Annotated in this window: 45 protein-coding genes, 2 tRNA genes and 3 pseudogenes (2 of these 50 cut by a window edge); 35 read left to right on the plus strand and 15 right to left on the minus strand. The window is 43.3% G+C overall.

Annotated features, from left to right (window positions below; all coding sequences use genetic code 11):
- From LRL21_RS34965 to LRL21_RS34975, 3 genes are all read left to right on the plus strand, one after another.
- A protein-coding gene (locus LRL21_RS34965; protein ID WP_240420442.1) for an iron chelate uptake ABC transporter family permease subunit crosses the window boundary here: on the plus strand, positions 1-168 show its 3' end. The gene continues 783 nt to the left of window position 1, outside the view; 168 of the gene's 951 nt are visible here — the last part of the coding sequence; the start codon falls outside the window, past its left edge; its stop codon occupies positions 166-168.
- Positions 162-920 carry an iron ABC transporter ATP-binding protein gene (locus LRL21_RS34970; protein WP_240420443.1) on the plus strand — a complete coding sequence of 253 codons (759 nt, stop codon included), beginning with the start codon at positions 162-164 and terminating at the stop codon, positions 918-920. The genes LRL21_RS34965 and LRL21_RS34970 overlap by 7 nt, the downstream gene beginning before the upstream one ends.
- Before the next feature lie 87 nt (positions 921-1,007).
- Positions 1,008-1,991, plus strand: coding sequence for a siderophore ABC transporter substrate-binding protein (locus tag LRL21_RS34975; protein WP_240420488.1), 984 nt, complete (start codon positions 1,008-1,010; stop codon positions 1,989-1,991).
- 111 nt (positions 1,992-2,102) lie between these two features.
- Here the strand turns inward: LRL21_RS34975 and LRL21_RS34980 are convergent, their stop codons facing one another.
- From LRL21_RS34980 to LRL21_RS34990, 3 genes are all read right to left on the minus strand, one after another.
- A complete protein-coding gene (locus tag LRL21_RS34980; protein WP_240420444.1) occupies positions 2,103-4,004 on the minus strand; it encodes an S-layer homology domain-containing protein in 1,902 nt (633 codons plus the stop codon).
- Between the two features lie 331 nt (positions 4,005-4,335).
- Positions 4,336-6,708 carry a transglycosylase domain-containing protein gene (locus LRL21_RS34985; protein ID WP_240420445.1) on the minus strand — a complete coding sequence of 791 codons (2,373 nt, stop codon included), beginning with the start codon at positions 6,706-6,708 and terminating at the stop codon, positions 4,336-4,338.
- A gap of 183 nt (positions 6,709-6,891) precedes the next feature.
- Positions 6,892-7,830, minus strand: coding sequence for a helix-turn-helix domain-containing protein (locus tag LRL21_RS34990; protein WP_240420446.1), 939 nt, complete (start codon positions 7,828-7,830; stop codon positions 6,892-6,894).
- 210 nt (positions 7,831-8,040) lie between these two features.
- Between LRL21_RS34990 and LRL21_RS34995 the strand changes: the two genes are divergently transcribed.
- Positions 8,041-8,772 (plus strand): ThuA domain-containing protein, encoded by a 732-nt coding sequence (locus LRL21_RS34995; protein WP_240420447.1) that lies wholly within the window; start codon positions 8,041-8,043, stop codon positions 8,770-8,772.
- 152 nt (positions 8,773-8,924) lie between these two features.
- Here LRL21_RS34995 and LRL21_RS35000 read toward each other — a convergent pair whose 3' ends face one another.
- Positions 8,925-9,458 carry a hypothetical protein gene (locus LRL21_RS35000; protein WP_240420448.1) on the minus strand — a complete coding sequence of 178 codons (534 nt, stop codon included), beginning with the start codon at positions 9,456-9,458 and terminating at the stop codon, positions 8,925-8,927.
- A 234-nt stretch (positions 9,459-9,692) separates the two neighbouring features.
- Between LRL21_RS35000 and LRL21_RS35005 the strand changes: the two genes are divergently transcribed.
- The 15 genes and pseudogenes from LRL21_RS35005 (at position 9,693) to LRL21_RS35075 (ending at position 29,438) form a co-directional block, all read left to right on the plus strand.
- Entirely contained in the window at positions 9,693-9,983 is a 291-nt protein-coding gene (locus LRL21_RS35005) for a YerC/YecD family TrpR-related protein (RefSeq protein ID WP_076235767.1), read from the plus strand.
- A gap of 386 nt (positions 9,984-10,369) precedes the next feature.
- Entirely contained in the window at positions 10,370-11,188 is an 819-nt protein-coding gene (locus LRL21_RS35010) for a sirohydrochlorin chelatase (RefSeq protein ID WP_240420489.1), read from the plus strand.
- Entirely contained in the window at positions 11,167-12,075 is a 909-nt protein-coding gene (locus LRL21_RS35015) for a diacylglycerol kinase (protein WP_240420449.1), read from the plus strand. Before LRL21_RS35010 ends, LRL21_RS35015 begins: the two co-directional genes overlap by 22 nt.
- 153 nt (positions 12,076-12,228) lie before the next feature.
- A complete protein-coding gene (gene rlmD / locus LRL21_RS35020; RefSeq protein ID WP_240420450.1) occupies positions 12,229-13,836 on the plus strand; it encodes a 23S rRNA (uracil(1939)-C(5))-methyltransferase RlmD in 1,608 nt (535 codons plus the stop codon).
- Between the two features lie 635 nt (positions 13,837-14,471).
- A complete protein-coding gene (locus tag LRL21_RS35025; RefSeq protein ID WP_240420451.1) occupies positions 14,472-15,281 on the plus strand; it encodes a hypothetical protein in 810 nt (269 codons plus the stop codon).
- Positions 15,257-18,751 (plus strand): DEAD/DEAH box helicase, encoded by a 3,495-nt coding sequence (locus LRL21_RS35030; RefSeq protein ID WP_240420452.1) that lies wholly within the window; start codon positions 15,257-15,259, stop codon positions 18,749-18,751. The genes LRL21_RS35025 and LRL21_RS35030 overlap by 25 nt, the downstream gene beginning before the upstream one ends.
- A 335-nt stretch (positions 18,752-19,086) precedes the next feature.
- Positions 19,087-19,151 (plus strand) — tRNA-OTHER (locus LRL21_RS35035).
- Between the two features lie 143 nt (positions 19,152-19,294).
- Entirely contained in the window at positions 19,295-20,671 is a 1,377-nt protein-coding gene (locus tag LRL21_RS35040; RefSeq protein ID WP_240420453.1) for a class I SAM-dependent methyltransferase, read from the plus strand.
- Positions 20,565-23,150 carry a metallophosphoesterase gene (locus LRL21_RS35045; RefSeq protein WP_240420454.1) on the plus strand — a complete coding sequence of 862 codons (2,586 nt, stop codon included), beginning with the start codon at positions 20,565-20,567 and terminating at the stop codon, positions 23,148-23,150. Before LRL21_RS35040 ends, LRL21_RS35045 begins: the two co-directional genes overlap by 107 nt.
- Before the next feature lie 239 nt (positions 23,151-23,389).
- On the plus strand, positions 23,390-24,091 hold the full coding sequence (locus LRL21_RS35050; protein ID WP_240420455.1) for a hypothetical protein: 702 nt from the start codon (positions 23,390-23,392) through the stop codon (positions 24,089-24,091).
- Positions 24,092-24,123: 32 nt separating this feature from the next.
- Complete coding sequence (locus tag LRL21_RS35055; RefSeq protein ID WP_240420456.1) at positions 24,124-26,094, plus strand: McrB family protein; 1,971 nt, start codon at positions 24,124-24,126, stop codon at positions 26,092-26,094.
- A gap of 14 nt (positions 26,095-26,108) precedes the next feature.
- Positions 26,109-27,653: a DUF2357 domain-containing protein gene (locus LRL21_RS35060; RefSeq protein WP_240420457.1), complete on the plus strand. Its 1,545-nt coding sequence runs from the start codon at positions 26,109-26,111 to the stop codon at positions 27,651-27,653.
- Positions 27,654-27,803: 150 nt separating this feature from the next.
- Positions 27,804-28,034 carry a hypothetical protein gene (locus tag LRL21_RS35065; RefSeq protein ID WP_240420458.1) on the plus strand — a complete coding sequence of 77 codons (231 nt, stop codon included), beginning with the start codon at positions 27,804-27,806 and terminating at the stop codon, positions 28,032-28,034.
- 39 nt (positions 28,035-28,073) lie between these two features.
- Positions 28,074-28,672: pseudogene (locus LRL21_RS35070) on the plus strand (RNA 2'-phosphotransferase).
- A pseudogene (locus tag LRL21_RS35075) lies at positions 28,653-29,438 on the plus strand (TatD family hydrolase). Before LRL21_RS35070 ends, LRL21_RS35075 begins: the two co-directional pseudogenes overlap by 20 nt.
- Before the next feature lie 79 nt (positions 29,439-29,517).
- On the opposite strand, the gene LRL21_RS35080 reads toward LRL21_RS35075, so the two are convergent.
- Positions 29,518-29,805: a hypothetical protein gene (locus tag LRL21_RS35080; RefSeq protein ID WP_240420459.1), complete on the minus strand. Its 288-nt coding sequence runs from the start codon at positions 29,803-29,805 to the stop codon at positions 29,518-29,520.
- A 231-nt stretch (positions 29,806-30,036) separates the two neighbouring features.
- On the opposite strand from LRL21_RS35080, the gene LRL21_RS35085 reads away from it, so the two are divergent.
- Genes LRL21_RS35085 through LRL21_RS35095 form a run of 3 tightly spaced genes read left to right on the plus strand, consistent with a single transcriptional unit; the run spans position 30,037 to position 32,080 of the window.
- Entirely contained in the window at positions 30,037-30,951 is a 915-nt protein-coding gene (locus tag LRL21_RS35085) for an ATP-grasp domain-containing protein (protein ID WP_240420460.1), read from the plus strand.
- 5 nt (positions 30,952-30,956) lie between these two features.
- Positions 30,957-31,676, plus strand: coding sequence for an NADAR family protein (locus LRL21_RS35090; protein WP_240420461.1), 720 nt, complete (start codon positions 30,957-30,959; stop codon positions 31,674-31,676).
- A gap of 50 nt (positions 31,677-31,726) precedes the next feature.
- Entirely contained in the window at positions 31,727-32,080 is a 354-nt protein-coding gene (locus LRL21_RS35095; protein ID WP_240420462.1) for a hypothetical protein, read from the plus strand.
- Positions 32,081-32,126: 46 nt separating this feature from the next.
- On the opposite strand, the gene LRL21_RS35100 is transcribed toward LRL21_RS35095, so the two are convergent.
- Entirely contained in the window at positions 32,127-32,453 is a 327-nt protein-coding gene (locus LRL21_RS35100; RefSeq protein WP_240420463.1) for a hypothetical protein, read from the minus strand.
- 48 nt (positions 32,454-32,501) lie between these two features.
- On the opposite strand from LRL21_RS35100, the gene LRL21_RS35105 reads away from it, so the two are divergent.
- Complete coding sequence (locus tag LRL21_RS35105; protein WP_240420464.1) at positions 32,502-33,017, plus strand: SF0329 family protein; 516 nt, start codon at positions 32,502-32,504, stop codon at positions 33,015-33,017.
- Between the two features lie 67 nt (positions 33,018-33,084).
- Here LRL21_RS35105 and LRL21_RS35110 read toward each other — a convergent pair whose 3' ends face one another.
- From LRL21_RS35110 to LRL21_RS35125, 4 genes and pseudogenes are all read right to left on the minus strand, one after another.
- The gene (locus LRL21_RS35110; RefSeq protein WP_240420465.1) at positions 33,085-33,381 is read right to left on the minus strand and encodes a hypothetical protein; all 297 of its coding nucleotides are present in this window, start codon (positions 33,379-33,381) and stop codon (positions 33,085-33,087) included.
- A 151-nt stretch (positions 33,382-33,532) separates the two neighbouring features.
- The gene (locus LRL21_RS35115; protein ID WP_240420466.1) at positions 33,533-34,054 is read right to left on the minus strand and encodes a CDI toxin immunity protein; all 522 of its coding nucleotides are present in this window, start codon (positions 34,052-34,054) and stop codon (positions 33,533-33,535) included.
- Between the two features lie 13 nt (positions 34,055-34,067).
- Positions 34,068-34,892, minus strand: coding sequence for a WYL domain-containing protein (locus LRL21_RS35120; protein WP_240420467.1), 825 nt, complete (start codon positions 34,890-34,892; stop codon positions 34,068-34,070).
- Positions 34,879-36,188: pseudogene (locus tag LRL21_RS35125) on the minus strand (helix-turn-helix transcriptional regulator). Before LRL21_RS35125 ends, LRL21_RS35120 begins: the two are co-directional and overlap by 14 nt.
- Before the next feature lie 170 nt (positions 36,189-36,358).
- On the opposite strand from LRL21_RS35125, the gene LRL21_RS35130 reads away from it, so the two are divergent.
- The 5 genes from LRL21_RS35130 to LRL21_RS35150 all read left to right on the plus strand — a co-directional run bounded on the left by LRL21_RS35130 (position 36,359) and on the right by LRL21_RS35150 (position 41,943).
- A tRNA-Ser gene (locus tag LRL21_RS35130) sits at positions 36,359-36,428 on the plus strand.
- A 315-nt stretch (positions 36,429-36,743) separates the two neighbouring features.
- Complete coding sequence (locus tag LRL21_RS35135; RefSeq protein ID WP_240420468.1) at positions 36,744-38,243, plus strand: TROVE domain-containing protein; 1,500 nt, start codon at positions 36,744-36,746, stop codon at positions 38,241-38,243.
- A gap of 71 nt (positions 38,244-38,314) precedes the next feature.
- Positions 38,315-39,106 carry a nucleotidyltransferase domain-containing protein gene (locus LRL21_RS35140; RefSeq protein ID WP_240420469.1) on the plus strand — a complete coding sequence of 264 codons (792 nt, stop codon included), beginning with the start codon at positions 38,315-38,317 and terminating at the stop codon, positions 39,104-39,106.
- A 90-nt stretch (positions 39,107-39,196) separates the two neighbouring features.
- Positions 39,197-40,675: a limonene hydroxylase gene (locus LRL21_RS35145; RefSeq protein WP_240420470.1), complete on the plus strand. Its 1,479-nt coding sequence runs from the start codon at positions 39,197-39,199 to the stop codon at positions 40,673-40,675.
- Between the two features lie 41 nt (positions 40,676-40,716).
- Positions 40,717-41,943 (plus strand): RtcB family protein, encoded by a 1,227-nt coding sequence (locus LRL21_RS35150; RefSeq protein WP_240420471.1) that lies wholly within the window; start codon positions 40,717-40,719, stop codon positions 41,941-41,943.
- A gap of 654 nt (positions 41,944-42,597) precedes the next feature.
- Here the strand turns inward: LRL21_RS35150 and LRL21_RS35155 are convergent.
- Positions 42,598-43,779, minus strand: coding sequence for a tyrosine-type recombinase/integrase (locus LRL21_RS35155; protein ID WP_240420472.1), 1,182 nt, complete (start codon positions 43,777-43,779; stop codon positions 42,598-42,600).
- Positions 43,780-43,793: 14 nt separating this feature from the next.
- Positions 43,794-44,048 carry a helix-turn-helix domain-containing protein gene (locus LRL21_RS35160; RefSeq protein ID WP_240420473.1) on the minus strand — a complete coding sequence of 85 codons (255 nt, stop codon included), beginning with the start codon at positions 44,046-44,048 and terminating at the stop codon, positions 43,794-43,796.
- 432 nt (positions 44,049-44,480) lie between these two features.
- On the opposite strand from LRL21_RS35160, the gene LRL21_RS35165 reads away from it, so the two are divergent.
- Positions 44,481-44,675 (plus strand): hypothetical protein, encoded by a 195-nt coding sequence (locus tag LRL21_RS35165; protein WP_240420474.1) that lies wholly within the window; start codon positions 44,481-44,483, stop codon positions 44,673-44,675.
- 111 nt (positions 44,676-44,786) lie between these two features.
- Here the strand turns inward: LRL21_RS35165 and LRL21_RS35170 are convergent, their stop codons facing one another.
- Positions 44,787-45,158, minus strand: a complete 372-nt coding sequence (locus tag LRL21_RS35170; RefSeq protein ID WP_240420475.1) for a helix-turn-helix domain-containing protein — start codon at positions 45,156-45,158, stop codon at positions 44,787-44,789.
- Between the two features lie 156 nt (positions 45,159-45,314).
- Here LRL21_RS35170 and LRL21_RS35175 point away from each other — a divergent pair, with 156 nt between their 5' ends.
- Together LRL21_RS35175 and LRL21_RS35180 are read left to right on the plus strand one after the other, a co-directional pair.
- On the plus strand, positions 45,315-45,620 hold the full coding sequence (locus LRL21_RS35175) for a hypothetical protein (RefSeq protein ID WP_240420476.1): 306 nt from the start codon (positions 45,315-45,317) through the stop codon (positions 45,618-45,620).
- A gap of 38 nt (positions 45,621-45,658) precedes the next feature.
- Positions 45,659-45,886, plus strand: a complete 228-nt coding sequence (locus LRL21_RS35180) for a hypothetical protein (RefSeq protein WP_240420477.1) — start codon at positions 45,659-45,661, stop codon at positions 45,884-45,886.
- Positions 45,887-46,081: 195 nt separating this feature from the next.
- On the opposite strand, the gene LRL21_RS35185 is transcribed toward LRL21_RS35180, so the two are convergent.
- Both LRL21_RS35185 and LRL21_RS35190 read right to left on the minus strand, forming a co-directional pair.
- Entirely contained in the window at positions 46,082-47,005 is a 924-nt protein-coding gene (locus LRL21_RS35185) for a tyrosine-type recombinase/integrase (RefSeq protein ID WP_240420478.1), read from the minus strand.
- On the minus strand, positions 47,005-47,913 hold the full coding sequence (locus LRL21_RS35190) for a ParB/RepB/Spo0J family partition protein (protein ID WP_240420479.1): 909 nt from the start codon (positions 47,911-47,913) through the stop codon (positions 47,005-47,007). The genes LRL21_RS35185 and LRL21_RS35190 overlap by 1 nt, the downstream gene beginning before the upstream one ends.
- 1,135 nt (positions 47,914-49,048) lie before the next feature.
- Here LRL21_RS35190 and LRL21_RS35195 point away from each other — a divergent pair.
- The 4 genes from LRL21_RS35195 to LRL21_RS35210 form a co-directional block, all read left to right on the plus strand.
- Positions 49,049-49,381 carry a nucleoside triphosphate pyrophosphohydrolase gene (locus LRL21_RS35195; RefSeq protein WP_240420480.1) on the plus strand — a complete coding sequence of 111 codons (333 nt, stop codon included), beginning with the start codon at positions 49,049-49,051 and terminating at the stop codon, positions 49,379-49,381.
- Positions 49,359-51,809 (plus strand): DEAD/DEAH box helicase family protein, encoded by a 2,451-nt coding sequence (locus LRL21_RS35200; protein ID WP_240420481.1) that lies wholly within the window; start codon positions 49,359-49,361, stop codon positions 51,807-51,809. The genes LRL21_RS35195 and LRL21_RS35200 overlap by 23 nt, the downstream gene beginning before the upstream one ends.
- 678 nt (positions 51,810-52,487) lie before the next feature.
- Positions 52,488-55,094, plus strand: coding sequence for a DrmE family protein (locus tag LRL21_RS35205; RefSeq protein WP_240420482.1), 2,607 nt, complete (start codon positions 52,488-52,490; stop codon positions 55,092-55,094).
- A gap of 16 nt (positions 55,095-55,110) precedes the next feature.
- Positions 55,111-57,671 carry the 5' portion of a helicase-related protein gene (locus LRL21_RS35210; protein WP_240420483.1) on the plus strand. The gene runs 1,054 nt beyond the window's last position, so 2,561 of the gene's 3,615 nt are visible here — the first part of the coding sequence; its start codon is at positions 55,111-55,113; the stop codon falls past the right edge of the window.

The raw sequence follows: 57,671 nt of genomic DNA on the forward strand, positions 1-57,671 counted from the left end.
AGCATATTAATTCCGGGATCGATTCTGATCAGTATCGTGGCTTTGGTTGGCGGGCAGTTAATCGTCGAGCGGGTATTTACGTTCACAACGACCGTCAGCGTAGTGATTAATCTGATCGGCGGTATTTACTTTATTTATTTGCTGTTAAAGGAGAATAAATCGTGGTAGAAGTAAGACGGGTATCCAAACGATACGGAAACAAAAATGTTGTCGATGATGTATCAGTTAGCATCGCCAAAGGTAAAATCACCTCATTCATCGGTCCGAACGGAGCAGGCAAAAGCACACTTCTATCTATCGTAAGCCGACTGATCACGAAGGATAGCGGCGAGGTGCTTATCGAGGATACCGAGATTGGCAAGTGGAAGAGCAATGATTTGGCCCGTAAAATATCGATTCTCAAACAATCGAACCATATCAATATTCGTCTGACGATCAAGGAATTGGTAAGCTTTGGACGCTTTCCTTACTCTCAAGGCAGACTAGGCCCGGAGGATTGGAAGTACGTGGATGAAGCGATTGTCTATATGGATCTGGTGGATATCCAGGATAAATATCTGGACCAATTAAGTGGCGGCCAGCGGCAAAGGGCTTATATTGCTATGGTAGTCGCGCAGAATACGGAATACATATTGCTGGATGAACCGCTGAATAATCTGGATATGAAGCATTCGGTGCAAATTATGAAGGTACTGCAAAGGATGGTCAGCGAGCTGGGCAAAACGATTGTGCTGGTGCTCCATGACATCAATTTTGCTTCCTGTTATTCCGACTATATCGTAGCGCTAAAGGATGGCAAGGTCGTCAGAGAGGGCACAACTGACGAGATCATCAGCTCCGAGGTATTAAAGGAAGTTTACGATATGGATATTCAGATTGAAACGATTAGCGGCAATAAAATATGTGTTTATTTCTCATAAACAAACGTTGACTCCATGAACTAACGTATGTCATGAGTACAAATAAAAAAACTTATAGAGGTGAACAGAGTGAAAAGAAAAGTATCCATGTTTGTTTGTATGCTAATAATTGCCCTTGTTGCTGCTGCTTGCGGTTCGACCGCTTCCAATGAAACTGCCAAAGCTCCGACTGCAACAACGCCAGCACCTGCTGCGTCTACACCAGCTCCAGCAGCTGCGCCTGCTTCTCCAACTGAGCTTACAATCAAGCATCAATTGGGTGAAGCGAAGGTCAAAACAAACCCGAAAAAAGTTGTCGTGTTTGACTACGGGATGCTCGATACTTTGGATAAATTAGGCATTGAGGTTACAGGGGTGCCACAATCGAATCTTCCTCCATATCTGGCTAAATACAAGGATGCCAAATATAAAAATGTCGGAACGCTGCAAGAGCCGGATTTTGAAAAAATCAATGCGCTGAGTCCTGACCTGATCCTGATTTCAGGCAGACAGAACGCTTCTTATGCAGAGCTGAACAAAATTGCACCGACAGTATTTGTAGGCGTGGATGCCAAGCGTTATATGGATTCATTCACCGAAAACTCCAAAATCATCGGCAAGCTGTTTGGTAAAGAAGCAGCGGTTGATGCAGAATTAGCCAAAATCAATGAATCCATCAAAAAAGTGAATGCCAAAGCCGCTGGCGACAACAAAAAAGGTCTGATCACATTAGTTAGCGGAGGCAAAGTAACCGCATATGGACCGGGCTCCCGCTTCGGTATTATCCATGATGTACTGAATGTGGTTCCTGCCGAGAAAAACATTGAAGTATCGACACATGGTCAATCGATCTCATTTGAATACATTGTTGAGAAAAACCCAGATTACCTGTTTGTTGTTGACCGTGAAACCGCTGTAGGTGAAAGCAAAACAACAGCTAAACAAGTGATCGAAAATGAATTGGTTAAGAAAACGAATGCATTCAAAAACGGTAACATTGTTTATTTGGATCCAAACTACTGGTACTTGTCGGGTGGCGGTCTGATCTCCACTGCTGCAATGATCGATGAAATTGATAAGGGATTGAAATAGTAAGCTGGTAAACAATAAACAGGAGCAAGCGGCGAGTAGCTGCATGCTCCTGTTTATTGTTGATTTTCTGTGACAAAGAGAGACTTGAAACCATGTATGCATCTAACAAGTTTAATTAATAAATTCAGCAACAGTCAAAAAGCGTTTCAACATGACTGCAGCTTGAGCCCGAGTAGCCTTCTTACTTGAAGCGATTGAAGTATCTGTTAAACCGTTCATAATGCCTGAGTTTACTGCTTTCGCAATTTCATCATGTGCCCAAACGATTTGATTGGAATCATTAAACCTACTAAGAACACTTTGAGGGTCGCTAGGTGCGGTACTAATATTAGCATAAACCATTGCCCGTATGATCATAGCTGCAAGTTCTTCACGTGAAATTTGTTCATCTGGATGGAACGTATGGTCCTCATAGCCGTTAATAATACCAGCCTTAACCGCCGCCGTTATACTGCTAGTATACCAAGCATCGTTAACATCAATAAAATTTGAAGATTTTGAAACACTCTCTATTCCTAAAGAACGGACTATTAAGGTGGCAAATTCTGCACGAGTAATATTTCGTTCCGGCTCAAAGGTATCAGCTGTGGAGCCTTCGACTACCAGCTTGTTAGCAAGAAGCTCGACATCAGCTTTGGCCCAATGGGCTGTAAGGTCAGGGTAGCTTTTGTGTAATTTAATAACGGTATAAATGCTATTGCCGTTACGCTTGATTGTGGCTAATGTTTTCTCTTCAGTTGTTGAGAACATGGTAGGAACAAAACTCACCTGGTTAGCTGCATCATTAAAAAGCACTCCGGTAGTTTTGCTAGTATCTATGACTTTAGGTATGAGTATGGAACGAGAAATGTATGTGTCACCGAGATTCACCATTACCTTCTTTCCATTTTTTTCAATGGCCTCGACGTTAAAATCGATTGCATCAGCTAGCAATTCACCGCCTGCCGCTATTACCGCTGTATGGACTGCATCTGCAGTTGTTCCAGACACTTTTGTGATAGATATATTAATTTTAAAATCATTAACATCTACACCAAGCTGCTTAGCCAAATCTTCCAATTTAAGTACAGAAAGTGGGAGAATATAGGAACCGTTATTATTTGTTATTGTAATTGTCTTTCCTTCGAAACCAATCAAAGCTACGGTAGGCAGCAATACTGAATTTCCCTCAAGTTTTAAAACTACTGTTCCAACTGCCAATGCATTCGAAAGACTAAAAGCATTTACGGAACCATCGCTAGCAACTGAAATTGTTGTAACTCCATCATTGGACACGCTCCCGCCACCACCACCACCGCCACTACCGCCGCTGCTAGTGGAAGCTTTACTGGAAACATACACATTGGCTGTAACTGTTTTCCCGCTATAAGTAGCATTAAGTACAGTACTGCCTGCACGAGAGCCAGTAATAAGTCCTGCATATGTAATAGTGGCAATAGTTGGATCCATTAATGTGAATGTTGTATATGGGGTGACATCCGACTTGAAATCATCGTAATATTCAGCTGTTGCAGAAACTGTAGTTGTCTCACCAATCTGCATTGTATAGCTGGAGGCATTTAATACGATATTTGGTGCTGTACTCCCAGATCCACCGCCACCACCGCCACCACCTCCATCAATTGCTCCTGCAACGCCCCCTACTGCACTATTCAAATTATTATAAGTAGCTTGATAGTAGTATCCGTAAGAATTTGTTTTTGTTTTAGGAATCTCGGCAGTGAAATCGAAGTACGCAGCACCGTTTACGGAAAGATCCTTGTTAAAAACGGCATGAAATGAAAGCAGAGGAACAGGTACAGTTAGCGGATAGTCCTTATATACGGAAAATTTGGCATTTACACCCTCCTTATACACGTCACTGCTTATTGTTCCGAAAATAGTACCCTTGTAAAAATCCGAATCCCTATTAATATTCACATAAGTTGCCGCAGATGCTAAAACGGGTAGTAGAACTGAAAGCAGCATAAATGAAAGTGTAAGTTGGCTTATCTTTTTGAATGAAATTTTCAATTTTTGATTCTCTCCCTGTAAATTATGATATGGTTTAATTTTTAAAAATTTAGAATGTAGAAATCAATTGTCATTTCTTAAAATAGACAAACCTCCTTATAGGTATCAGGAACTATGTATACATTACCATTTTACTATTTAATTTCCAATATACTACAAATATTTCATGTTGTATACAAACTACGGGCTAGTTGAAATTGAGAATTAATTTTTGCATAGAAAAAACCAGTACATCTGTTGTAAGAATTAAGGTGTATGTCTCAAACTTACCCTAACACTTGCGACAAAAGTCTGGCATGTATCGCTGCTATTATTTGGATTGCATTTTGGATCATTTAGCTTTTTTTGGAGATTCATTATTATTTTTATTGTCTTTGTTATCTTTGCTACTGTTGCTGTTTACTGCTTCATTTTTAGTTTTATTCTTGTCATTAGAATCTTTGGAAACCGCAGCAGTCTTCTGATCCTTAGCGGGAGCTGCTTTATCATTCTTGGTATTATCCTTATTATCAGTATCCTTCTTGGTTGTACTTGCTGTTGTTGGCGCCTTATTCTTGTCAGCATTGGAGGGAGCAGTTGTTGGCTTGCCGTTGTTATCCTTTTTCGTGTCTGCAGGCTTGTCTTTGCCTGATGGTGTTTTGACGGCGAGCGCAGCTGCTTTGTCAGCCTCTGCTTTGGCGATCAGGGCTTGCTTCTGGGCTTGTTCCTTATCTCGGGCTGCTTTCTCGGCTGCTGCAGCGGCAAGCAGGATAGCTTCCTGCTCGCCATTAATTCTTTTGCTGCCTCCACGCACGTAGGCATAACTCTCGGGTTCTTCAAAGTCGGATACAGGAACATCCTGCAGCGCACGGCTGACGACTTCCTTAAATAAAGCGGCAGGGTACCGACCACCTGTTGTTGTTAGATAATGATCTTTGTTCGTTTTCTCATATCCCAGCCACACGGCGGCAACAAGCTCAGGTGTATAACCGACAAACCAGGCATCCTTGGTGCCGTCGATTTGATTGCCATTCTCATCCTTGAATTCCGGAATGTCCGGAAGCTGAGTCGTACCGGTTTTGCCGGCTACGGGTCGATCCATCTGTGCACTTTGTCCGGTGCCGTCATTAACGACTTCTTCAAGCATCCTGGTCATCGTGAAGGCAGCACTGGGGTCCAGCAGTGGCTCCAATACCGGAACCGTCTCTGAGCCGACCAGCTGCCCCTTGCGATCCACGATCTTCGTAATGGCATAAGCCTTAGCCATATTCCCTTGATTGGCGAACATAGTGTAAGCTTGTGCCATAGCAAGCGGAGAGGTCCCCCTGCTCATGCCGCCCAAGGCTATCCCTAAGGTTCGATCCTCTGGCTGAAGTCGGAGTCCAGCTTTGCTGGCGAAAGCCAAGCCATTATCGATACCGATCTCCTTCAGCAGGGCTACAGCCGGGATATTGTAGGATTGAATCAGGGCATCCTCCAGCGTGACCCAGCCATGCAGCTGCCGCATGTAATTCATCGGTGTATAGGAGCCGCCAAAATCGGTTTCCGCGTCAAAGATCTTATCCTTCGGTCCGTAGCCCTCGCTCAGTGCTGGCGCATACACAAGAATCGGTTTGATGGCGGAACCCGGCTGCCGTTCATTTTGCGTGGCATAATTGAATTCACGGAACTCCTGCTTCAGATTGCGGGAGCCTACAATGCCCAGTACAGCACCGGTTTGCGGCTGCATCAGTACGATCCCGCTCTGTAACCCACCAGCATCCTCAGGGAAGAAGGAGGCATCTTTGTATACCTCTTCCGCCGCATTTTGAACTGTGGGAGCCATGGTCGTGTAAATATGGTAGCCGGAGGATAAAATCTGTTGTTCCGTCAAGCCGTATTTATCGATGGCTTCATTAATCACATGATCGACAAAGGATGGATGCTTGGCAACCTTAGGCTCCGTCCGAATGGCAAGCTTGATTTCTTCATTACGGGCGCTGTCCCGTTCGGCCTCTGTAATACGGCCCTGCTCAGCCATCAGACTTAATACAAGATTCCGCCGTTCCTTGGCCTGCTCGGGCTTTTTCACAGGTGAGTAGTTAGTGGGTGACTTTGGAATGGCAGCGAGCAACGCACTTTCCGATAAAGTTAAATCCATAGCTTGTTTGCCAAAATACGATTCTGCAGCCCGCTGCAATCCCCAAGCACCTTCACCAAAATAAATATAATTCAAATACAGCTCCAATATTTGATCTTTGGAATATTCATTTTCGATTTTAATGGAGGCGACAGCTTCATTGATTTTGCGTGAATACGTTTGCTCGGGCGAGAATAGCAAGGTTTTGGCAAGCTGTTGAGTAATGGTGCTGCCACCTTGAACGGTTTCCCCGGACTTCCAGTTATGATAAAAAGCTCGTGCGATTCCATTAAAATCGATGCCTTGATGCTCGCGGAATCGGGCATCCTCCACGGCAATAACCGCTTCCTGCACCGTCTTGGGAAATTGGTCAAGAGGCATATATTCCATCCGCGAATTCGTTAGTTCGGTGATAACGTCCCCGTTGCTGTCATAAAAAACCGTAGAACGCGGAGGCTCCTTACTGAGTGCTGAGATATCGATAGCTCGATATATATTCATATAGGAATTCCAGCACCAAGCGACAGTAGCCGTTCCGAGCCCGGTGAACACGATGAGAAAAAGAAGGGACAGCGCTGCGATTTTTAGTTTGATTTGAGTAGTCATCTGTTGTTCCCCCATATTAAGTTGTACTAGGGTTCTTACCACTAGAGGGGGTGGGCCAAACATGAAGGCTGGTTTATGGATGATTTGTAGTCATGAAAGGCTCCGCACGTTGTTCCTCATATTCTATATTGTTCGAAAAATGATGTCTCTTTAGAGGTGTAGTTGGGTACTTATCGATGAAATTCAGGATTCGAGTTTCATGCGCAGCTTAAATTCCTTTGGAGAGCAGTGATTATGGCGTTTAAACAGCTTGTAAAATTGCGCCATATTCGGAATCCCGACAGCCTCGCCAACCTCTACAATACTGACATCCAGAGTGAGGAGAAGACGCTCAGCTTTTTTGATGCGTTTGAAGTTGACATAATCGACGAAGGACAAGCCCATAACCTTTTTAAAATATTTAATAAAATAATGATAGCTCAGGTTGAGTACTGCGGATGCTTGTTCAATCGAGATTTTTTCGTCCATATGCTGCTCCACATAATCCAGTGCTGGCTGCAGGCGTGTCAGCTCATCCCGTTCCGAGCCATGCAGCATACCACGTGTATCATTTCGCAGAAGAAGCAGGAGCAAGCGCCGAATGGAAGCCGTAATGGCAAGCTCACAGCCTTTTTGATTGGTTTGTGATTCTGCAAAGATGTCCATAATAATATCATGTGCCTGTTTTTGTATATCGGCATGTTCACCGAACATATAGTTAAGAAGCCCAAGCGGGCGGCGAATTTCACTGAAATAATGCAAATACGGCATTGTACTCTCGTCAAAATGCTGCGCCAGATCAAACTGGCACACCAAATAATTAAGCGGCTCCGAGCTTTCCTTCTTGGTGCGATGCAACTGCGAGCTGCCCAGCACATGGACATCCCCACTCTGCAGCACACGTGTATCATGCTTCGTCTGCACGCTGAGCGAGCCTTCAATAATGGCCAGGAATTCAACTTCCTTATGGTAATGCCAACGATATTTCGATGGGGAAATGATCGCGGGGGATTTGCTCATGTCTTCACTTATGATGATCGGATCGTCATCTGTAATTCGCCAAATTTTCAAACGAAGTAACGGATTTTGATAATCGACCAGCTCATTATGAACTTCAGTTTCTTGCTCCGGCGCCATGAACATATTGCTGCTACCTCCAAAATTTAACCGATCAACGATACCAGTATTGGATAGTCGATTTGTTTGTATGTAAAGATTAGTATAGCATGATTTGATGGGGCGATGGCGTTTTTGAATAAAGAACACACAGTTTTGAGCATATCATTTTATGGGTATATTCCTATATAATACAGGTTATATTACAAACCAACCGATATGGAGGCTACAATCCCAATGAGTCAAAAGCTGCGTGTTACCGTATGGAATGAATTTCGTCACGAACAGGAAAATGAAGCAATACGTGCTGTCTACCCGAATGGCATACATCAAGTAATCGGTGAAGGCTTGGGAACTGAGCTGGATGTGTCCTATGCGACACTCGATGAGCCAGAGCATGGTTTGACTGAGGAACGTTTGAACAATACGGACGTGCTGATCTGGTGGGGACACAAGGCGCATGGCGATGTACAGGATGAGATTGTACAGCGTGTACATAATCGCGTGCTGCATGGTATGGGTCTGATTGTTCTGCATTCAGGCCACTTCTCTAAAATTTTCAAAAAATTGATGGGCACTTCCTGCGATCTGAAATGGAGAGAAGCGGGCGAGAAGGAACGTCTGTGGGTCGTATCCCCGGGTCATCCGATCGTCGAAGGCATCGGCTCCTACATTGAATTGGAATCCGAAGAAATGTACGGCGAGCACTTTGATATTCCAGCTCCGGACGAGCTGATCCTGGTCAGTTGGTTTGAGGGTGGAGAAGTGTTCCGCAGCGGCTGCACCTTCCACCGTGGACAAGGCAAGATTTTCTACTTCCGCCCAGGCCATGAATCTTACCCTACTTACTATAATGAGCAGGTGCGTCGTGTTATCCGTAACAGTGTCTACTGGGCTGCTCCGACAACTCGTGAATATCCGAAGTATGGCAACAGCCAGCCTTTGGAGCCGATTAAGGCAAAGGAGTAAGGTTAGCATTATATGACGGGGCTCTAGTGGCTCCACAACAAATCAGCTGCACCCGATTTTCCGGGCACAGCTGATTTTGCGTCATGCGGCTTTACGGATGTTCCTTCAGCAGAGAGGGTGGGGAGAACGATGGTATAAAAGTGCGATCTTGGTTAGCGTGCTTTCCGGCGTTTGCCGCGGTTTTTACTCGTGTTCTTGCCGCTGGTACGTTTACGACGCCGGCGGCGAAGCGGGGCGTCGCTATCGCCGTCCTTTTTCTTTTTGCCAAAGGAGCCCATCAATACCTTAACGAGCGGTGCCATCTGCTGTACGCTCTGGACCATCTTTTGCACCTTGCCCATGGTGTCCATGATGCCATCAATTCCACCAAGACGATCAAAGATCTGCTTCATTTGAGCGATATTGATTGCGCTGCTGGCGCCTGTTGCTGCTCCTGAACCGGCTGTACTGCCTCCGCCGAAGAAAGAAGCCAGCTTACTAAGTGCTCCGCCCCCACCGCTTGCTGGTGGAGTTGTTGGTGCTGCTTGCAATACTTGAGGCGTATACTGGGGCTGTGGTGTGTAGTTGGTGCCGATCCCCGGATACGGATTGGGAAGCTGTGTCCCCAAAGAATAGGATGGAGGTTGTTGTGTGAAGCTGCGGGTATTCACGCCTCGATTTCCTATAGGTGGTCTTTGTATGCTCACCGGATTCACATTCCTTTTATAGTTTGGTTATAGACGATTGCCCTTATGCAGTCTATGTGGTAGGCGAATGGATGGATTGGACTCCTGTCACGGGTTTTTGGTTTTTTTCCTGATTTTAGCCCATTAACGCATAAAAAGAGTAACGTATTGCTAACCTAAAGGAAGGATTTTTACTGGGCATGTCGAATACATCCATTATAGGATTTTAGAAGACCATCAAGGGGTTGAATGAGCATGCAATTGAAAAAGCTAAACGACAAAGCGATCGATCAGCTGTTTGAATCGATTTTGACATTAAAAGATGTGGAAGAGTGTTACGTTTTTTTTGATGACTTGTGTACGGTCAATGAAATTCAATCCTTGTCCCAGCGGCTGGAGGTCGCCAGAATGCTGCGTAAGGGCAATACATATAACCAGATCGAAGCCGAGACGGGTGCCAGTACAGCGACAATTTCCCGGGTTAAGCGCTGCCTGAATTATGGCAATGACGGTTATAAGCTCGCTTTGGAGCGCATAGGACGCTGAATCAGACAGATTGCTTGCTTACTTGGCTGCAAGTCAGGCTTGGGATTCGAAACAATCACTAGTGGAAGCTTAGCTACTTGATCAAAGTTCAAGGAATAAGAGTCTGACTTCGTACGAATCGGATGCTAAAGACTGGTAAGGTCGCTTTGCCACAGGATAGGGGGCTGCTGAGGCAGACTCCTTTTTTGTTGACAATGAATGGCTTTGGACCAGGCTTTAATGAGTAATGAACTCCACAGGATATAGCAGCTTATCACAGGATGCGACTATTGGCATGTTTACCTATTTGGGATGGGTAGATTTGTGCTATACTAGAAGAAACAATGGCAAAATTAACGGAGGGGCACCGAAGCGCTTCTTTTTTGGTACGAGAGAGGGGTGGGCCTTTGGTCACATATGGTGTATTGGTTATTAGCCATGGCTCGCGCAGTGAGCATTGGGTTCGATTGGTTGACGAGGCCGTCAATGCGGTGCAGGTACCAACGGGGATACCGGTGTTTTCCAGCTTTCTCGAAATTGTTGAGGGGCGGCTCATTCAGGATGGCATTACATATTTGGAGTCACTGGGCGTAACAGATATTATCGTGGTGCCGCTATTTATTTCCTCGGGAAGCACACATATCGACGAGATCAGCTATGCGCTTGGCGTTAAGCCTGAACCGATTCTTCCGACGGATATGACACCCTTTGCTATTCGGACCGTCATTCATTTTACAGCACCGATTGATGATGATCCTGTTATTGCTCAAATATTGTATGAAAAAATGAAGCCGCTCTCAGTCGCTCCTTCCCAGGAGATTGTGCTGCTTGTCGGTCATGGCAGTATAGAACGGAATTTTCATCTTCTGTGGCGCAGAGGTTTAGAGAAGCTGGCTTCAAGGTTAAAAGAGTGTGGAGGCTTTGATGAGGTGGATGTAGCGATGCTGCTGCCCAACCAAATTCCAGCCAAAATGAATCGTTGGCGCAAGCTGAAACCAGACCATACGATGCTGGTAGTACCGCTTTTTCTCAGTGAGGGATATTTTACAAACGAGGTCATTCCTGAGCGGCTGCAAGGATATAATTATCAATATAATGGAAGGTCGTTGCTTCCTCATCCGCTGTTGCCAAGGTGGATTGAGCAGCAAACGGCTCCTTTTTGGAAACGTAAGGATTGCAATATATGTGAACGGGTGATTAAGGAATGGCCAAACGTGCAAGATTAATATATAATCCAACCTCTGGCAGAGAGGAAATGAGAAAACGTCTGCCGGAAATTTTGCAGCAGCTCGAGCGCGGCGGGATCGAAACCTCCACTCATGCGACGATCGGCGAGGGTGACGCTACACTGGCTGCGGCTGATGCAGTCGAACGCGGCTTCGATATTATTATCGCGGCGGGTGGGGATGGTACCCTGTACGAGGTCATCAATGGCGTAGCCGAGAAGGCATACCGGCCTCCTATCGGCATTCTCCCGCTGGGAACGACCAATGATTTTGCCCGGGCGCTCAATATTCCGCGCAGCTGGGAAGGCGCGGTTGACGTGATCCTGCAGCAGCATGCGCAATACATCGATGTCGGCAAAATGGATCAACGGTATTTCATTAACATCGCGGGTGGCGGCTCCCTGACAGAGCTGACCTACGAAGTGCCCAGCAAGCTGAAAACGATGATCGGCCAAATGGCTTATTATATGAAGGGTCTGGAAAAGCTGCCTCGCTTAAGCCCAATTGAGCTCTACATCCGTACAGACGATAATAATTTTCATGAAGAGGTAATGCTGTTCCTTATCTCCAACAGCAACTCTGTCGGTGGCTTCGAGCGACTGGCACCGGACGCTTCCCTGAACGATGGCTTATTCGATGTGCTGATTCTCAAAAAGTGCAATCTCGCCGAGTTTATCCGCGTAGTGTCGTTAGCGCTGCGTGGAGAGCATTTGGGAGATCCTAATATTATTTATCTGCAAACACGTACGATCCAGGTCAGCTCACCGGATTACGTACAAATTAATTTGGACGGTGAGTTCGGCGGAACGCTGCCATGCACGTTTACAAACCTGCCCTCCCATGTACAAATCTTCGTGGATCAGAGTGGATTATCGGTATACAAGTAATTCGAGTGGGAATTACGTATATGAGCAATGATTTAAGTCGCACAAAGAGTCTGTTCAATGGATGAGTAAGGGTGAGCTTGCTTCACTGGTTTACTTACAATGGACAGGCTCTTGCCGTGCAAATGAGGAAATACAAACATGGAGTGAACGGATATGAACAGAAAGAATGGCAAGAGTGGCTATAAAAAAGATCGGTCCGGCAAGGATGCGAGTAAAGTGGGCAGCCCAGGTGCTCGCCTGAATTCGAGTCGGGGATTAAACAACAGAACTTCGCCAAGTGTGGATACAGCAGATTTGCCAGTTGTGAGGAACGAAGAGTATGAGGCCGAGATCGTCGGCATCGGACATGAAGGTGAAGGGGTAGGCCGCGTGAATGGCTTCACCCTTTTTATTAAAGGTGCGCTTCCGGGCGAGCGAGCGCTTGTTAAGGTGATGAAGCTGAAAAAGCAGTACGGCTACGCGAAGCTGCTGCGAATTGTGAAGTCCAGCCCAGACCGCATCAAGGCGCCCTGTCCGATCTATGTGCAGTGCGGTGGTTGTCAGCTGCAGCACTTAAGCTACGAGGCGCAGCTGCGCTTCAAGCGTCAGCTTGTCGTGGACAATCTGGAGCGGATCGGGAAGCTTAAGGTGGCTGGGATTGGAGAGAAGGAGGCTGACGCTAACGGAGGCATCGTCGTTCATGCAGCTATTGGTATGAACGACCCTTGGCGGTATCGTAATAAAGCACAGGTGCCTATCGGACAAGCTGGTGCTCAGCCCGCTCTGGACTTGAGCGGCAGTGGCGAAGCCGTGCCTGCGGTCATGGAAGGCGGCTTAGTTGGCGGCTTCTATGCACAAGGTACTCATCGTATCATCGATATGGAGGCTTGCCTGATCCAACAGGAAAATAACGACCGCGTCGTGTCCGAGGTCAAGCGGATCGCCCGCGAGCTGGGTATCCGTCCGTATAACGAAGAAACCCATAAGGGTCTGCTGCGTCATGTCGTAGCCCGCTATGGCTTTAATACCGGAGATATTATGGTCGTCCTCATAACCAATGGTCATGACATCCCGCACAAGGATGAACTCGTGGGCCTGCTTCACGCGGCGATTCCCGGCATCAAGAGCATTTGCCAGAACGTGAACAGAGAACAAACGAACGTTATTTTCGGTGAGCAGACCAAAGTATTATGGGGCGACGATGTGATCTACGATACAATCGGAGATATTCGATTCGCGATATCCGCGCGCTCGTTCTTTCAAGTGAATCCCGTACAGACGGAGGTTCTGTACGGCAAAGCACTTGAATTCGCCGACTTGAGCGGCGAAGAGACGGTGATCGATGCCTATTGCGGCATCGGCACGATCTCGCTCTTCCTGGCGCAGCGTGCGCGCCAGGTGTACGGCGTCGAAATCGTCGAGGAAGCTATCGACGATGCGCGGCGCAATGCGCTGCTGAACGGCATCCGCAACGTTCAGTTCGAAGCCGGCCCAGCCGAGGTCGTTATTCCCGAGTGGCGTCGTAAGGGCATCAGCCCCGACGTCATCGTGGTCGACCCGCCGCGCAAGGGCTGCGATGCGGGTCTGCTATCGACGATTCTGGAGATGCAGCCGAAGCGCGTGGTGTACGTATCCTGTAATCCATCGACGCTGGCGAGGGATCTAAGGGTGCTGGAGGATGGCGGGTATAGGGCGGTGGAGGTGCAACCGGTGGATATGTTTCCGCATACCGTTCACGTAGAATCGGTAGCTTTGTTAGTGAGGAATGGTACAGATCGCTGAGAATGCAGTGGTGGAGCGGGTTTGGGGAGTAGTACAGATAGATTAGAAACGTGAAACAGAAGCGTCAAAATAGTAGAGTTGACTGATTGTTGACGAAATCTATAGCTTTATTTTTAGAAAGCACCTGTTGATTAAAAGCAGGTGTTTTTTCTTTTTTTTCGAAAAGGCTTTAAGATGAGGGCAGATCTGGATAATCTAGATCCCCTTTTTTCTCAGGAAGATTTAACGATTCACTAACAATGTAAATAATATTAGCTCTTCGATATACTTCGTGGGAAAGTTAAGGTATTCGTTACTAATAGGGCGATTTGACATGGAGCCTCTGCGGGCATGATTTCAAGCAAAAGGGCGAAACCACAAGGGTTTCGCATGGCAGACTAGCCTATCATACCCGCCACTCCATGTAAAATGTCTATTTTACCCATGTAGAGTAGTGAGGAAGCATAAAATCTCTCTCAGTTAATCGGATGCCATTACCAAAAACTATATGTTAAATGGATAATATAGTTCTAATGTTCTATTCATAAGGCGACTATTATGTAATAATAGAAAATGTCAAATTTTGTAGTTAAAAACATGAAAACATATAGATAAGGCAGTTCCCATCTTAAGTCAGTTACCGAGGTGTTGTCATAATGGCACGATATATTCAAATTGATGATATAAACGTTCCTCACGATTTTGTAAAGAAGCATATTACGTTTGTTCTAGGAGATGTAACTACTTATGAAGAGTTCTACACTGAATTTCAAAGGTACCTTTTGCAGAGTGTTTTGACGCAGAGACCCTTTGAAGGATTAATGTTATTTCTAAATGGTGATCCAATTGATGAAAAACATAAAAGATACATAATTAATAACGTCCGACGAATATTCATTAATGAACAACACTTTAAAGGACTTGTTGGTGAACATTTGTTCTCATTTTATTTTCATAAAAAAGTGCGTGATATATTATGGGCACATGGTCCAAAGGGGCGCTCCTCAGCAGAACCAGGTATTGATTTTGTAACTTTTACCGGCGACATAAATGATAAGGATTCCATAAAAATAACTATATGGGAAACTAAAACTACTGAAAATACAATCTCATCACGAGCAAGTCAAATATATGATTTTTTTAGTGAAGATGGTAGTTTTGAGGAAAATATCGACAGTGAAATTAATGCTGTACAAGAGTTGTTTAAAAATGAGCCCAATAATTTCTTGAAGGAAGTTGTTGAGGAGTTGTTTGAGATCGTAATAAATAGGGAGTTCTGTATAGGAGCAACCGGGGTTTCATCAAATCTCACCTCCACTAATGATACTTTCAAGCAATTCGCGGATTGTTTCAAAAATGAGTTAACCAAGGAGCAACGATTAGTTAAGTTTGTTTTTGTTGAGTTGCTAACAAAGATTCTAGATGATTTGAGGGATAGAATATGGAACAAGTTATTAGCTCCTTAAATATAAATTCTCTATTACAACGACTCAAGGAATCCACGACTTCAGATGATTTTAAGGAAATACTTGAAATTTTAATAGTTAATTGTATCAGTCTTGATATTAATAAAAGGGAAGTTTCTGAGGAAACTCTTGAAAGAGTAATAACAAGGATAAGGCTATTAGAGAAAATTAGTATATTTCTATTTTCTGAATATAACAACGTATTGAGAAGTTATGATGAAACAATTATGAGAAGAGCTATGCAATTATGTGCTATTGCAAGTGAGAAGCTAGGGGACTATTTAGAACATGTAAGCGAAGAGAAGTTATCAACCCTTTCATATGACCAAATTTTAAATAAACAATTAAAAACATATTGGAGAGCTGCTGTTGCATATACACTGAGTGAAAATCCACCAAACGCAATTGTTATCGCAAGAAAATTAAAAAAGATTTTAGATAAATTAGAGGATAGTTTACCTATACATATTAGGAATTTATATAAGTTATCTTACTTCTTGCTGAGTAGGAATTTTATCAATAATATCCAAGAAAATATTTATGATGAAGATTTAATACAAATATTTCGACAGTTAAAAGAATTTATAGTAAATGGTGACCGAAAAGCAGCAAATGATTCTATTTCTTTGCTGAATCTGTTAACCGAAAGAAAATTATTATCCCATAAAAATGATGAATTTAGATATTTAAAGCATCTGAGGCACTGTGTTGATAAGATTATTAAGAATAGTGTATGGACTAACCTAAATGATGTTTTTTCAATCAACTATATACTACAACTCATTAAATCCAGTCCATCGGTTTTGGAACTTTGGCCAAACCAATTGGACATAATAAATAATACTGACAGTTTTCTACGAAACGATAGAATTAAGCGATCGATGATAAATTTTCCAACTAGCGGTGGTAAAAGTCTTTTAGCTGAATTTGCAATTGTGAAGGAACTAGAAAAAGACATAACGAAAAAATGCTTCTACATCGTTCCTACTAATGCATTAGTATATGAGGTCACGAAGCGATTAAGGGATAGATTTAGAAGACTAGGATATAAAGTCTCAAGTTCAATCAGTGGTTATGAACCTGATTTCATATTTGGACAATATTTAGAGGAAAATGTAATCGTTACTACGCCGGAGAAACTTGACATGATTACTCGGAATGTTTTCTCTAATGATATTTTGGGACAGACGTCACTTATTATTTTCGATGAGTTTCACAAGATTCAAGACAGGGAACGCGGTTGGCTGATTGAAGGGAATATTTCATTTTTAATTAATCATCCATCTTATAGTAATACTAGACTTTTATTATTATCAGCAATAATTGACAATGGCGCAGCCGTAATGGAATGGGTGGATGGTGCTGAACAATGTACTGGACACTTTCCAAGTGATTGGAAACCAACAGTCAAATTAAAAGGTATTGTTTCGTGGGAGTATGAGGAGGGTGATAATGGGCGTTGGTTAAACGTAAATGCAGATGATCCTTTTTATAAGGAAGGTTATAGAAATTATAGAGCAGCTGCAAAGATAAAATATCGAATTAGTGGGAAAGAAAGAAAAGTTAATTTATTTCGATTTGCAAGGTATCACCACCAAGATAATAATCGAGTAGATCGAACTAATAATATGAAAACTGAAAACTTCATAATGGGTGTAGCACAAAAGCTTAAAAACGTTGGTGGAAGCTTGATATTTTTTCATACTAAAGACGAATGCGAGAAGTTTGTCAGGAACTATGAGCCATTGTTTACTGAACGAGCGGAGCTTAGCCTAGAAGTTGAGAACCTCATAACATATATAGAGAAACGATTAGGTTCTGATCATTTATTGACAATAGGATTAAATAAAGGATTAGTATACCATCACGGTAGTTTACCAGTAGACATACGTGAAGCTTTGGAAGACTACTTTTTAAAAGGTCTCATTAAAATAATGGTATGCACAACTACATTAGTAGAAGGTGTAAATTTTCCAATACAAAACTTTATTCATTCAGGTAGAACTTATGCAGGACAGCGTACTTTAAGTCCTGGTGACTTTAAGAACATTGCAGGTCGAGCTGGGAGAGCATATCATAGTACGTTTGGCCAAATCGTTTATATTAACTTTTATAATAATATTATTGATGAACATTTCAACTACGAAGACTATTCTAATGATGTGAAAAGTTCACTTTTAGATGATGATGATTTATTTAATGCTTTAGATGAAATTGAAAGATTAGAAGAAGCGGAGCAAACAACTGCCTTATTAAATTTAACTTCAAAGTCATTTGTTAAATCAGTATTACTATTTTACAACGTTTTGTCGCCTCTAAAAGAAGACATATTAGGTATCCTAGGTAATACATTATTCTTTCAGCAAGCTGCCCCAGTTAAAAAAGAAAAAATAATGGGGTTTTCAAGAAATTTGTTTTCTTATTATGACTTACAAAATCCAGACGAACTAATTAAAATTCAAGAAAGTGGTTTATCGTTTAATACATATAGAACACTGCGAAGGCTAGCGACATTGGTAGTAGAGGAAGATCGCGGAAGGGGAGGTGTGATTGAATCTGTTGCAGAAATAATTACACCTGAAATCTACGGAAGATTACTATCTTTTCCGGAAAGTAAAAAATTCGATGTTAAGAAAAGTACATCAGCATCACGTGTAATAGTGATTGATGATTATAATCTTTTTATTGATTGGATTGAAAGTAATAAATCATATAAACAACTTTCAGAACAATATTTTTTCCAAGTCGAAGAAAATTACAGAATGTCACGTCTTGTAGAATACGTGAAGGATTTGTTTGAGTTTAAGCTCCCTTGGATCATTGGTACACTGTGTTCAATGGTTATTGAGACATTAGGAAATGTTGAGTTTTATATGTATCTCCCTCTCTTCATTAAATTTGGAGTGAATAATAGTGTAGATGTAAACCTTTTTAAATTAGGGCTAAACTCACGTGAGACGGTAAAAGATTTATCACAATACATTCAGACTAATACTACCCATAGAACTATTGATGAATTAAGGGATTTCCTTAAGGATGCTGAGCCGTTGATATTCTTAGATACTGAAAGTAATATTACTCCTTTTGAAGTAAGAAAGCTAATGTCACTTTCGAATAATTATAAAGAGATTACAGATGTATTTAATGAATATAATTATGTCGAAATCCAACTTGCCGGGACAAAATTTAATTTATGCCAATTGCCCGGAAGAGACTTATTGCTTTCAAGGCTTACGAGCGGTAGTGAACTAATAATAAAAAGAGAACGAGACAATTTTTATGATGAGAATGCTGTTGAAGTTTATTATTCCAATAATAAAATCGGTTATATACCGCGCAAGTATAATGAAGAAATTTGTTACTACTTAGACTTAAATTTCAACTATACGTTAATAGTTGAAGCAGTAACAGTTGTTGATCCTAATCGGTATATTGACGTGAAAATGATGCTATCGTTTGAAATGAATTGATAAAACTACTAATTAGCTTGGTCAATTTGCTTAAGAAAGATAGAACCACAATTTTAATGAAATTGATCTGAAAAAACTGCACGAAGTAGGGACAGCCAACCGTTATAGGGGGCTGTCCTTTTCGTTGACTGGGATCTAATCGTTGCAATTAATTTAAATGCATTATAGGGGACCTAGCCGATTAGATATGTCCGGCTGATAGTTAATGTAAAAGTTAAACGTTTATTTAAACTTTCCGACTTCGTAATACTTTCACCCTGTTCGTTTGCATATAAGTAAGCGAAAATACGATTAGATGGCCGATGTGTAAAGATAAAGCATTCCAAGATCATTGAGGCGCTTGGATGGGTTACTTCGCCTGTTAAGCGACGTGTCGTTGGTTCGAATCCAACTTCCGCTGAAGAGCGGAATAGCTCAGTGGTAGAGCAGTCTGTACCTATCCGACCTTTTTCCTCGATGATCTTTCCACATCAAGCGAAATAACAGGTTACTGATTAAGGTATCTCGCAAGGTTCCCAATTTGTAATTTAGGAGTAGATTGAGATGGCAATCGTCCAAGTCAGATCCACCAATCCGCAGTTCTCATTTTTGATCAAGAAAAATCCGAATTCCGGCATGATGCTTCGCTCGATCCGCAGGGGCATGGCGTATGGCTGGTACACCGATCAGCAGACTTTTAACGTGTATTTTAAAGATGCGGACAATGAGATTTCCTATAAACAGCATGAAAACGAGAACTTCGAATATTTGAATGTATCGAGATACAACACACCCTTATTTCCGTTAAATGCAATTAATGAATTTTTCTCTGCGCCACTTAAGGCGCAAGACGAGCGGGACATTGACGGTTACGAGCATACCTTTTTCATTAACATGATACATATTGAACTTGTCCGGTATATTGATTTTTTTGAGAAGCATTTAAAGGACTTCTCTTTTGAAATCGCCCATCAAGCTCATAAGAGCTATTCTCTTACCATTACGACACAGAAGAGTCTGTACCAGCTGCTTCATGCCGTAAGTGTATTATGCCTGTTCCTCTCGATGTTCGGAAACGAATATATCGATATATCGGACAGCATTCTGGATAAGTACATCAAGAGCATGAACGTGATTGATGCGCCGTTTTATATTCGCAGTCTCTTTGTACGGAATTTCCTGTCTACGAGGGACCGGTTCCAAAAATACAAAGCGGAACTCGAGAAGACGGACCGCTACGATATTAAATTCGCCTACGGAGGTACGGCTCTCCAGCGGAGAAATTATATCGGTAGCGCGTTGGCCTTTGATAAGTCGATTTTGGATGTGGGCTGCGGAGAAGGTTTTTATGCACTTCCTTTTGCCGGAAAAATTGAGGGCAGCTACTACGCGGTCGACATCAATGAAGAGCTGTTGGAGAAAGTGCAACGTAAAGCGGAGGCAAAAGAGATCGACAATATCGCCACATTTGGTTCGATCGATAAGTTCTTGGAAAGCTACAACGGGGAGCAGGTCGATGTGATTTTGACAGAAGTCATTGAACATATGAGTCAGGACGAGGCCAAGCAGCTGATTCATCAAATCTGTGCACATGTCGATTTTGACAACTTCATCATTACGACTCCCAACGCCGATTTTAACCATTATTACGAACTGAGAGATTTCCGGCATGACGACCACAAGTGGGAGATGGGCGAAGAATCGTTTAAACAATGGATGCGCGATGTGATAAAGGAAACGAATCTGCATGCTGAATTTGTTGCTGTTGGAGACGGCGTGAACAATATCCAAACTACGCAGGGCGTTATTCTCAAGAAAAGGGGGGGCCTGACATATGGAGATTCAAACGAGGATTCACACGATTTTCATGCTGGTCGGATCTACAGAATGCGGCAAAACGACGTTTGCCAAGGAAGTGCTGATTCCGGGGCTGCGTTTTGAGGATACCAGCCGTAATGTAAGGGCCAATGTCCAATATTTGTCCTCCGACCAGATCCGCCAAGAGGTACTTGGATATGAACACGACAAGTATGATCAGGTGATGCTCGAGTCCAGCGAGCAAGCTTTTCACCTGCTGTTTGAAAGACTGAAGATGGTGACGTCTTTTCCGGTCAATGCGGAGTTTGTGGTTGTGGATACAACTGGGTTGTCCGAGGATTTTCGGGCAAAGGTGAAGGAGATTGCATTTCAAAACAACTACAACCTGGAGGTCATCGTCTTTGATTACCGGAAGCGGGAAGATTACTATGCGTCGGAGCGTTCGAAGAAGCTGATCACGAACCACATTAACCGTCTCAAAAAAGAAGTTCTCGGCTCGCTGCCCCGTGAGGGATACGGCAAGATACATAAAGTGCGTGCTAAAGACTTTTATATGGCCGAAGAGAGAAGGGCGAATCCGGAGTATCAAATCATCGTTGAGGATTTGGATGCACACTTGGCGACGATTCTCCCTCAAGAACAGCAGTACATCATCATTGGCGACGTTCATGAATGTGTGGACGATTTGAAGGGGCTGCTGCTCGATCGCGGATATAAGATCGAAGCGGGCAAGCTGGTTGTAAGTGATAAGCTGAAGCAAACCAAGATCATTTTGGTCGGGGACTGGATTGACAAAGGTAAGCAAACGAAGGACATCATTGAGTTTTTGTACGATAACCGGGAGCATTTTTACTTCGTACTTGGAAATCACGAAAATTTCGTCGATAAGTATATCAAAGGTGAAATCGGCGGCGTTGATCAGGAGCTGCTCTATACGTATTTTGACTCGACACAGGTTTTATTGAACGATCCGGAACTGCTGGAGAAATTTCAACACTTGGTCTCGATTTCGAAGCCATTTTATCGGTATGTGGGTGTCAAAGGGCCGTCCTTCTTTGTCACTCATGCCCCGTGCCGGAATAAATACATTGGTAAGCTGGACACGAATTCTGTCCGGCATCAAAGGAATTTTCGGATCGACCGGGAATCGCCGCTGGAGGGGCAGCTTGCTTTTCTGCATGAGGAAGCGGTCAAAAATCATCCGTACCACGTGTTCGGGCACGTCGCGGCCAAGCAGTCTTTCCGAATCAGTAATAAGATTCATATCGACACGGGCAGCGTACATGGTAACCTGTTGACCTCCGTCAGTATCTCGTATAAACCGTTTATGAAGTCTCGGAAGTCCCGCCAAGCGGTGATTACCGAGGAATTGCAAACCTTATTCAAGGCGGAACGAAAGGTTTCCGTTAAAGACCTTGGCGAGGATGACATCCGCAGACTCCACTATTGCTCACGAAATAGAATCAACTTCATATCAGGTACGATGTCACCGGCGGACAAGAATGACGAGACGAATGAACTGGAGTCGTTGAAACGCGGTCTCGATTATTTCAGGGAACGCGGCGTTCAGCAAGTCGTCCTGCAGCCCAAATATATGGGCTCGAGATGCAATGTTTATTTGCACAAAAGTCCGGAGCAGTGTTTTGCGGTCAGCCGCAACGGCTACAAGATTAATCATGTGGATTTAACGGAGATTTACGGCAAGCTGCTGCAGAAATTCGGCGGTTTTATGGAAGAGCGGAAAATTGCCATGATGATTTTGGATGGAGAGCTTCTGCCGTGGAAGGCGCTGGGCGAGGGGCTGATCGAAAGACAGTTCAAGCCCATTGAAAAAGCGTTGGAGACGGAGCTTTCGTTCCTGCAGCAAAACGGTTTTGAAGAAGCCTTTAGCAAGCTCATTGCTGAATATGAGGCGAGCGGGTTTGAAAAAGACCAGCATCATACCGCGAAGTCCGCTTTAAGTGAGAAGTATGGTCCCAGTGTGTACCAAAACTACAAGTATGTCCATGAAATCAGGGATACTTATGTCCCACTAACTGAGCACGTGGAGGCATATCAGACGTACAGAAGGCAGCTGGAGCTGTATGCGGAAGACGAAGCCATGGAGTACAAGCCGTTTGCCGTTCTTAAGATTGTGTTAGAAGACGGTAAGGAAGAAATCCCGGAATGGAAGACCTCCGAGATGTACGGTTTTCTGTCGAAGGACGAGGCCCTCACACTGGACTTGTCCGAGCCGGACTGCATAGAGAACGCAGAGCGTTATTTCTCCAAGCTTACGATGGAGAATCATATGGAGGGCATTGTGATCAAACCCGAGCTGTGGAGCGGAAAAACGGTTCCTTATATGAAGGTGCGGAATCCCGAGTATTTGTCCATCATTTACGGGTACGATTACAAGTTCCCGCATAAATACCGCAAGCTGCTCAAGCAAAAGAATGTGAATCAAAAGCTTCGCACCTCGCTTAATGAGTACCAGCTTGGAATGCAAATGCTGGCGGTGCCATTTGAAGAGATTGCGCCTGAGCATGAGGCGTATAAAGAGATTGCGGCCAATTTGCTGTTTGAAGTTGCGCAGGAGCGGGAGATCGATCCGCGTTTATAATTTTGATGGGGTGTCAGAATCTTAATATGGGTTCGGGTACCCGTTCCCAGGATCCATGTCCTTCCTTGTAAAAGGAGGGACTTTTTCTTTTACTTAATAACAATTCCAAGGTGCATTTAAAAAAGGGGGGGCAGGCGACACCTCCTCTACTCATTTATAACACTCATGGGCAGGAATGAATTACCACTTTGGCGAATGATTAGGAATATTGTCGACTTTAATCGAGGAGCCAACATGTTATGCAAAAATATGAATGCGTACGAAATTTATTTTCACAATTATTAAGCTATTCTTACCGTCCGTTAAGCATCGAACTATCCAAGCCGTGGCGGCTTCAGGCAATACCGGGCATCGCGAAGATCGATTCAGCTAAGCCTTATCTAGGGTCAGTACCGATTGAAGTGGAATTTTATTATGGCGAGGAGAAAAGGTTAACCTGGCAGTTAACGATGCGCTGTATACAAACTACGATTTATCCTTCTTTAGAGGATGGGGAGGGCGGCTATGCTTTTTTGATCAAGAGCTCGAAGTCGGAGCTATTGTTTCGCGCGATGCAAGCAGCAAAGTATGTACAAGTTGGAGAGCAGACGCTTGTTACCATTTCTACGGATCTGAACTCCAAGCGGGGCGATGCCGAGTTCCGCCTGAAGATGCTGAAGGCCCTCAACCGCTATATCGCGGTGCTTGAGGCTTTCGGAAGCCGAATGCTGGAGCCGAATCAATTCGCCTTCATCGATTACGATTCGGTGAACAACGGCATCGTTCAGGATGGACAAATGCTTTTAAGTTCGGCACTGCTGCTTGCTACGATGAAAGCGATGCTTAAAGGGGAGTTATCCCTCCCATTGGAGATAATCAGCGGTCCTTCACAAAGTGCCAATAAACCGACGGTGTGGAAAGTTGCCCCGGCTCTCAAGCCGCTTATTGGAGCAACGCGTTAGAGGAAGGCAATATTTTTATTGGGTGGTCGGAATTGGGGGATTTAATGCATTATACGACCAAAGCACAGCTGCGTGCGGGCTATGATCAAGCGTACAAGCCTAGGCAAGAGTCGGTTAATAATATGGATTCCATATGGGGCTTCTACAATGAGATGAAACACGGGGACATTGTGATTGCCAATAAAGGCTGGAAAGAATTAACCGGGATCGGGCGGGTGACGGGGGATTATGAATATGATCCGAGAGAGGGAGACGATTATCCTCACATTCGATCTGTAGAATGGGTAATTACTTCACCGGTCAAGTTTGCGGAAAATGTGTTCTCCACCCCAACCGTGACCCGCGTTCCGCAAAGGCATATGGCGAAAATTCGGAAAGCGGTCGTTTCCCAGGTGGCCGATGGAGAAAAGCTGTGGAACGATCTGTTCGGCACGACTAGTGAAGATGACTTCGCATCCGCCGTAACGGATTCCTTGATCGATGATTTTCAAAACTATCTACAATCGAACCGGCTAATGTATTCCAAGGAATTTATTGGTCGGTTCATCACTTCGCTGCAGGCGAAGCCATTTCTCATTCTGTCCGGAGGCTCCGGTACGGGGAAGACGAAAATCGCGCAGCATTTCGCGGACTATATGAACGACAGTACGGAGGCAGAGACACCGGGTGATGTACCCGCCGAAGATCGGGGTAAATCGTTCCTTCTCCAACTGCATCCGTACATGTTCGATTATCAACGAATGATGGTTACGGTCGAAATGTTGGAATGGGTTAACTTAGATGGTCTGGAAGATGGTGTAGAGGTCGAGGTGCGTTTCGGAGGGAAAGCGGAAAAATCCTTAATGAAAAAACAGCGAAATGCCGTGAGACTGGGATTCCGCAAACATTTCATGGCCTGGCTAACCAGCGAGTGTCGTATTGATGACAGCCTTCGTTTAACGATTGAGGATGAGGGAAGAGTGTTTGCGTTTAGCAAGGACAGTGAGGAGATGCGTCAGGCTGGCGACAATCTTGCGTTTGTTTCGGTAAGACCGGATTGGCTGAATAACCGTAGTCTGATGGGCTATTACAATCCTATTACCGAACAATACGAGCCAACGACCTTGTTGAAGCTAATGCTTCGAGCTGAGCAAAACCCAGCTAAGCCTTATTTTGTTATTCTGGATGAAATGAATTTAGCGAAGGTGGAGTATTATTTTTCGGATTTTCTCAGTTGTCTGGAGAGCCGCCGCTGCGATGAAGCCGGATATCTTAAGCAAGAGGCCATCGAACTGCATCAGCTCGCGCAACCGCTTGAGCATGTCGATGCATCCAATCGGGTATACGTGATCCCGCCCAAGATGCACATCCCAGTCAACGTTTACTTAATCGGAACGGTCAATATTGATGAAACCACGTATATGTTTAGTCCAAAAGTATTGGACCGCGCCAACGTGCTGGAATGCAATGAGATCGATTTCCAGAGCTACTGGAATACAGGCGACGACCCGTCCATGCCATCTTCATCGTATGGTCCTGCCATTGCTGATCGTTCCAGCATATTTACAAACGAGGAGAATTACCATCTGGCATTGTATCGGAAAGAGTTTCTGAATGCGAATCATAAGCCGATGCTGCAGGAGGCGTTTGAAGTGATCTCCGAGCTTCAGGAGTTGGTGAAAGAGGAGGGGCGGCCATTCGGCTACCGGGTGCTGGACGAGATCATGACGTATTTGATCATGGCTCAGAAGTATGATAGCGGAACCTTTGAGAGTGCAGTCGATGCGCAGATTGTGCAAAAAATATTGCCTAAGCTGCATGGAAATCGGAAAGAGCTGGAGCTATTGTTAAGGCGGCTTCTCGACCGATTTACGATTGGGAAGCTACAGGGCGACCCGCTTTCCTCAGATAACAGGGATGTGTTAGGGATGGAAGAAACGTACAGGTTCCCTTTAAGCGGTAAAAAGGTGTTTGCCATGTACAAGCAGCTCCTCCAAACCGGGTATTGCAGTTTTATTTGCTAGGGGGTGGTACGTGGATGATTCGTAAACATACCGTCTACCTAAAAGGATCGAAAATTCCGATCTTCTCAGAACTATGGGAACAGACGGAATATATCGTGGATTTCGGCGAAGGTTGGACGCCGAAAGATGAACGACAGGTGCTGCAAGATTACAAGATGGTCCTGGGATCTCTGCATGGTTCGCTTTATCGGCTGAATTATGAAAATTTTGTCGGCATTACTCAATTTTGCGGGAGTACTTACCAGATCCTGAGCCGCAAATTATCGGCTGAAGATATTGAATGGATGCATCGTCTTATCAGTTCGAAGGTAGCAACCCTCCCCTATCATCCTCATACTCCGACACAGACGTCTTGGGTGGAGAACGCGCAAACGGATGCGGATCGATTACATCAGTGGTATGGCTTGCGGATTGCTTTGCTGGAGGACTGGGAGGGGGCTTCATTGCGGGAGTGGTGGCAGCTGATGAACCGTGATCCGCACCATAGTCTGGTCGGCAGTACGATCCGCCGCCCAGTTGGGTTAACTACTTCAGTTGGAACGGAAACCGTGGTGGGGATCATCAACCATCCGGAGTTATGGGTGGAACTACCCGAGCATCATGCGCTGCGGCATTCGGCAGTGGCTAAGGCACTTTCGATTGAGGGGAAGGGATATGTACCTTCGGAGGTGTATGATCAAGAAATCAATATTTCTTACGATACAACCGAGAACCGATTGATCAAGCGAGTCGTTCAGGAAATGTGCTCATTAACGGATTGGATGGAAGATAGGCTGCGTTCCGGTCGCCATCTCTACAATCGAACCGAACTAGAGCTTCAAAATACGCAGATGGCAGATTGCCTGAATGAGCTGCTAGCTTCTAGCTGGCTGAAAGAGACGGGGGAGTTCCAAGCTATGCCTCAAGTCTCGACCGTACTGCAGCGTAAGGCAGGATACCGTCAGTGGTATTCGTTCTATCAGCATTGGTTGCTTGGAGGAGGCTACCCACTCGCTGAAGAGGAAATTCGTGTACTGGTCGATACGAAAGAGCTATCCCGTATTTACGAATATTGGTGTTATTTTATGGTCTTAGAGATTGTGCAGGAACTAACGGGGATTCCTCCATCCATATTTGAACGAAATGTTGGAAAAGACCAACTGGATCGGCTTGTCAATGGGTTATGCGTCACTTTCGATCTACCGGAGGGGGCACTATCGATATACTATAACCGCTGCTTTACAGGGGGCAAGGAGTCGTATTCAGAAACCTACAAGCCGGATATCAGCCTGTACGTTGAAGGGATTTGGCACCATTTTGACGCGAAATTGAAGGTGGATACAGATTCTAATGGGGTCAAATCGGTTAAAAAAGAAGATTTGGATAAAATGCACACCTATCGTGACGCGATCCTCAACACGGGTAGTGTGTGGGTTTTGTATCCGGATGAGCAGGGGGGAAGGCTGTTTCATCGGGACCCCAGATCTACTACTGGGGCCCTTGGAGGCATCGGAGCTGTTGCTTTGACGCCCAGCAATACGGAGCATTTAAAGTGCGTGATCGGTGAATTGATTCGTTGAGAGTGACAACGAAAAACTCCGTTCAGAATGTTATATTTCTCGATATCGGTGGAGAGTTGAAGGGGCCCTTACTTACCTAGCTATTTCCACGTAAACGAAGGTGCGAAATCCTGAAATTATGCTTCGCACCTCACTTAATTTGGGATACGAATGCTGGCGGTGCCATTAGAAGAAATTGCGCCTGAGCATGAGGCGTATAAAGAGATCGCGGCCAATTTGCTGTTTGAAGTTGCGCAGGAGCGGGAGATCGATCCCGTTTATAATCATGATAGGGTGTCTGAATCATTCAGTGGATTCGGGCTCCCTTTTTTACATGGAGATCTCGGAACGTTTGAGTCTAACCAAACATTCCCGTCCCCCGAGCATTTGAAAAGGTTATAATGCGATTAATGAGAGCAATTAGGAAGTGAAGTGAAAGCGATGTTAAATCAAGCAATGGAAAAAAGCTTAAGTAAAATGATGACGAAGATTCTTCGACACACCCCCGAGGATTTTGGTGTTGTTTTAGATCCCGTGGATGGTTCGTGTACGTTAAGCACTTTGCTGGAAGCCATTCAAGCCCAGCCGAAATGGGCGTTGGTGAGACAGGAAGATATAGAGCAAGTTGTACGCAATTCGGATAAGCAGCGTTTTGAAATCGAAGGCGGCCGTATAAGAGCAAGGTACGGCCACAGCCATTATAAAGTTCAATATGCACCGGCTGATCCTCCGGCCATTCTCTACCATGGAACGAATAAGAAAGCTCTTCCATCGATCTTGAAGGAGGGCCTAAGTCCGATGAGCCGGCATATGTTCATTTGTCGGAAGGCACCCATTTTGCAACGCTCGCGGGAAGTCGTAGAGGAGAGCTAGTGATACTCAAGGTAGATACATTAACTGCGAAGCAGCTAGGAGTCAATTTCTATTACGCGGGTAATGAAGTATGGCTAGCTGACCGTGTCCCGCCCGAAAGCTGTTCGGTGATGAAGACAATAGAAAAGGGGCAATCGAATCATGAACATGAATCCTCCGATCGTTGATATCGGCGTCAATTTGATGCATCGTACCTTTCACCAAGATCGTGAGCAGGTCGTTGAAAGAGCGATTGCAAACCACGTTACACCCCTTATTATAACAGGTACGAGCTTGAGGAACAGTATAGATGCGGCCCGCTATGCTGGCCGTTATTCAGGGAAGCTGTACGCTACTGCAGGAGTACATCCCCATGATGCCAAGAGCTGCAATGAAGAGACGATCACGAAGCTAAAAGAATTGGCGGCGTTGCCGCAGGTAGTCGCCATAGGGGAATGCGGTCTAGACTATAACCGGGATTTCTCGCCGCGGGACGTCCAGCGTAAATGGTTCACGGAGCAAATTCGTTTGGCACTTGAGTTAAACATGCCGCTATTTTTGCATGAGCGGGATGCATTTTCAGACTTTATTGCGATTCTTAAGTAACATTCGGTTCAAAAAGCGGTGGTCCATTGTTTTACAGGGACTCACTCTGAGCTTAAGACATACCTTGAAATGGGCTTCTATATAGGAATCACCGGCTGGATTTGCGATGAACGAAGAGGCAAGCATCTGAGGGAACTTGTCCGAATGATTCCACCCAATCGGCTTATGATCGAGACGGACGCACCGTTTTTGACTCCAAGGGACTTAAAGGAAAAGCCAACGGATGGACGGAACGAGCCAGCGTTCCTTCCGCATATCCTACAAACCGTAGCACGTTGTATCGGAAGACCTACGGAAGAGGTCGCTAAGGCAACGACGGAGACAGCGGTGGAGTTTTTTGGTATTTGATTCGAAGGGATATAGTAAAGGTGGTCAACAATCGTTTGTAACAGCTCAAGCGCCGGGCTTCCCTGACCGACGCTTGAGCTTATTTTCTTCTATAGAACTTTTCCCAATCTTTAATGACTTCTGCCTGAGTCAATAATCGGTCCCTTATCCATCGAGAAGTTTTCCATTCATGTATCGCTTGTTGCTTTGTTTTGTAAAAGCGATAGTCGCAAATATTCCAAGAACAGAACAGCTTTCGGTACCATTTGCCGTTTTGAACGTCACTTGTGAAGCGGCGAACGGCCTTGCTTGCCTGCCGTTTGCTCCAGCGGGTACCGGGTGTATGGTGGTCTGTCCATACGGGTGATTTTTTCACACTATTACTCATTTGGCTCTCTAACCCCTCCTTGCGGGAAGCTAGAGGCCGTCTAATTTCTTCATAGTTCACCTCATTTAAATTTGTTAGTTTCTGTATATATAAACGCTGTCGATCAAAATATGTTTCTTCGAGGTTTAAAATTTAAGAAGCAATTGTGCATGTATAATTATTTTCCCCATCAAGAAGCCACTATAATATGGTACGATTTGGTTGGCCTTATTTTTGTATGGAGGACACCGTATGAAGATTCTATTTTGTTCTGACCCCTTGGATAGTAAGGTTGTTGATCAAGAATATGAACAGGAATACAAATGTGCCCGAAAGCTAGGGATGGATGTACATTTGGTTTCACTGGAGTCCGTTTTGGATGAGGAGTTATCCAAGGCAGTTAAGCGGATCCCAACATTTGAAGTCCCGGAGAGGTTTATCTATAGGGGATGGATGCTAAAGCCGAATGATTACGAAAAGTTATATTACACACTGCAGCAGAAAAATGCCATCCTGATCAATTCTCCTACGGAATATAGAATTGGGCACTATTTTCCTTATTCTTATGAAGCCATTAAAAAAGCAACCCCACAGAGTATTTGGCTCGGAATTGAAGAGCTTTCAAATGGTTTCGACGTTCTGTTTGAGAAGATGCGCATATTCAAAAACAAACCGGTTATGGTTAAGGATTACGTAAAGTCCAGAAAGCATGAATGGGAAGAAGCTTGCTATATACCCGATGCTTCCGATCAGCAAAGAGCCCAAACGGTTCTTCGAAACTTCATTGATCGCCAAGGCTCGGAGCTTAATGGCGGTATTGTGATTCGTGAGTTTATTCAACTGGAGCAGCTCGCCAATCATCCTAAAAGCGGTATGCCTTTATCGAATGAGTACCGGCTGTTTTTCCTCCATCACAAGCTGGTTCAGTGTACGGAATACTGGGATGAGGTGGATTATCAACAAGAGTTCCCTAATCTCGACTCGTTTATAGATTTAGCAAAAGGTGTAGCTAGTCAGTTTTTTACGATGGATATTGCCAAAACCACAGGCGGAGAATGGACGGTTATTGAGATAGGGGATGGGCAGGTCTCAGGACTTCCGAGTCATGCGGACCTGGAACAGTTTTATAAATCGATAATGGAATTAGAGGTCAACCCAGAGAGGTGAGAAGTATGGATCATATTCCTGAAGACTTAAAAAATCATTGGGAGAGGGTAATCGCAGAACACAGGCGCGAGCTGCTGCAGATAAAGCCGGAGGAACGGATCATAAAATTTTACGAAACCAACAAACCTTATGGCTGCTTTTCCAATTTTGCCCGATTTCCAATAGAAATAGAAGGGAAAATGTGGCCAACGTCCGAGCATTATTTTCAAGCCATGAAGTTTGCTGGCACAGAACATGAAGAGTTCATTCAATCAGCACCGACCGCTATGGAAGCGGCTAAAATGGGCAGAGATCGAACACGGCCGTTTAGAAGGGACTGGGAAGATTGCAAGGCCAGCATAATGAAAGAAGCGGTCCTAGCTAAGGTTGAACAGCATCAGGAAGTTAAACAAATTCTGATGTCTACGGGCAATTGTATTTTGGTTGAGCATACTTCCAATGATTCTTTCTGGGGTGACAACGGAAATGGAACCGGGCGTAATATGCTCGGCCAGATTTTGATGGAAGTTCGCAGCGAACAGGAGGGCTATTCGCCAGAGTTCTTTTTGCCACAATGGTTGGTCTATCCTGAGCAACATCCCTATAGCATATTTTGGAGGATGGGAACAGGAGAAACTTATCTAATGTATTTATGGGAATGGCGAAAAGGGTTGAGTAAAGAAGCATTACGAGAATATGACGCTTACTTTGTCCCTCCGGCAGATTGGAAAAGGGCAGCAGAATAAGCTGATTGGAAGATAGGCATTTAAGATGATTCAAAAAGGGGGTTGGAACTTTGTATAAATCGGTAATTAGAGATGGCAAGTTTCTTGTTCTTGTAGTTGATGGCATCTTCGATACCCCGTTAATGGAGCTACCGACGGAAGAACTTGCTGATAAAGTTCCTTTTGAACTCCAAAGTGCATGGGAAGAAGGCATAGAATATGGCTCTAATCAAAAACAAAGAGATCTTCTTGGTACTGGGGGTGATACTGAGATTACGAGTACTCTTCAAAAACTACGGGCAATGAGATCCGAGGAGCGAGATGCTTACCACCAAAGGGTAAATAGGCGTAATGAAAGAATTGAAAAAGTTGCAGCTAGAAGATGGAGAAACGTTTTAAGCTGGAAAAAGCATTATGAAGAATAGACTGCTATTACCATCCCATAAAAATAAGTCGAACTTACTTCAGTTTTCAAGTATTTGAAGCATCAATTTGTAAATATTTCTCTCGTATTTCCAGTAATTCAGAGAGACTTAGATTTTCAATTTCATGTATTTCCATTGGCCTATAACAGTCATTGATTAATCCCTTTGCGTGAAGCTCGCGTGAAACGAGTTGTCTCCACTGTTCGAACATCAAAATAATAATTTCTTGTTCTTTACGATCCGGGCCACCGATGATCATTTGATCTAGTCCGTATCTTCCTTGAATATCATCCAATATGCTCTTCACTATTTTAAGAGCAAGATCATCATTATTATCCATATGTGGGGACGAGGGTACTTTAATGTTCATCATCGTTCCGAACCAACTCCAATACAATACAATATAATTAGGATAATTAACTTGAAAGGAACTTTTATTATGTGGTCAAAATTAAGGGTGAGATTAAAGAGCTTTATTACCGAAGAGCTAAGGAATAGAATTGATATTCATTTAACTCGATATCATGATGCACATGACGGTTATGGCGAAATATGGATTACAATAGACGGAAAAAAGATTTTTGGTGGCGGATATTACCATTGGTATATGACACCTGTTCCCGATGAATTATTAAACTCATTTCAACTTCAACATGGATTTCACAATGATTTTTATAAAGTAAATATTGAATCCAAAAATGTTGAAAAGATAATGCGATATGGAGTTCACGAAACAAGTCATATACTCATCAATCTGGATAACTATATTAATACATCATTTTCAGAAAGTCTGACTTCAAATAATCCCATATATAAAGCATTCTCATTAATTGATAGTAGGCTAGGGAGACGTAGATTTGAAGGAATAACCCTAAGTAACGATGAACATCCATTAGTAAAGATTTTCTATGAACTTAGACGGGATTGTTTTAAGTAAAATTAATGAAGAATTACTGGTTCACACTTGTATTCCACGTGGTAAACCTCAAAAGTCTTATGCAAGCTTAAACATTCCATTCATTTAAAATATCTTCCATGTCATTAATTAATTCTTCTTTTGAGTTCAATTCATTCAATCGGATTAAGAAAGTGCTACATGCAGGTCTTCTGACATAGCTCTTTTGAATAATGAAGTAATCATTCGTTCCATCCCAGGCAATTCCTACTTTCTTCTTGTGGTTCAGATATTCTATTATTACTACTTCATTAAGATTTGGTTCTTGTACTGGTATTGTCTTTGTAAAGCCTCTCCCATTGAGACAATTATGCACTGTAAGGAAAAGTTCTTGTTTTATCAGCATTAAAATTTTTCAGTCCTTCTTTGAAAATGAGAAATACTTAGGTTTTCCTGGAAGCGCAACATAGTAGTCTTGCGGTAACTATTTGGTTTCTAACTTCTCTTATTAGGGATATCTGGTCCGTTTCAGAAAATTACGTTGCGATGTTGTATGATTATTTTTTCTTACCTACTGTTATTTCTCCATCGTGATAGTTTTCGATAATTAAACCTTCATCAAAATTAACAATCCAGGTGTCGAACCCTACATCGGTAATATCTTTAAAATTCTCTATAACATCTCCAATTGTCGTTTCTATTACCGGGAGGTTATATTCATCCCAGATAATAAAATAATTTTTGTTAAAATCAAGCTCATACATCTTTAACTCCAAAATATCTTTAATAGAAAATTTATTAGGAACAGAGTTCCAATCAACTCTGCCCCACTTAGTAAAGTTAAACTCGTTAACCATCTTATCTGCGAGCCCTTGTGATTTTTCAAGACTATAAACACGTGAGTTTATATTTAGAACAGCGATACATTCGTTGAATAATTCCCCATATGATGTATTTCGTTTTATGTTCTTCTTTAGCTGCTCAATCCTAAACCTACGGGCGTCCCTATCTTCCATATAATCATCATCCTCAATATCTTTAATAATTATCAATTGACCTCTATGCAGTCCTCCAAACAAAGTTTATCACCAATTACGAAGACAACTCCTCACCGGCCGCAATAACCCCGTATCGCTCCAAAGCTTTCGTTGACGATTCCAACATACGTCTTTTCAAATAATCGCCTTGGGTCACCCGAACCCGCTTCCCCAGAAAACGGATCTTGGAAAGTAAATACTCCATTTCGTCCCCAAGCAGAGAAACATGGACTCGATAGGTATCGTTCTCCATATCGTACTCCACATTTTTTTCGAAGCTGGAGAAGGCATACAGGATACGGGACAATTCAGCGTTATAAACTCGGACAATTTCAATGACAACTTCACTTTTACGCGATTCAAGAGTTTTTTCGATCTTCTTTAGAATGCTTTCCGCTACTAACGGGTCGACAGGTTCTGGCGTGACAGAATGGATCTTCTTCAGCCTAGTGCTCATGAAGGCGCGATGCCGAACGTGATACCAGAGCAAATACCATTCTCTTTTAACCATGGAGTATTCCAGTTTGTATGGAAAGCCCGAATGCTCTGTGTTTACACGCCCACCCTTGACCTCGTACGTTATTCGGATACCCGTCTTATTCATGATGTGACGGCGCAAAGGCCGCAGGAGCGGGTGGTAGACCTGCTTTTCCATTGTACGGGCTTTTTCAATCAAGTGGTGGGATATATCCATTACCTGGTCAGATTCGAGAGCTGAACGCAGCATGTCCAAAGTGTCCGCAGCGAAAGCATCTGCCGCCGCGGGATGCTCCAGCATGGTCTTCAGCCATGCCCGTTCGTGCGAAGTGACCATGAAGGTACCGGAATCCTCCAACCGGGAGATGATCTGGTGATTGAATATTTTCTCAAACAGATTCATAGTAAGACTGAATCTCCTTCCATTCGGCAATCATTTCCCGGCGGAATTGAGCGGGTTCAAGAACCTCACAGCTGGAACCGAAACTCCGCAGCCACGGCTTGATCTCGGTAGTTCCGTTTACGGTTATCTCGTAAATAAATGAATGTTCATCTTCAAACACAATTTGTCCCCACTGACCCTGCAGCATGACCCGCTCTTTGACGAAGTTAGGTTCAGAACCCTCAGGATTATAAAATCGGGCGCGCACCGTCACCGGCCGTCCGGTATCGATCAGCCAACTGTAGCGTATTTTCTCAGTAAGCTCGCTTTTCTTTTCCTCATACCAAACCTCGTCAACGGATTCGTCCTCTTCAATTTGCGTGATACCTTCCATACGATATTTCCGAATCCCCTCTCGGCCGTGGGAAAGCAGATACCATCTTCCATATTGATGATCATAGACAATCTTAAGCGGTAGCGTCTTTTCAGCTTTGCCCTCAGTATCCCGTTCAAACAGGGGATTGGTGTTTTTGGAGGCGTAGCTTTTTTCCGACTTCGGTGAGAAGTACAGAAAACGGACTTTGCGGCGGTGACGGATGGCATGTAGGAGCGTAAATAGATGTGCCTCATCCAGGATCCGCGAGTAGTAATGATATTTATATAAAAATGGCTCTACAGCATATTGCTCGACTTGATTGCGTAAAAGATGTTTCTTCAGTCCATCACGCAGCAGATAGCCTTGAACGGAAGGGACTTGGGTATTCGCCATCACATCCACAAAATCGTACAAATCAAGAAGCTCTTCGTCCGATAAGCTGCGAATCAAGTTATCTTGAATGCGATAACGGAAGGGGCGAGGCCCGGTTTCCCTCTTTATGACACCGACCTCCTCTAAGTACTTGAGATCCGACCGAATGGTTTTCTCGTCAGGCAGAGGAAGATCAGAAGGCAAGCTGCTGCAGCACATATCCATGAGCTCCATCGCAGTCAAAGCCTGCTCATTCATCGCGGCTAATAGCAGCGAGATTCGTTGGCTTTCGGATTCCTTGACAGATTTGGCGCGAAATAGAAACAAGAGCAGTGGGTCGGTGGAGTCATAATAGCTAAACCGAATGGTTTCAGAAAACTCTTTATTTGTTCCTGCGGCAAATGCTGGTGCACGGAGCTGACGACCACTTTGAGCCGCCGGATTGTTTTGTCAAAAGTGTGGACGGAAATGCCGAGCCGCTCTGCGAACTGTTGTCTGCTGAACGCACCGCTAGTCAGTACCAGCATACGCAAGAATTGGATTTCTTTATCGAAGCTCTCCTTAGCCAAAGTTATCCCCCGTTCAAAAAAACATCTTCTTCCATTGTAACAGGGGAGGGAATTAGATGAAATGGAAAACTTTATGACCAGTCGTAATACTTTCGCCATGTTCGTTACTCCAAAAATAAGCGAATATAGATACAGAAGCCGATGCGATAATGCGGCGGCTAAAAAGATCATCGAGGCGCATGGAAGGGTTACTTCGACTTCTAATCGGCTTGTCGTTGGTTCGAGTCCAACTTCCTCGATGATCATTAATCAAGGAATAGCGAAGCGAGGCGCCAGAAAGGGTTCCTTCGACTTATATGGGATAAGTATTGATGGTGTCTGTCTCGGCACTAACGGCCTTTTTAATCATTTCCTCGCTTCGTTAAGAAATAACTTAAGCAGCCGGTGAGGCGCTGGGATGGGTTACTTCGAGCTTAATCGACCAATGGTTTACCCGGGCAATACGGCAGGTTCGACTCCTGCAGCAAACCTATCCCGCCTTTTCCTCACCATTGCTACAAAGCGTATGCTTACGATGCCAGTTTTCTTTGAAAACTTTGGGGAGGTCAATCCAGTATGAGTATGGCAAAAAAACTGTTCGGTTCGTTTAGACCGAATACATTCAATAAAGATCATTACCCAGCATTCGCAAGATCCCTGGAGGAGCAGTATTTACAGACACTGCTGACCAATACCATGAGTAATACCTTTTACGCGGATCAAAATGAACTGTTTTCCGATGCAGAACAGCTTCATCAAGAGATGGCGAAGATTAATCCGAATTTTATGGCTAAGGCAATTATTTTTGCTCGGAACGAGGGCTATATGCGATTGCAACCTTTATTCGGCTTGGCGATTCTCTCGATTTATCGGCCGGATTTGTTTGCGAAGATCTTCCTGCTCGTGGTTCGAATTCCTTCCGATTTGTCCAACTTCCTAATGATATTGAAAGGTATGGGGCGTGGAGAGGGCGGCCGTGCCGTCAAGCGGCAGGTAAACCGTTTCTTGTCCGGAGTGTCCGAATATTGGGCTATAAAATATAACGGCCGCGGACACGGCTACAGTCTGGGTGATGCCATTGCAACCGCTCATCCGAAACCGGAAGACTTGAAGCAGCAGGCATTGTTCCGATATTTGCGTGGACTGGAGGCAAACCTTGCCTTGCTGCCTAAAGTCGAGGCTCTGGAAAATCTGAAGCTCGCCTCAACTGAGGAAGAACTGATCGCGTGGATTGAACGTGGCAAGCTTCCTTATGAAACGGTTACGGGTGCAATCAAGCCGTCCAAAGCCGTTTGGGAAGCGCTGCTTTACCAGATGCCGACATTTGCGCTGCTCCGGCATATGAATGCTTTGCAGCGAGCCGGGGTTTTGGAGGAAAAACGTAACCTGGACTATGTCGTGAACCGCATAACCGATGAACAGGCACTGAAGAAGGCCAAAATCATGCCATTCCGGCTAGCGACGGCTTTCCGCCAGATGGATCATCCGGAGCTAAGGGATGCTTTGCGAGAAGCTGCCGAGCTTACGTTCGACAACCTGCCTGAACTCGGAGAAAAGACGGCAATTTTCCTTGATATCTCCGGCTCGATGAACGGCCAGTATTTAGAGATCGGTTCGGTGTTTGCTTTGGCACTGTATAAAAAGACGCAGGGAAGTTCGTTGTTCTGGCTGTTTGATACGGAGGTTGTGGATGCTAGGCCTTCCCGTAAAGACAGTATCTTAACACAGGCGGCGCAAATCCATGCTCGTGGAGGAACCGATACAGGTGCGCCTGTTCGGAAGCTGATCCAAGAGCGGAGGAAGGTAGATCAAATCATCATCATCACGGATGAACAGCAAAACAGCGGCAGTCCGTTTTATGAGCAGCTGAGACTATACCGTTCGAAAGTGAACCGGGACGTGAAGGCATTTATTGTGGATATTGCTCCGTACCGGCATGCAATGGTACCGGATCAAGATCCTCAGACCTTCTACATTTATGGTTGGAGTGATACTGTGCTTTCCTATATCGCGCAGTCAGTTAAAGGCTATTCTTCGCTGGTGGAGCGAGTAGAGGGAGTAAGTTTAGACGGTTAAAAAGGTGGGTTGGCCGTGGATGCCGACCCAAGGGCCATTATCAAAATTATAATCCAGAGAGGGAGCCCACCATGTCAGATGTTAAACAGCAAGTAATAGAAGAGCTAAGAAAAATCGAAAATGAAGAGAACGTTCGAATCCTGTATGCTTGCGAATCGGGCAGCCGCGCATGGGGTTTCCCGTCTAAGGATAGCGACTACGATGTTAGATTTCTCTATGTTAGACCGGTGGACTGGTATATATCAATCTTCGAGAAGCGGGATGTCATCGAGCGTCCGATCAGCGACATGCTGGACATCAATGGCTGGGATCTGCGAAAGGCATTGAACTTGTTCCGCAAATCCAATCCTCCACTGCTCGAGTGGCTTCAGTCTCCGATCGTCTATATGGAGAATCATGCGATAGCGGAGCAAATCCGCCGGATTTCTCCCTTCACGTTTTCTCCAAAGTCCTGTATGTATCACTATTTGCACATGGCAAAGGGGAACTACCGGGAGTATCTGCAAGGGGATCAGGTGAAAATCAAAAAGTATTTCTACGTTCTCCGCCCGATTTTGGCATGTGAGTGGATCGAGAAGTGCAATACCATGCCACCTATAGAATTTGACCGGCTGGTTGATGATGTTGTGCCAAGGGGAAGCGAGCTTAAAACGAGTATCGGCGGTTTGCTTGTCCGCAAAAAGGCGGGCGATGAAATGGATTACGAACCAAGGATCAACCCCATCAACGAGTATTTGGAAGCAAAAATTGAGTATTACGAACGGATGGCAGCGGGGATGCAAACCTCATGTGAAGGTCAGGATCAGCAGCTGGACGATTTGTTCCGATCGGTGCTGAAGGAAGTATGGGGAAAGGTGAAGTGAACGATGGTTATTTTCTTCGGTAGAGCTAAAAGGCCACTTTGGGAGGGTAAGCCCTCCATTTGTTCCTATATTCAGGGACAAGGGGAATTCGTGGACGGATCGCTGCCGGATGATGAAGAGTTTTGGTCCGGCAGTAAAATCAGATGGGTAGCGGGCGGTATGGATGGAGCATTTGGACATCATGCCGGACCTGCTAAGATGACGGATGAGGCACGAGAGATGGTTCACCTGCTAGCGAAGCAATCTAGAAAGCCTAAGAATTCAACAAGAAAGGCACTGTATGCTAAGCTTGTGAAGACAGATATGGGTGGCATGATTGACTCTATTTTAGATGAAGTACGCAAGCAGCCCGGAATACATCCAGGATCCTTATTCCTTGAGGCGAAATGGTTGGCGGAAAATGCGGCTCATCGAAATGTCGTCAAATTCGGAATTGCAATGCTGGGCCTTTTTCAGAACGAGCAAGTAAAAGAACTACTTCTAACGCTTGGGAGACACGAGGAATTTACGCTATATGCCGCGGTTGCGATTCATAATGGAATGGAAGATAGTAACCAAGTTTTATTTGAGTTGGCTCAACGTGTTCATGGCTGGGGGAAAATACATATCGTCGAGAGACTTGAGCCAGCTAGTCAGGAGATAAAAGATTGGCTGCTGCGTCAAGGGTGCCACAACAGTGTCATGAACGAATATTTAGCCTGTATTTGTGCGAGAAACGGTGGTTTGCAGGAGGCGCTCTCGGCTGATCGGGTAGATAGCGCATTGTTTGATGCGGCGACCGATATCATAGAAGCGTTATTGAATGGCGGGCCGGCTGAGGATATTGATGATTATGAGCATGCTCCGCAGGTGTTGTCTGATTACGTGAGGCTAACCCAGGAGATAGGGGCAACCGCCAAGCATCTGTCAGCTATATTTAGCATTTACGACTTCTTGGCTCAGGTTGAGGACAAGTGGGCCGTTCGGATGTCGGCGGGGTGGAGCGAGCAGTTACGAACCGATATTAGCGATGCTTGCCAATCGATTATAGCCGACACCAAGTGGGCGGGCATCGTTATGGAGGCTGTTGGCAGCGGTGATTCGTCGGACCGTTACTATGGCGTAGCTTGTGCTGAAAAGCTTGGTATGGATATTTGGGACACTCTCTTTGACCAGCTTGCCGAAAACCCGCTGCAGGATTTTCATTTTATACAGCTCATGAAATCGAATGATCCAAACCGAATTCGGAAGTTTGTTCAATTCGCCACCGAACATCTTCCCTTGCAGCAAATCGCCTCAGGCCCCGGGAATGAGATGGGATTTGGCAAAGAATATGCAGCACATAGGAATTTGGGCGCTATTTTTCAGAGCTTGGATCGGTTCGAGGGGATTGGTACAGAGTTGATCTTCACTGGCCTGAACAGTCCAGTGATCTCAAATCGGAACATGGCGATCAAGGCATTAGAGGGCTGGAACTTTGCTTCTTGGGGTGAGCGGCTTGTTGAAGCGGTCACTCACTTATCAGAAGTGGAACCTGAAGACTCGGTAAAAGAACGACTTCACAAACTCCGTGAGGCAAAAGGTTTGTAAGTACGGGAGTAGCATTCATTATATAGGAGTTGAATGGTTGTATGGCTTATCAAAATATAGACGGCGTGCGGGTCTGGGGTAACCCAGACAGCGGAGCGCTGGCTCAAGCGAAAACGTGCGCGGAAACCGGTAATGTGGTGCAAACCCTGCTCATGGCAGATCATCATAAGGGCTACAGTCAGCCGATCGGCGGGGTAGTTGTATACGACGGGCAAATCTCTCCATCCGGCGTTGGTTATGATATTGCGTGCGGAAATAAAGCGGTGCAAACCAGCTTATTTGTCCAAGACATAAAGCCCGGATTGAAGAGGATTATGGATGAGGTCGCTCGCAAAATCTCCTTCGGAGTAGGACGTGTCAATAATGAGAAGGTTGATCATGACCTTTTCGATGATCCGGATTGGGGCGTTTACAGGGCGGTTGGCAAACAGGAGCACGACAAGCTGAAAGCATTGGCACAGAGTCAGCTCGGCACAGTCGGCAGTGGTAACCATTTCGTAGACTTGTTTGAAGAAGAGCAAACCGGTCGTTTGTGGATTGCAAATCATTTTGGGAGTCGAGGCTTCGGGCATAAAACGGCGAGCGGTTTTATTAATCTGGCTGCTGGCAGAGACTTTCTCGCTAGCGCCCCTGGTGAAAAGATGGACCAGCCACCAGTACTGCCGGATTTGAACAGTGAACTGGGCGATATGTATTACAGAGCGATGAAACTGGCTGGACGTTATGCCTATGCTGGTAGGGATTATGTGATCCGGCAAGTATTAGCCATGCTGGGAACGGAAGCGGACCTTGAAGTTCATAACCATCATAACTATGCTTGGAAAGAGACGCACAACGGTAGAGAAGTCGTCGTCGTTCGTAAAGGGGCAACCCCGTCTGCACCCGGTCAGGTTGGTTTTATCGGCGGCAGTATGGGGGATATATCTGTTATAGTAAAAGGGAAGGACAGCATAGAGAACAGAGAATCTTACTACAGCACCGTTCATGGAGCCGGACGAATTATGAGCAGAACCCAAGCGGCAGGCAAAATGAATTGGAAAACCCGCACCCGCAGCGGCGGGCAAATTACTACAGAGCAAATGCTTGAGGCTGTTCGGGATTTCGGTGTTGAATTGCGCGGTGCAGGTACGGACGAGAGTCCTTTTGTTTATCGGAAGCTTCAAGAAGTACTGGATGCGCATGCCGAAACAATCGAGGTCATGCATGTACTGAAACCAATTGGTGTTTGCATGGCTGGAGCTGATGAGTTTGATCCGTATAAGGATTGATGCATTTCTAATAGCTCATCGATTTGAGGTGATTATATATGTTTATTCAAGTTAGTAGTTTCATCACGTCCGGCCTGTAAGGGATGGCATAAATCCCCTTGGCTCCTTTGCAGGCTGGGCCTTTTCCCAAGGGGCGTGATGGAATGAAAAACAAATCTAGTAATCGGAATCGAGCGTATTATCGGCACCATCGAACAAGGGTGATCCAACAAAAGAGCAAGATCGCTAAGCAGCTCGGGTGGCATGAAAAGTGTTTAGGGAAGCTTGCTAAGGGTAAGATTCATTGTTCCTGTTCTTATTGCAGGAGAAAAGACGAGGAAACTAGGATTGCCTAAATCTGATCTTGTGAAGCTGCAATGAAATTGATGTATGCAAATAGCCCAAAAGAATAGTAGGTTGCTGTAAAAAGGCAGTTCTAGTATGATGATTGAAGACGGGTGCCAGACCGTTTGTTTTATTGCTGATATTGTGGGCTAATGCTCACAGGAGATTCGTTGTTTCGGAAAGAAAAAGGCGTTCCCACCGTAAGGCGGCCAACCTTTTTGGCGGTGGATGAGCGCTTTTTTCTTTGTATTTATTGGGGAAAATACGTATCCAGCTGTGTAATTGACATCAAAGATAGACCGCACTGGACAAAATCCAGTACGGTCTCATCTAACCATTCTTCTTTTCTTTCTTTGGTGGAACCAACGGATCAAGTTTATTCGCGGCGTCCTTGTCTGCTGATTGCAGCGCATGGCCGTAGATGTTCATCGTGGTCGAGATATTCGAATGGCCCAAGCGCTCTGATATAAGTTTTGCATGTACGCCTTTGTTGATTAATAGGGTGGCACTCGTATGGCGAAGATCGTGGAATCTAATGTATTTTAACCCATGCTTCTTAAGAAATGCGCGAAACCATAGATAAGGTGTCTCAGGGTAATAGGCGTTTCCTTCATCGTTACTGAACACAAAAAAATGATCTCCACCTTTCCAGGCGTCACCTAATGCAAGGCGCTTTTTCCGCGATTCCAAATAATACTCCTTAAGATGCTCAATCACAATATCAGATAGACTTACCTTGCGGTTAGATTTATCCGTTTTAGGTTCGGAAATAATTCTCTGACCGTTAATGGAATGAGAAATGCTCTGTTTAACCTCAAGAATCCCTTTGTTGAGGTCAACGTGTCCCCACTCTAAACCAACTAGCTCGCCACGGCGAAGTGCTGTTGTTATTGCGAGCATGATCATGATACGCCATTTCATTGGTTCATTTTCTAATAATTCGAACAACAATGTTACCTCATCTTCATCGTATACTTCGATCTCTTTTCGTTTCACCTTGTGCTTTTTGATATCTGCAGCAGGATTGCTTTTGATCAGTTTCCACTCCACTGCGCGGGAAAATATATTTTTTATGATTCTATGAGTATATTGTACGGTGCCCGAGGATAATTGGCCCTTTTTGCCGTCCTGCCGGCTGCCTTCCTTGCTGAGATCTGAGATAAAGTTGACTATATGAAAAGGCTGAATCTTGTCTAATCGCATGTGACCAAAAACCGGAAGGATCCGGTTTTTCAAAAAGCGTGAATAGATATCTAACGTCTTAATTCCAAGTTCATGCTGAGCATATTTTTCTTTCCACTCTTCTACAAATGCTGCAAAAGTCATTTTTTCGGGTGCAATATAGTGGCCTGATTCGACCTCGACCTCAAATTCTGCAAGCAGCTTTCTGGCTTCGCGAACGCCTTTCGCACTAACTGTCTTGGTTCGCCTAATTCTCTTTCCGTCAGGCCCTATACCCGCCTCCACGACCAGTAGCCAAGAATCATTACCGCGTTTTTGTAAACTTGCCATGAAAAAACCTCCTATTATGCATGTGATTCAATGTTTGCTGAATAGTTCTTTGTTTCTTGTTCATGGAACCAAGCGAGCAACGAATCCCTCCGGAAAAGAATTTTTGAACCTACCTTCGTATGGGGCAGTCTCCCGGCACGGCATTCTGCATAAAGCTTGTCTTTTGAGATCTGGCATTCGAATACCTCTTCCCACGCTTCCTTGAGGGTTAAGGTATTGCGTTTTGCTGCAGGAATATAATCAATGGATTGTTTATAAAAATCACGCATGTAAAATACCTCCTTAATTTGAGAGTAAAGCTTATCGAGACCGCCAGCAATTTTCGGACAACCCAAATTTATTCTCATGGTATGGGGACTAAAATTGTTTTTTTCTTGTAACCGACCTCCATAATTCAATTGTTGGTGTTCCCTGTTTATAAGCCGCCATTTAGATGATGGGGGAACTCGGCTGATTGAGATTAGTTATTGGAAAAAGCACAAAAAAGCCCTTTTCAGTAGGAGAAATGCATACTACCTGAAAAGGGCTTTTTATTATCGACGAAAAAAACGTCCATTTAAATTTAAGCACAGAATTAAAAAAAAAGAATGATTCCCAGACCGTCTGGAGGGAATAGAAGTAATGGTTGAAAACTAATATAGTATACTATAATAATAGATATTTCAATAAGTCTTGTCAAGATAATGGAGGGATCAAAATCCATGTCTGATTTAAACAGGGATGAATTGATGCAGGTCTTCAAAAAAGTAAAAATATCCGTTCGTCAAAAGGCAAAAGAAGCAGGAGCCCCGTTATTCTACGTACAAGACGGTCATTATATTCGTGAAGAGCCAAATGGCGAAAAAATAGTACTAGATAAGGGGGAAAGGAAAATAGATCCTTACTACAAAAAGTAGCATCCTTATCTAAATAGTATGCATTACAAAACTAAATTACAGACCAATATAAACCCTTTTCGGCCATGAATCCTAATGCCAGAGAAGGGTTTAATACTAAAGTATGTAAATCTAGGCATGTTTATTGGGGGGCAAGAGCTTTAGTATATCCTCAGTAATTTTATGTATCGTTTTTATCTCTTGTACGGACCGTGGTTTTAATAAGTAGTTATGAAGGGTTAGGATATACCCTTTGCTTGTTTCCTCTTCAGAGATTAAATTGTTGCCCAAGTTTTTTAGATTTAGAAAATGTTCAATATCTACATCCAATGCCGAGATAATTCGTTCTAAAGAGTCCAAGGAAATATTTCGGGTCCCCCGTTCGACCGCACCGACATATTGGTACATCAGCTCTGCCTTTTCGGCTAATTCGACTTGCGTTAATCCTTTTTCCTTTCGAACAGCTCTTATTTTTTTACCTATAAGTTTTCTGACAGTATCCATTTTCGCCATCCTCCTGAATTTATGCAGATATAAATCTCATAAGGTTTATTTGCAGTATTTAAGCCTTATACGAGGCTTGTGAGAGATAGGTGATGTATATATTTTTATTATATGAAGTATTTTTGATAGCTTCGAATTTTGATAGGGGGATTTTTAATGAAGGCAGATCAGATACATACGTTGATTCTTGTGAATGAAGAAGGCGTAAAAAAATGTTTTCGGTATAAAAATATAGAGCGCAACGAAGATCAAGTGATCCTAGAGCTTAGAGATGGGGAAGAGGTACATAGGATGGCTGTTGCTCAAACGGAAGATGGGATATCTAATTTAAAGGGGGACGATGGAAAGCTCCACAGGGTTTTAGGTATATCCTATCGTCCTAATCATGTTGATGAAGAGATTTATAAGTTTAATATTGCTGACTCATACCAGAACGCGCTTGACTTAAATAAATTTATTTAAGCAAGCTTCTACCCATACTAATTAACGAGGGGATACCTATGGTAAATCAATCAAATAAGATGACCGATGTCCTTCGGGAATGTATAGCTGAGCTGTACTGCAGGAAAGTTTCATTAAGCCAACAGAATAATCCGCAAATGTTAATAAAGGTTCAGAAATTCCGGTCTCATATGGATAACGATATGATGCCAGTGAAGGATTTGTCGGATCTTGAATTACTGAGATTTGCAGCAATGGTGTTGGACCAGATTGATAACCCTGAGTAGCCTGCTTACTAATCTAAAAAATCCGATCATTCGCCAAATAAACCATTAGAAATATAGTTAACCCTGAAACAGGTTGATGGGAGTAATAGTCGTTGAGGAATGGTGGAGAACGGTATTTCATTTTGGAGGGGTGACGAGCTAAAAGGGTATAACCGGATGTTCAGTTATACCCTGAGGGTCTATTTAACAGCGGGTTTATCCACCCGTATATACCTTGAGAACATTGGTGCGATTATGGCCAATTTCCTTAGTTATCTTCTGTGCAGCCTTCGTTTCATGTACTCCATTTTTAGATAGTTCAGTTTCAAAACGGTCTTGTACATAATTGTAACGTAGACCATGCATTGTTAGTTCACGAGGGGTACCATATCGATGATCATTCCTTTGTTGTTCCCCTTCTCGTGTTACAATTTTTTCGCGTTGGTAATTAATGAATTGCTGGATCCTATTTGTGACATGGTGGACCTTTTCTCCCTCCTTAACAAAGACCTTCCCCCCTCGAGGGGTTATTTGCATAAGCTTTCTCATTATGCGCTCAGCTGTGTGCGTCAGAGGTACATCCCTATGTTTTCCGTTCTTAGCTTCGCCTTTAACTGTATGGATATGTGTGCGCAGTGCCTTTTCAACTTGGGCACGTGACATAGCTACAACCTCAGTTACACGAAGCCCAAGTTCTTTTGCTAAGGTCATAGCATCCTTAATATCTTCCCGATTCAAATTAGTGGCAAGCTGCAACATTCGATCAAATTCTTCGCTGGTCCATGATCTGTCTCCATTAGCAGAAAACGCGCTATCTAGAACTAGTCCATATTTATCCTGGAGGACTCTATTATCCGATAACTCATACCGCGGGTTTTGGATAAGATCATGGAGGTACCGGATAGCACATAAATCATTAAGGATTGTTTTCGCTGTCATCCCTCGATTTTGTCTCTCCGTAATGTACGCTGCTACATGTTTATCATGCAGATTGCGAAGATTTTGAAGTTTAAACACATCATTCAAATAAGCAATAAAGAGCCTGCAACTCCCAATGTATCTTTTTCTGCTAAGATAGCTGTTTCTTTTACTGTGTTTGAAGCAAATTTCCATCTGTACTTCAATTGTGGATTTCCCCATTAGGCGTTCTCCTCAAGTTTTTTTAGAGTACTGATAATTGTTGCTTTAAGTTTATTTTTTGATCCATTACTAAGATTTAAAAGGAGAACCTTGGAGATGGCCATTTGAATCTTCGCAATTTCCTTTTCTTCAATATCATCAATTGGAGTTTCAGTCTTAGGTACTGAATCAATATTTTTTTCTGAGTTTCCTACTGTGTTACAAAGAGATTCAATGATTGTTTTGATTTCATTGACTGTAAGTTTCGGGTAATTCGTTTGTTGCATGTAATCATAAAATAGATTTTGCATATCCATTGAAAGGCCTGATAATGCCACACCGCCCATTAATGAGATATTTCCCTCAGATACCAAACTTTGAATGTTCGGGTTTAATTTCAATAGCTGCAAATGCCGTCCAACTTGAGCTTCGCTCATCCCAAACACAGCAGCAACATCCTTACGCTTTTTTTGTCCATTATCCCGCGCATCATGCGCGCTTTTTCGGCCAGCTGAAATATTCCAAGCCTCGTGAAGGGAGTCCATCTGTTTTGCTAGCTTGATGTAATCGTCTTCCGCTCCACGGCGTGCCTTGTTTTCGGTAATTAATAATTCAATTGCTTCTTCTTCGTAGGAGTAGTCTACCAACTTCGCATCAATATACTCATAACCCAGTTCCTTGCAAATTCTCCATCGGCAGTTTCCGCTAAGTATGACCATTTCTTTATTAATTAATAAGGGGTGTTGTAATCCATGGTCTTGGATGCCTTGGCGCAAAAGCCCATATTCAGATGGTGTTAATGCTGAAAATAATTCTTGATTTAAGGGATGTTCTGTTAGCTGGTTGATGGGTACCGATTGAATTTGGTCATAAATTTTCTGCATACTGAACTCCAACTCCTTATCATTTTGTTTTATTAAAAAAGACATAGCTCAACTAAGGGCTAAGCTCATCTTCTGCTTTTCTTCATAGATCATGAATGGGGAAGCCTTGGTATATGTGAGATGAACATGCCAATTTATAAATTTCTCTCTGAGTCTCTGAGAGAAGGATTAAGTTTTCAATGAACATTTTTTTGAGTAAAGATAAGCTTTCCCAGGACGGGTGAGCATAAAGCTCTGCTTACAACAACCCGCATTAAAGCAAGCAATAAGCTCGGTAAAAGACCAGGTCGTTTTCTTGCCCGATTGTTTGTAACCATAGCTCGGCGGGACGATCCCGGCTATGTTAGGTGCACCTATCTGCCGTGCCAGCGCTTGTCGCTCATAATGAGCTTTGTGTTATTTGGTGAACTTATGGGCTTCACCGAACCCCAATTTAGCGTATATACGCTATAGACCTGAAAAATCAGTAAAGAGAGAATTTATATAAAAAGCCAAGAAATTTTGTCCATGTAGACATCATTTCTTGGCTTGGAAGCGCACGAATAAAATATAAAAAGCCCTTGGGCTGGTTAGTCCTTTGACTTCACAAGGAATAACTTGCCCAAGGGCTTATGGTTCATAGAGAACATATAAATAATCAATCCAAATAGGAATTAAAGGCACAGTCTTCCCTGAGGAAGAATTTAAGAGTTAGAATGACTGCTAGCGCCTGCCGGCAGTAAGGGAATGAGTTAAGGAAGGTATAGGCTGAATATATATCATTACGAAATGGAATGCAAGCAAGAATTTCAATGAATCCTCAGCTTGTATTATCAGGTTAAAATAGGGTGACTTTAAGTCACCCAGTGGTTACTCTAAGTCACCCAGAGGTGACCTTATCTTTTTACATGCTACTGCAGATTGAAGTGTTACAGGAGCAAGTAATATCGGCTTACAGCATAGGTTTATTGAACATTGTTATATGCACCTACTTATAAATAGCTAATATAGGGTGACTTTAAGTCGCCCAAAGGTCACTTTAAATCACCTAAAGGTGACCCTATCTTTTCTATTAAATGTGGCCTTTAAAGCCGGGTTTAATTATGTTCTTTCATCATTTAAAAAACGAATTGCACTAATCTTTTCCATTGCATTAAATGTGTTACAATATTAGATAACTAACTTACAAAGGATGAAACCCATGCCGGTTTACAATAAACTTGTTCGTGATCTTATTCCCCAGGTGATCAAAGCAAATGGTAAGGAATGTCGTACACGTATTTTAGATGAGGAAGAGTATAAAAAAGAGCTGGTCATAAAGCTAAAGGAAGAGTCAGAGGAATATTTCTCAGCCCAAGGTCCAAAAGAATCATTAGAAGAACTTGCGGATATGCTCGAGATCATTCGGGCTTTGGCCACCGTACATGGTGCAACGTGGGATCAACTTGAAGCCTTGAGAGAGAAGAAGGCGGAAGCACGTGGCGGTTTCCAGAAGCGGGTGTATTTAATCGATGTCGACGACAACAACGCTTAATGTCAAACTGATTACAGAGAATTTAGCGGACGAGTTAATCACCGGGATGCAGAATGCATCCGGTATCTATATCATGACTTCCTTTATAATGCAGTCGGGGGTGCGCTTGTTGGCGCCCCATCTGAAAGGTGCGATAGAGCGGGGAGCTGAAGTTAAGGTTTTGGCCGGCGATTATCTTTTTGTTACGCAGCCAGAAGGCTTGCAGGCTTTACTCGATATTGATGCACGGCTGGAAGCACGGTTATGGCGAAGTATGGGAACGTCCTTTCATCCTAAAGCCTATCTGTTTGACTATGAAAATGGTGAAGGGCTGCTTATCGTCGGTTCCTCCAACTTCTCCATGTCTGCTATGAGAATGGGAATGGAATGGAACCTAGCGATGAATGCAAAAGCTGAGCCCTATACCTTCCAAGTCGCTTTGGACAAGTTTATGCAGAATTTCTATCACGATTCAACATTATCGTTGAATGAGCATACCATTGCTATCTATGAAGAGGAGTATCGTACCTGCCATCGTAAACACCCGGAGTTAATCCGCATGATCACAGCGATGGAAGAGGATGAATACCGTACCGAAAATATAGGGGAACCTGAAGAAAAAACAGTTTCGGATGGCGAACAAACTCCTATCCATCCTAGATTTGCTCAAATCGATGCACTGGATGCATTAGAGAGAACGCTAGAAGAAGAATATGATAAAGCCATGGTTGTCATGGCCACGGGACTTGGGAAGACCTATCTTGCAGGATTTTTTGCTCAGCGGTTTAAACGTGTGCTATTCGTAGCACATCGTGAAGAAATTCTCTTTCAGGCAAAACGATCGTTCCAGCGTATCATGCCGGACAAAACCTTCGGTATCTATAACGGGGTCATGAAAGAGGGAGACGCTGACTGTGTATTTGCTTCGATTTACACACTCGGGATGAAAAAGCACCGTGAATCCTTCGTTCAGGACCAGTTTGATCTTATTGTAGTAGACGAATTCCACCATGCTGCCGCGAAGTCGTATCAATCGGTCATCCAATATTTTAAACCGAAGTTTTTACTTGGCATCACAGCAACACCAGACCGGATGGACGGCAAGGATGTCTATGCCCTTTGTGACGGTAACGTTGCCTACCAGATTCATTTTATTGAGGCCATCCGTCGTGGCTGGTTGTCTCCATTTCAATACTTCGGCGTCTATGACGATACCGATTATTCATCCATTAGATGGCTTGGAACGCACTATGATGATGAACAGCTGACTGCGGCACAGCTAAAACAAACGCTGGCCGTCAAGATATACGATGCCTGGACAGAGTACAAGCAAACAAGAACGATTGGTTTTTGCTCGTCCATTCGGCAGGCGGAATTTTTGGCGGGCTATTTTCAAGACAGGGGAGTATCAGCGGTCAGTCTTCACTCTGGAACAGTAGGAATCACAAGGGAAGAGGCGATTACACGTCTAGCCAGAGGGAGCTTAGAAGTTATATTTACAGTCGATTTGTTCAATGAGGGTGTAGATATTCCTAGCGTAGATACCTTGCTTTTCGTCCGTCCAACGGAATCATTAACGGTGTTCACACAACAAGTTGGTCGGGGGCTGAGATTGTCAGAGCAGAAGTCGCATTGTAAGATCATTGACTTAATTGGAAATTACCGAAATGCTGACGTGAAGCTTCGATTATTTGCAAGTGAAGGGGAAGCAAAGGGAACAGCAAAGGAACCAGTGATTCCATCTGTACCGGTCGGATGTGAGCTTCATCTAGAGACGGCAGTTATCAATCTGCTCGATGAGTTAAGCCGTAAGAAGCTACCACATCGCGAGCGTTTGCATCGTTCCTTCCTTGATCTAAAGAATGAGCTCGGACGAATCCCTACTTATCTAGAGCTTCACCTTTATGGGAGATCAAATAGCTGGGAGTATCGAAATGAATTCGGTTCTTATGTTGGCTTTCTTCAATGGGCAGAATGCTTAACGAAGGAAGAAGAGGAAGCTTATTATCAATATGAAGCATGGATCCGTGATGTCGAGAGAACGGTCATGACCAAGAGTTATAAAATGATTGTTCTCCTTTATATGCTCGAACGAGGATCGGAACATTGGGCGGAGTCAGTAACCTCTAAGGAGGTAGCACCATTCTTTCACGGTTACCTTATGGAAAAGGAATACCGAAGACGAATCGATTTCTCCGACAAGGACTCGAAACGGCTCTGGGAGTATAATGAAACAGGGGTTAGCCAGCTTATTGAACGTATGCCAATGACGAAGTGGGGTTCGGCTAAAGGGAATATGACCCGCTTCGAAGATGGGGTGTTTAGTCTAAGAATTGAGCCCGCTCATGAGCATCGGTCAATCCTGTATCGCTGGACAAAAGAAATTTGCCTTTATAGGCTGCATCATCATTTTGAACGAAAAGAGCAAAAGCAAGGACCCCTTCAGTAATGACGGGTCATTTACGAAAAACTCAAATTATTAGTAAACCAGGATTATGTCAAGATCTGCAGGTGTTAGCAAAATTGAGGCAGTATTTTGATACAAGTTCAACTGAAGTGATGAAGAAATCAATATGACTAAATCTTAATCTTTAGATGATCTGAGGTTTCACAATTCACCTATTACTTAAACCTCAAATTAGAAAATGCTCGTTGAGACCGAGAATGAATCTCTATTGAAATCCCTAAAGTTTTTATTAATGAACTGGTTGAACATGTACAATCAAAGAAACGTATGAGACTTATGTCTCAGCGCTTTTTCCGTATAATTATATTAGTAATTCACATGTAGGACTAGAGTTCTATACCATAAGATAGTATAACTAGATTGTAGGGGGAAGAGCCCGCATATGCTGGAGCTTGGAGTATACGTAAGTCCTAGAGGGAATGATCTGGATCTGCTGTATCTTTCTGCGGCATGCGTGACGCAGAGTCCGCATGCTGTTCGAGGTTATTGGACGACACCAGTCGCTATCCTGTGCGTACAAAGTAAGCGCTGCCGGAGACGTCGATCTCGATGAGTTCGTTTTATAGGGGACAAGTTGGAGCCGAGTATGGTGGCCTAGGTAGTTCGCGAAGTATTGCCGTTCTTAATGTACATGTTATTAGTTCTTAGAGGATGGGTGTTATGGAGAGTCAACTTTTAGATAAATTGAAGTATGCTTTTTCAAAGGCGTCTTTTTTACTGGATGGAAAGTTATTGATAAAAAATAATTATATATCTCAACATGCTGAAATTATCATGGAACTCCTCACAAAATCAAGAAAAGAACGTGGTATTATTCTTCATCAAGGAACATCCTTGCCTCTTTATTTCGCAACAGTGCTTGCCTGTTTTAAAACTTATTTATCCGATGACAGGGATGATGCTGAATTTCTTGAAGAGCTGAGTGTTGGGGACCTTGTTCTGTATGAAAACAAAAGGGGGATATATGAAGGTAGAGATGCTGATGGGAAGATAATCATTTATTACAACGACAAGGGAGGGACTAGGACAAAAAATCTGATCCCGATATCACTTGTTAACCGAATACAGCCATATTACGGAAACGCTAAAAGTCTTGACGGGAGGGGGATTAAGCGTAAGAGGTATGTAAAGAACGTCATATCGAATTTATTCAAAATCGGAACGGATGATATAAAAAGTGTTGTCAGAAATTCTGTGGTTGTGGTTTGTGATAAGTTAGAGGCAGATCAATTTATTAGTCAGCTTAGCCTTTTGGTTGATCAATCTCAGGCAAAGGTAGGGGATATTTTTCCGGCTGCTTATTATACATCGAATGAAGTCTATTACTACTCTGGTAACTCGGCGAAAGTAGATCCTCTCATTAAATTTACTAGTAAATTATCTGTGGCGCGTGAATTAATTATTGATGATAAATGCATTGAAATGCTTCTTATCGATGGGGCTAACTATTTCGCAGAAGATATTTCAGAAATAACAAGTGTTTACAACCGGGGCTCACTGAAAAGCATCATCATGCTTGGTGAAGTCTGCAAGGGTTTGAATTCCAGAACTTTAGATAATCTAGAAAATCTCAAGTTGTATCTTTGGACAAAGGATAAGATTCAGCTGAACAGTGACGACGTTCTAGCTGGCGTAAACGTTCACGATGAAAGTAAGCGCCTTGATAAGTTATTGAATAATTATATAAACGTCAATTTTGAAAAGGTTAGGGTGAATTTCGAGTTTTCAGATGTAATAGTTAAATGCAAACAGGATATATATTCATTATCGAGGCATCCGCAGGAAAATGAAAAAAAGTCATTGTTTATTAAAAAATCATATTGGTTACTCAATCTTCTTGAGAAGTCATTCTTTCCAATTGTACAGATGGAGAGGCTGGTTGCTGAAAACAAAATTAATGCTCCCTCTCCTGATAAAGAACTCCAATCGTTAGTAGAATTAACAAGGGAGTTATCTGGTTGGAATTTTGAATCATTAATGCAGAATGTGATAGGGAACCTTCAAATAATTAAAAGGGGACTTGACGAATCTAATCCGAGATATAACTACTTGGTAGAAAAGTTAAAAGACTTTAAACTAACAAAAAGAAGATTTTCGATTATTTGCGCAAAAACATATTATGCAAAAGTCTTTTTAGAGTCAGTACCTCACTACTTGAGGGAGATAGTTGAAAAATGTGACTTTTTCACACCAAACAAATATAGTTCAAACACGAATTACCACAGTGTAGAGGTTATTGGGGTTTGGGATTGGTCCAAACTAAATCCGTTGTTATTATGCAATGCAAAGACTATTTCTTTTTTGTTATACGATCACGAGAGCAAGAGACTTACACAAGCACAAGATCAAACAAATCGTAGGTTATTATCCATAAAAGAGAATAATATGCTGATAGAAACATTTAATAATGTTACCAGGCAGCAAGATGAGGAAATTACTGTTAGTGTGGAACGCGATGAAGAATACATTGACAACTACCTGGAATCTATTACGAATAATATTAATTTCACTGTGGTCTTGGATAGTTTGAGAGAATCCTCTAGTTCTGGCACTCAGATCTCTGAAATTATAAAGGTTGCAATGTTAGATACAGGGGAACGACTTTTTTTAACACGATATTATTCCCCTTATGTATTTGATGTCGATCGTCAAAATATAACTGAGAAGGAAGTACCTTCGTTAAGTGTTGGAGATTTACTAATATTTACGAATTACGATAACGACACAAGGGATATCGTAGAGAGAATAATTGATATTATTTTACAAAGTGAAGACTGTGAAGAAAATTTTCGTGAATCTTATCGGAAGTCATTGCATTGGAAAAGCGTACTCAAAGACTTGATAAAGAAAAAACGGCTTAGTTATCGGGATTTATCTAATATTATGGCAGATGCCGGGACACTAAAACACGAAGTAACTTTAAGAAGTTGGCTAGATCAGAGCTCTCATATTGTAGGTCCAAGAGATGTTGAGTCATATATGGCTATAGCGAAAATAACTAAAGATCCTCAATTGTTAAAGAATCCGGAGGCTTTCCATCAATCGACTAGAGAAGTCAGAACAATGAGAATTCGTATCTTAAGGTTTCTCGGCAAGAACATCGTTCAAAGCTATAATAAAAATCAGGATGCTCAGGAAGATGAAATCCTTAGTAAGCTGCCAATCGATCTCAATAAAATGTCAAGATTAGTACAAATCGAACAACTTTCCGATACTGAAAACTTACTAATTCCAGCTCATTTAGCAAATAAGCCTGTAATACTCTAAAGTGTGGAGGAAAGAGATGAGAGATACCCTATTAGATACGAGAAAAGATTTATTTGATCAAGTCAAAAAGGAGCTTCTCGGGCCGGGGTCCGAATATTCAATTCCAGACGAAGAACACGAAATAATTACTGACTTGCCAGAAGTAAGATACAGTGTCGGTGTTCTATTTCCTCAAAAGAACCTTATCAATGCGGACAATAACCAAGAAGCTGTACCGAAAACTACCGTTCAGGAAGAGAATGAAGAATCAATTGAAGAGGAACCTTCAAATGATTTTGATGCCAAAAGTGAGAAAAAAAAGAGGTATTTGGGTAACGTGGCAGATGATTCCGAGAATGGTTCCTTAGATGAAGATATCAGCCTTTCGATGCAAAATATGCCATCATCCGTTGGAATGACCTTCTTTGTGGATCAGAACTGTGAAACACTTAGCGTTAAGGTTTCATTTGCTACTTACCGGAAAGCTTTACTTGAGGACTGCAAATTGCCCTTTACTCCGGAGAATGCGGATAGCTACATTCTGCCTACAAAAGTAATTCACATGGTGGAGTATCAAAAACCTGAGGGGCTTCTGGTAATAAAAAGTAGGATGACCCCCAAAGAAGTTACTCAAATTAAACAGTCCGATGAAGTCAATGACGATTACTTAATCGATTGTCTTTATAGGTTAAGTAATCAATTCACAAAAGGCTACGTTAGAAACCCTCATGAGGTCGATGTAAATATTAAATTCACTAATAATTATTTTGAAAAAACGAATCTATCAAATCAAAATATGAAGTGTGTTGCGATTAAACGTCCAACTCCTGATGGTCTTTATGCTATTACCATCTTATTGGTTAACATGAACACTGGTGCATATAAGGGAACGAACTCCTTTTTCCAGCCTAAGATTTTGGCCAATACAGGAAATAATAAAGGAATTCGCTTTAAGGAATATACTAATAGAGAATATGCAGAGAACGGGGATTTAGAGGAAAAAGGACTTGACCTTCTTTACCGGGATAAAAAAGTGTACGCAACCGGTCATGGGGTATCGTCTGATTGGAATGTAATCGATACTGGTGAGGGGCAGATTTGGACGGAGTTTATGCCAACGTTCGAAGTACCTCAAATGGATTTTAGTATTAGGGATAAAAGGGTAAGTATAAATGCATTATCGATGAAATATTTGTCGGATTTGGATTCTACTGAAAGAAACATTAAAATTGCTGCAATGAAGGGTTTGATTGACGCTTATTCAACTTGGATATCCGATATTGAAAAGGTTGGTAAATCATTGGATAAAAAGTTTCAAGATGCTATCGATAAACACATTCGTGATTGCAGGGATTCTTGTGGTCGGATGTACCACGGATTGAAGTTGTTGGAAGAAGACGATAAAATCTATGACGCTTTTCAACTAGCAAATAGAGCAATGTTTATGCAACGGATTCATTCCGCATTCCAGAGAGAAGATCATTACCCTGGTGATATCGAGTTGCAGGAACGGATGGAAAACTTAGACTATTTTAAAATTGAAGATAAAGAGCATAAATGGAGACCTTTCCAGTTAGCGTTCTTATTAATGAGTCTTAGATCAATTGTAGCGGAGACAAGTGATGAACGAGATTTGGTCGATCTCATATGGTTTCCAACAGGTGGTGGTAAGACTGAGGCGTACTTAGGACTTACAGCATTCACTATTTTCTACCGTCGGCTTACCTATCTCGAAAGCTCCAATGGTACGACTGTAATTATGAGATACACTCTTCGATTATTGGCCGCGCAACAATTCCTGAGGGCTGGTACTCTTATTTGTGCATGTGAGTCTATTAGAAAAGATTGCGAAAGAAGAAAACCAAGGTATCCAAAACATACCCTTGGAAAAGAAAGGATTACAATTGGACTTTGGATAGGGGGCACTCATACTCCGAATAAAAATGATAACGCAAAACAATCTCTCGAAAAGCTTCTTAAGGCATCCAGTAGTGACTTGAGGGATGTAAAAGATAAACATAATAAATTTCAGATACTTAAGTGTCCGTGGTGTGGTACGAAGTTAGTGAGAGATCACGACGCTACAGGGAAAGGAATAATTGGCCAATGGGGATATATGATGGAAGGAAAAAACAACTTCCGTATTTATTGCCCTCAAGAATGTTGTGAGTTTGAATCGGCTTTACCCATCCAGATCGTGGATGAAGAGTTATACAAGAGCCCGCCCACGCTATTGTTTGGTACAGTGGATAAATTTGCAATGCTACCTTGGAAAAATGAAGCAGGGAGTTTTTTTGCAGCAACCCATACCACTCGGAATAATAGAACTCCTGAATTAATTATTCAAGATGAGCTACATCTTATCTCTGGACCGTTGGGCACAATTGTAGGTTTATACGAAACAGCAATTGATGCATTGTGCAGCGTAAAAGGCGTGAAACCTAAGATCATTGCCTCTACCGCCACGATTCGACGTGCAAAGGACCAATGTTCGAATCTGTTTAATAGAGATGTGTGTCAGTTTCCCGCACCCGGTATTGATGCATCAGATTCTTTCTTTGCTCGTGAAGCAGAGACCACAGAAAAACCAGGGCGTAA

The sequence above is a fragment of the Paenibacillus periandrae genome, assembly GCF_022458865.1.
Classification (GTDB): Bacteria; Bacillota; Bacilli; order Paenibacillales; family NBRC-103111; genus Paenibacillus_S; species Paenibacillus_S periandrae.

Excerpts from the sequence above, each read along its gene's own strand:
- LRL21_RS34975 (WP_240420488.1), top strand. The coding sequence starts at position 1,008 with ATGTTTGTTTGTATGCTAATAATTGCCCTTGTTGCTGCTGCTTGCGGT.
- LRL21_RS34985 (WP_240420445.1), bottom strand. The coding sequence starts at position 6,708 with ATGACTACTCAAATCAAACTAAAAATCGCAGCGCTGTCCCTTCTTTTT.
- LRL21_RS34990 (WP_240420446.1), bottom strand. The coding sequence starts at position 7,830 with ATGTTCATGGCGCCGGAGCAAGAAACTGAAGTTCATAATGAGCTGGTC.
- LRL21_RS34995 (WP_240420447.1), top strand. The coding sequence starts at position 8,041 with ATGAGTCAAAAGCTGCGTGTTACCGTATGGAATGAATTTCGTCACGAA.
- LRL21_RS35005 (WP_076235767.1), top strand. The coding sequence starts at position 9,693 with ATGCAATTGAAAAAGCTAAACGACAAAGCGATCGATCAGCTGTTTGAA.
- LRL21_RS35015 (WP_240420449.1), top strand. The coding sequence starts at position 11,167 with ATGGCCAAACGTGCAAGATTAATATATAATCCAACCTCTGGCAGAGAG.
- rlmD (WP_240420450.1), top strand. The coding sequence starts at position 12,229 with ATGAACAGAAAGAATGGCAAGAGTGGCTATAAAAAAGATCGGTCCGGC.
- LRL21_RS35025 (WP_240420451.1), top strand. The coding sequence starts at position 14,472 with ATGGCACGATATATTCAAATTGATGATATAAACGTTCCTCACGATTTT.
- LRL21_RS35030 (WP_240420452.1), top strand. The coding sequence starts at position 15,257 with ATGGAACAAGTTATTAGCTCCTTAAATATAAATTCTCTATTACAACGA.
- LRL21_RS35040 (WP_240420453.1), top strand. The coding sequence starts at position 19,295 with ATGGCAATCGTCCAAGTCAGATCCACCAATCCGCAGTTCTCATTTTTG.
- LRL21_RS35045 (WP_240420454.1), top strand. The coding sequence starts at position 20,565 with ATGGAGATTCAAACGAGGATTCACACGATTTTCATGCTGGTCGGATCT.
- LRL21_RS35050 (WP_240420455.1), top strand. The coding sequence starts at position 23,390 with ATGCAAAAATATGAATGCGTACGAAATTTATTTTCACAATTATTAAGC.
- LRL21_RS35060 (WP_240420457.1), top strand. The coding sequence starts at position 26,109 with ATGATTCGTAAACATACCGTCTACCTAAAAGGATCGAAAATTCCGATC.
- LRL21_RS35065 (WP_240420458.1), top strand. The coding sequence starts at position 27,804 with ATGCTGGCGGTGCCATTAGAAGAAATTGCGCCTGAGCATGAGGCGTAT.
- LRL21_RS35080 (WP_240420459.1), bottom strand. The coding sequence starts at position 29,805 with ATGAGTAATAGTGTGAAAAAATCACCCGTATGGACAGACCACCATACA.
- LRL21_RS35085 (WP_240420460.1), top strand. The coding sequence starts at position 30,037 with ATGAAGATTCTATTTTGTTCTGACCCCTTGGATAGTAAGGTTGTTGAT.
- LRL21_RS35090 (WP_240420461.1), top strand. The coding sequence starts at position 30,957 with ATGGATCATATTCCTGAAGACTTAAAAAATCATTGGGAGAGGGTAATC.
- LRL21_RS35100 (WP_240420463.1), bottom strand. The coding sequence starts at position 32,453 with ATGATGAACATTAAAGTACCCTCGTCCCCACATATGGATAATAATGAT.
- LRL21_RS35110 (WP_240420465.1), bottom strand. The coding sequence starts at position 33,381 with ATGCTGATAAAACAAGAACTTTTCCTTACAGTGCATAATTGTCTCAAT.
- LRL21_RS35120 (WP_240420467.1), bottom strand. The coding sequence starts at position 34,892 with ATGAATCTGTTTGAGAAAATATTCAATCACCAGATCATCTCCCGGTTG.
- LRL21_RS35135 (WP_240420468.1), top strand. The coding sequence starts at position 36,744 with ATGAGTATGGCAAAAAAACTGTTCGGTTCGTTTAGACCGAATACATTC.
- LRL21_RS35140 (WP_240420469.1), top strand. The coding sequence starts at position 38,315 with ATGTCAGATGTTAAACAGCAAGTAATAGAAGAGCTAAGAAAAATCGAA.
- LRL21_RS35150 (WP_240420471.1), top strand. The coding sequence starts at position 40,717 with ATGGCTTATCAAAATATAGACGGCGTGCGGGTCTGGGGTAACCCAGAC.
- LRL21_RS35155 (WP_240420472.1), bottom strand. The coding sequence starts at position 43,779 with ATGGCAAGTTTACAAAAACGCGGTAATGATTCTTGGCTACTGGTCGTG.
- LRL21_RS35160 (WP_240420473.1), bottom strand. The coding sequence starts at position 44,048 with ATGCGTGATTTTTATAAACAATCCATTGATTATATTCCTGCAGCAAAA.
- LRL21_RS35165 (WP_240420474.1), top strand. The coding sequence starts at position 44,481 with ATGTCTGATTTAAACAGGGATGAATTGATGCAGGTCTTCAAAAAAGTA.
- LRL21_RS35170 (WP_240420475.1), bottom strand. The coding sequence starts at position 45,158 with ATGGATACTGTCAGAAAACTTATAGGTAAAAAAATAAGAGCTGTTCGA.
- LRL21_RS35175 (WP_240420476.1), top strand. The coding sequence starts at position 45,315 with ATGAAGGCAGATCAGATACATACGTTGATTCTTGTGAATGAAGAAGGC.
- LRL21_RS35180 (WP_240420477.1), top strand. The coding sequence starts at position 45,659 with ATGGTAAATCAATCAAATAAGATGACCGATGTCCTTCGGGAATGTATA.
- LRL21_RS35185 (WP_240420478.1), bottom strand. The coding sequence starts at position 47,005 with ATGGGGAAATCCACAATTGAAGTACAGATGGAAATTTGCTTCAAACAC.
- LRL21_RS35190 (WP_240420479.1), bottom strand. The coding sequence starts at position 47,913 with ATGTCTTTTTTAATAAAACAAAATGATAAGGAGTTGGAGTTCAGTATG.
- LRL21_RS35195 (WP_240420480.1), top strand. The coding sequence starts at position 49,049 with ATGCCGGTTTACAATAAACTTGTTCGTGATCTTATTCCCCAGGTGATC.
- LRL21_RS35200 (WP_240420481.1), top strand. The coding sequence starts at position 49,359 with ATGTCGACGACAACAACGCTTAATGTCAAACTGATTACAGAGAATTTA.
- LRL21_RS35205 (WP_240420482.1), top strand. The coding sequence starts at position 52,488 with ATGGAGAGTCAACTTTTAGATAAATTGAAGTATGCTTTTTCAAAGGCG.